This is a genomic window from Streptococcus lutetiensis, from assembly GCF_900475675.1.
Taxonomy (GTDB): Bacteria; Bacillota; Bacilli; order Lactobacillales; family Streptococcaceae; genus Streptococcus; species Streptococcus lutetiensis.
In genome coordinates, this window is record NZ_LS483403.1 from 1,441,789 (window position 1) to 1,499,459 (window position 57,671).

The window sequence follows — 57,671 nt, forward strand, 5'->3', positions numbered from 1 at the left end:
GAGTAGGATAACCTTGTCATCCTACCCCGTTAAAAACGGCTCACATGCGAGCCTGGATAATACTAGAATGCTATGTGATAGTCTAAGCAGAACTCCTAGCCCTGCTTTTCCAAAAAAATTAACCTTTTGTTAGACTACCTGATTGTGTACGTGTTTTTGAGTAAACAGCTAAAAGCAATGACCCGCCAATAGCAATTGTCAAGCTATTAATGGCAGCTGATAGAATACCTTGAGTAAAGACTTTACTTGCTGGTTCACTATAAACCAAAATATCACCATACGGTGCAATAATGCCCCAACCAATAACATTAGCTAGGATTTGTGCACTGTTAAACCATACTAAATCTTTTTCAGTTAATTGACCTTTTTCAATCTTGATTTTTTTAGCCACAAGTCCGATAGATAGACCAATCAAACCACTCACAAGTACCCATGTCCACCATGGTGAACCATATTGAAGAGCATCTTTCAAAGCATGTCCGATAAAGCCAGAAAAGAGTCCAACAGTTGGACCATAAACAACGGCAAATAGAGCAACCACTGCGTATTGCAATTGAAGATTTGTATTTGGAATAGGTGTTGGAATATTAATTAATGTTCCGATGATAATAAACAGTGCAGCCCCAATCCCTGTAGCCACAACAGTCTTGATTGAATTATTTTTCATGACTTATTCTCCTCTATAATAAACTTATCTATTTTTCTAAGTATAATGCTTTAGAAACCTTACTTTAACGCCGTTTTATTTTACCACAAATAAAGGACATTTTAAAGACGCTTATTTATTTGAACTAGCCATAAAAAGGCTTTATATAAAAAATAGCTGAGCTTTCGCCCAGCTATCTAGTCTTAATTAACTTTTTTCTTTTTACCCCAAACAGATTTTTCAGCAACTGCTGTAAAGAGAACATCTGTTGAAGAGTTTAGGGCTGTTTCACAAGAGTCTTGAACAACCCCAACAATAAATCCAACACCAACCACTTGCATAGCAAGATCATTTGAAATACCAAATAAGCTACATGCAACAGGAACCAAAAGAAGTGATCCTCCAGTAACTCCTGATGCTCCACAAGCAGACACAGCGGATAAAACACTTAGCAAGAAAGCTGTTGGAAAATCGACGTGAATGCCTAGCGTATTAACCGCAGCAAGTGTCAAAACATTAATTGTGATGGCAGCACCACCCATATTGATAGTAGCACCAAGTGGGATAGATACCTTGTAAGTATCTTTGTTCAAGCCTAACTCTTCACAAAGTTTCATATTAACGGGAATGTTAGCTGCAGAACTACGTGTGAAGAAGGCTGTCAATCCAGAATCTTTCAAGCAACGGAAAACCAATGGATATGGATTTTTGCGCATGAAGAGAAAAGCAATAAATGGATTAATAACTAAAGCTACAAAAAGCATTGTTCCCACAAGAGCTAAAATCAAGAAACCATAGTTTGCTAAAATCTTAACCCCGTTATCTGAAATTGTTTTAAAGACAAGGCCTAAAATACCAAATGGTGCTAAATTAATAATCCAACGAACCACTTGTGACGTAACATCAGCGATAGTTTGTAAAAGCTCTTTCGTTTCTTTATTTGAATTTCTAAAAGCAAGACCAAAAATAACAGCCCAAGTCAATACACCGATATAGTTAGCTGTTCCCAATGCATTAATTGGGTTATCAACCATTTGTAGTAGAAGACTGTGGAAAACCTGCCCAATTCCTTCAGGAGATGACAATTTTGGTTGCGTGGCAGTATTCAAGGTCAGAGTGATTGGGAAAAAGTAGTTCACCACAACTGCTACTAGGGCAGCTGCTAAGGTCCCAACAAGATAAAGTCCAATAATCGTTGACATATTGGTCTTTTGTCCCTTTTCATTTTGTGACAATGCGCTAGCAACCAAAACAAAGACAAGTAATGGCGCTACCGCTTTAAGCCCACCAACGAACAAATCACCTAGGATACCAATAGCTGAAACCTTAGGAAGAGTCATTCCTAAAATAAATCCAAGAATAACACCAATGATGATTCGTTTGATGAGACTAGTTCTATTCCAAACATTAATAAATCGTTTCATGGTAGCTCCTCAAAAAAATATTAACGGTTTTAATCATAATATAAAACAAGTGCTTCGTCAAACGAATTATGGCAGTTTTTATGCCATGACAGCACTTTTATTGCGGATTTTTTCAATTTTTTGAAAATTTTGTGATTATTTCTAACATGGCTCCTCCTTGATATAACAACGAATGTCAGCTTTTTAGCAAAAAATAGCGATTTTCTTCTATTGACGTTAGAAATGGAGTTCGATATAATAAGCTGCACATTATTTTGCTTAATGAGAGAGTTTAACTAAGCAAAATATTATCTTATTTGTTTATTAGGAGGACATTGATGAAACCTGTCAAAAATATCTATATTATCATCGGTTTCATGTTATTTGCTTTATTCTTTGGGGCAGGTAATCTGATTTATCCAGCCTTTTTAGGAATATATTCCGGAAGTAACCTTGCGTTAGCCATTCTTGGTTTCTGTTTAACTGGTGTGACACTACCACTTTTAGGGGTCGTCGCAGTAGCCTACTCAGGTGCGAGTGATATTGAAGATTTTGCACGTCCAGTTTCTCGCCACTATGCTTTGCTATTTTCAATCGCACTTTATCTATCAATCGGACCATTCTTTGCCATTCCAAGAACGGGTGCTACTTCATTTTCAATCGGTATTGAACCTATCTTTGGTGACAATCTGATTGCTAAAGTAATCTACGGTTTGGTCTTCTTTGGGATTTCTTATTTCCTAGCAATTAAACCAAATAAAATCGCTGACCGTATCGGGAAATACCTAACACCTGCTCTTTTGATTATCATTGCTATCTTGGTTGTAGCCTCATTTGTAAAACCGGCTGGTGATATTGGAACAGCTTATAACGCTGCCAGTGATATCAGTAACGCTTTTAAAGATGTTCCATTCGTTGCTGGACTTATCCAAGGTTACGGAACAATGGATGCCCTTGCTTCACTAGCCTTTGCCATCATCGTTATCGACGCTAGCAAATCACACGGAGCAAAAGGAAAAGCTGAAGTTGCTACACTTACTTTCAAATCAGGACTAATCGCTACTGTACTACTTGCTCTTATTTATATCTTTGTGGCTCGTATTGGTGCTTCATCACAAAATCTCTTTGATTTTTCTAACGGACACTTTATGTTTAAAGGTGAAGCAATCGATGGAGGTAACATCTTAGGCCAAGCTGCTCACTTCTATCTTGGAAGTATCGGGCAAATCATTCTTGCTGCGGCTATTTTCCTTGCTTGCCTAACAACGGCAACTGGATTGATTACTGCCTGTGCAGAGTATTTCCACAAATTGCAACCAAAAGTTTCTCACGTTACTTGGGCAACTGTCTTCACTTTGATTGCATTATTCTTCTACTTTGGCGGCCTTTCTGAATTGATTAAGTGGTCACTTCCAGTACTCTACTTGCTTTACCCATTAACAGTCGTTATTATCTTCTTGTCCTTGCTATCAAAATTCTTCAAGAAAGATCGCATCGTTTACCAAATTACAATTGGTTTTGCAGCTATCCCAGCTCTTTATGATGCCCTTTCAACACTTGCAAAAATGACTGGACTTTTCAGCCTACCAGCAAGTCTTGTTAATTTCTTCAATGGATTCGTGCCACTCGGACAATTCTCACTTGAATGGGTTAGCTTTGCCATCGTTGGATTCATTATTGGATTCATCTTACACAAAACTAAAAAAGCTTAAATCATAAAAAACCAACCTTCTTAGTAAGGTTGGTTTTTTTGTGATTATTTTCCAAGTAAACTAATACGTTCCTGAATGTGTCTGGTATTTTCAATCTCATCAACAAAGCCAATAGCATAATCCGCATAGCTAATAGCACTTTCACCTTTATCATTAAAGGTAAATTCTTCACCCGCAAGAATATAGTTCCCTGTACGTTTACCATCTGCGTGGAGCTCATTTAACAAAGAAACCTGAGGAACTAATACTTTGAGATATCTTCCAAGCTGTTGAAGATAAGAATAAACCGATTTTCAAAGCTAGTGATGACACGAACCCAAACTGTCTTGTTGGTCGTGTGGTTAATTCAGTCTTACAACCACACATTAACAAAATTCAGGAAACTTTCCAAGCATCCCTAAAAGCCGTTAACTTGGTTAGCCTAAATGAGGATATGGACCAACAATTAGAAAAACTAGATTTCAAAAACCTCCCTGAAAAACCTTAAAAAGTTAATCTAAAAAGAGACTCACAAATGTGAGCCTCTTTTTAGATTTATTTATGACTAAGTTTTTTGGTTAAGAAATCACCGACAAATTGGATAATAAAGACAAGAACTAAGATACATAGTGTCGCGATAATTGTGACATCCGCTGCTGAACGGTTGTATCCATAGTAAATAGCAATATAACCAAGACCACCAGCACCGATGGCACCAGCCATCGCTGTTTCACCAATAAGTGAGATAAGAGTCACTGTTGAGACACGAATCAATTCTGGCAAACCTTCGCTAAGGTAAATCTTGATGATATCCCAAAGTGTCGCACCAGAAGCTTGTGCTGCTTCGATAACTCCCTTGTCCATTTCAGAAAAGACTACTTGAACTTGGCGAGCATAAAAGGCAAATGTCGCCGCAGATAATGGAATCAAAGCCGCTGTTTTACCAAGGTTAGTTCCAACAAGAGCGTAAGTGAAACCTTTTAAAATCGCAAGCAAGATAATAAATGGAATGGCACGCACAATTGACGTGAAAATATCCAAAACTTTAAAACCAAAACGATTGCTCAAAACGCCATTTGGTCCTGTTAGAACCAAAAATAAGCCCATAACAAGTCCTAAAAGACCACCAATAACAAAAGACCAACCTGTCATGTAAATAGTCGCTGAAAAGGCATCTGACCAAGAATTTGTCCCTTCCCAGCCAATGCGGTAAACATCAGGCATATTTGTAGAAATCCATTCAATCATTTAGGCACCTCGTTTCAATACTGTTAATTCAATTCCAGCAGCAACAATAGCTTCTTGCGCACCCGCAAGTGCAAAGGCTTCACCAGATAAGACAACAATCATCTCACCAACTGGTGTATCATCCAAGATTTCAATATTTCCGTAAAGAATATTAGCTGTAACTTCGAATTGTTTGTAGATTTGGTTAAGAATTGGTTCATCAGTTGATGTTCCAGCGTACTTCAATTGAACAAGCAAATCATCTTTTGGCAGATTTTGTACAATAGCTTGTTTTTCAATTTTAACCAAGGCATCTTCAATACCAGTTGCTGTTTTAATAAATTCTTGTGTTAATGGTTCTTTAGGATTTGAGAAGATGTCTAGAACTGATCCTTCTTCAATCAAGCGACCATTTTGCATGACAGCGACACGGTGGCAGATGTCTTTTACAATTTGCATTTCGTGAGTAATCATAACCACTGTCAAACCAAGTTTTTGGTTCAATTCTTGCAATAGCGCCAAAATTTGTTTGGTTGTTTTTGGGTCAAGAGCTGATGTTGATTCATCAGAAATCAAAATTTCTGGGTCATTAGCAAGCGCACGCGCAATCGCCACACGTTGTTTTTGACCCCCTGATAATTGTGATGGATAGTTTTCAGCTCGATCGGCTAAGCCTACCAATTCCAACAACTCAGCAACTTTTTGATCTTTTTCTTCTTTGCTTAATTTTGAATGACGAAGAGCAAATGCCACATTTTGGCGCGCTGTTTTTTGTGCCATCAAATTAAAGTGTTGGAAAATCATCCCAATTTTTTGACGTTTTTGACGAAGGGCAACTCCTTTTAATTGAACTTTTCCATCTGAAAATGTCACATCATCACCAATTGTGATTTTTCCTGCTGTTGGGGCTTGTAACAAATTAATCGTACGTACCAAAGTTGATTTTCCGGCACCAGAATACCCAACAATTCCATAAATATCGCCTTTATTAATCACAATTGAAACGTCTTTTACCGCTTCAATCACACGTTTTTTCTGGCGAAAAGTAATATCGATATGCTCTAAATTAATAATCGGTTTTATCATAACCCTTACTCAACTCCTCAAGATTTACTCACTTATTGTCTTATCAATTCTATCATTTTAAAACAATTTTCAAAACTTTCCAACATCATATTCTACCATATTCTGTTGTTTTTTAAAAATAGAGAATGGCGTGTTTCACACACGCCAGCTCTAAATCTTCAATAAAATTCTTTAGTCTTCAGAAGAAACTTTTGTACCCTTCCATGCTGGGATATCAACGTTATTTGAAGCATCTTGGATGACTTTACCAACTTCGTCAGTTTGGTAAACTGAAATCAAAGTCTTGATAGCTTTAGCTTTATCAGATTTCTTCCAATCTTTTTGAGCAGCAATGACGTTAACCCATTGGTCTGAGTTTTTATCAACTGCTTCTTTGTAAAGTGTTGTTTTGTAATCAACTTTTGCTGCTTGAGCGTAAGAGTTGTTAACGATAGCGGCATCTACTGATGACAATGTAGAAGCTGTTTGTGCCGCATCAACTTCTTTGATGTCCAAATCTTTAGGATTTGATGAAATGTTTTTGATTGTTGCTAATTCATCACCATTAACATCCAATTTAATCAAACCTGCTGATTGAAGAAGGTAGAGGGCACGACTTTCGTTTGAAGCATCATTTGGAACTGAGATAGTTGCTTTGTTAGGAATGTCTTTAACATCAGTGTATTTAGCTTTACCATTTTCTGTACCTGAGAAGATACGGATTGGACTAAGATATGTGTCAGCTACTTCTACCAAAGTTCCTTTATTTTCAGAATTCCAGTTGTTCAAGAAATATTTGTGTTGGAAGGCATTGACATCAACTTCACCATTTTGAAGTGCTTCGTTTGGTTGGTTATAATCAGTGAATTCAACCAATTCGATTTCCACGCCTTTGTCTTTAGCCAATTCTTTGACTTTATCCCAAACTGGTTCAGTTGCATCATCCAAAGTCATGATACCAACTTTAAGTTTTGAATCATTTGAAGCTGATTTTGAACCACCACACGCTGCCAATAAAAGTGTTGAGACAAGAGCTACACTAGCCAATCCAAGTAATTTTTTTAATTTCATATCTATTTCCTCTCTCCTTTAACTCGTGATTTCATTCTAACCTAATTAGTTATAGGTTTCAAATTGTTAAAATCAAGGGTTAGTTATAGTTTTAAACTATAACTAAATTATTTTTCTGATGGAACCGTCAAGTCTTTCGCGCTTGGAACATAATCTCCACCGAGATATTTTTGTGCCAAATCCGACAAAGTACCATCTTTTTGCAAGACTTTCAAACGTTTATTAACAAAGCTTTGCAAATCTTTTTGATCTTGTCCAAGAATGAAATAAATGAATGGTTGTTCATCAGATTTCAACTCGATAGTTTTCAAATTATTCAATTTTTGATTTTTAATAATGGTATTTACCGTAGGAGCATCAAAAATCTTGAAATCAAACTTATCGTCATTCAGATTTGTCAAAACTTGAGTAATATTTTCGTTAGTGTAGTTGAGGTCAACAGGTTTGCTGCTATTTTCAGCATTAAATTTTTCAAGCTGTGCTGCTGTTGTTGTTCCTTGAACCACTTGCGTTGAATGTCCTGCAATGTCATCGTATGAAGCAATATCTGAGTCTTTTGGCACTACCAAAACTGATGGTGTTGACCCGATTGGATAAGAATAAAGGTATTTTGCTGAACGTTCTTTGGTATAACTGATATTGTTGCCGCCAAGCTGATATTTCCCAGAATCAAGTCCTGTGAAAATAGATGACCACTCTGTCTTCTTGAAAGTCACTTTGTACTTATCAGAATCTTTGAAGACAGCTTTCGCCACCTCGATATCATAACCAGTTAGTTTACCGGATTCTTCGTAAGAGAAAGGTGCTGTTGTTCCAACTGTCGCAAAAGTCAGCTCTTTCTTATCAGATGATGCATCTGATGATGGCTTTGATGAGCAAGCTGCAAGAAGCATTGCTGAGACGAGAGCTAGTCCTGTTATTCCTAGCATTTTTTTCATAATCGTCATATCGTTTCCTACCTTCTTTAAGAGTTGCTTACATCTTAACATCCAAGCGACTTCTTAACAAATACTTAAATTCTATCACCGCGATAAAGAAATCTTATCACCCTGCTAGTCTTTTCCCTTTGCAAAATAATCTAGCAAATAAAGAGCATTCTCCACAAAATAATTAACAGCCGTTGGTAATGCCTCATCTTTAACCGTAAAAGTATCATGATGAAGGTCAGCAGCATCCTCATCGCCGTTACTTCCAATCAAGGCAAAAACCCCTGGAATTTTCTCCTGATAAGCTGCAAAATCCTCACCAATTGTCAAAGGTTCAACCGTTACAACTTCAGCAAATGTTTTTGAATGCTCAAAAATAAGAGGTGTCAAAACCTCATCATTAAAGGTCACTGTCGGTGTTTTTCCCCATTCAATCGTAACATTGGCATTGAATTGGTCAGCAGTATTTTCCACAATCTTAGTAAAAGATTTTCTCAAATGCTGGCGCGTTTCTGGTGAGAATGAGCGCATTGTCCCTTCAAAATAACCTGATTCAGGCATGATATTCCAAGCACTCCCTACATCAATGTGAGTCACAGACAAAACAGCAGACTCAAATGGAGAAACTGTACGACTGATAATGGCTTGCAAATTATTGACAATGGTCGTAATAGCTAAGACCGCATCTGTCCCAAAATCAGGACGCGCCGCATGCCCACTTACCCCACTAATTGTCACTTTGAACTTATCCACCGCTGCCATGATAGCCTTTGAGCGCAGCCCAATTTGCCCAAGCTTAAGGTGGGGATAATTATGATAACCAATAATAGCTGACACGTCTTTTAGCCCACCTGCTTCAATCACCTGATAAGCGCCTACAGATACTTCTTCTGCTGGCTGAAAAATCAAACGAATCGTGCCCTTTAATTGCGCCTCTTTTTCCTTTAGAAGCTCTGCAGCACCAAGAAGGCTAGTTTGGTGGAAATCATGTCCACAAGCGTGCATAGCGCCGTTTTGGCTGGCATAATCAAAGGCATTCTTCTCTTTGATAGGAAGAGCATCAATATCCGCACGAAGAGCAATAACAGGCTCTCCTTGACCAATCTCCGCAATAAATCCCGTCGGCAAATCCGTCTCAAGAATGTGGATGCCTAACTTTGAAATATATTCCTTCAAAAAAGCAGTCGTCTCAAATTCATTCTCCGAGATTTCTGGATGTGCATGAATTCTACGTCGAACCGCGGCTAATTTAGCATAAAAATCTGATATCATTTTGACTTCATCCCCTACAAACTATTGACCACATAAGAGAAAATCTTCTGGCTTTCTACTTTTTCTAACAGTAATTCTGGATGCCATTGGAAACCTAAAATGGGCGTTCCATCCTTACTTTCATAAGCTTCAATTGTGCCGTCACGTGGGTCACGCGCTGTTGCAACCAAACTTGGTGCCAACTCTTTCACACTTTGTTGGTGGAAAGAATTAACCCAAGTACCATTAGCAACTAGCTTACTAACGCGGCTGTTAGGCAAAATTTCTACTTCTTGTGATGTCCCTGAAAACTCTTTTTGCCAGTGGTGTTCAACCTTTTGGTTCAAGGTTCCACCCAAAGCAACGTTAAGCAACTGCATACCACGGCAAACTGCAAAAATTGGTTTCTTTTGCTTCAAAGCCTCTTTAATCAAAGCTAGCTCAAATTTATCACGTTCCAAGCTATAATCATCACTGTCAATTGATTTTCTTTCACCATAAAATTCAGGAGTTACGTTTTGACCGCCTGATAGGATTAATTTATCAATCATGTCGATGTAATCTTTAGCCAAGTCTGGACTAGCAACAGGAATAACAATCGGAAGTCCCCCAGCTTCCTTGACCCCGTCAGATAAACTTCTTGATACCACATCATATGGCAAACCAGAGCGTGCTGGAAGTTCTTTGATATTTCCCGAAATGCCAACGACAACTTTCTCCATAGGAAGACCTCACTTTCAGTATAATTAAGCTATATTGTAAAACAAATGCGATTTGATTGCCAATAGTTATTTTTTATCAAGGAGATAGGTTGAAACTATAACAAAAAGCACCCAGCCTTTCGGCTGAGCACTTCTTTCACTATAATATCAGATTAGAAATCAGATACGTTGTGGTAAACTTTTTGAACATCTTCGTCATCTTCAAGAGTGTCAACAAGTTTTTCAAATGTTTCAAAGTCTTCACCTTCAAGAGTTACTTCTGATTGAGGAATCATTTCAAGTTCAGTAACTTTGAATTCTTCGATGCCATTAGCACGCAAAGCTTCGATACCTTTGTGAAGGTCAGTTGGAGCTGTGTAGACAGTTACTACACCATCTTCTGCTTCAACATCTTCAACATCAACATCAGCTTCTAGCAATTGTTCAAAAATGCTGTCTGCATCGTCACCGTCAAAGACAATAACACCTTTTTTGTCGAACATGTAAGAAACTGAACCAGATGCTCCCATGTTACCACCGTTTTTACCAAATGCAGTACGCAAGTTAGCAGCAGTACGGTTAACGTTACTTGTCAAAGTATCAACGATAATCATTGAACCGTTTGGTCCAAATCCTTCGTAACGACCTTCAACGAAAGTTTCGTCTGTATTACCTTTTGCTTTATCGATAGCACGGTCGATAACGTGTTTTGGTACTTGCGCTTGTTTTGCACGTTCAAGTACAAATTTCAAAGCTGAGTTTGATTCTGGATCTGGTTCACCTTTTTTAGCAGCAACATAGATTTCAACACCAAATTTAGCGTAAACTTTTGAGTTAGCACCATCTTTGGCAGTTTTTTTGGCAACAATATTGGCCCACTTACGTCCCATGGGTAGTCTCCTTTGTAAAGATTTTTATTTATTTTAGCATGATTAAGTGATTTGACCGATAAAATAGCCGAATCATTGAACTACTGAATTAGCAAAGCTAAATTCGTAATCCTTTTTATTATAGCACTTTGACAGGGCTGTGTAAAATGTTCCTAAAAATAAAAAGCGAAAACTGAGCTCAACAAAAGCCCAGTTTCAAGTCTGTTTATGTAAGCGCTCATTTAATGATTCTAATCGGCACTTTTCCCCAAGTTTGTTCTTGAAGGTGTGGATTGCCAAGCTGATAGACTTGGTCGGCTTGCTGGGTCACCGCATCCCACGGTTTGGCACCGATTCGAGCCACGATATCCACAGACTTTTTCACCATTTTCAGGTGTTTCTGCCCTTTTGGCGTAAATCCCAGCACGTGAACAGCTTCTGGTAAGGGCTTTTCCACAGCTCCCACCAAAATATAAGCCAAAATACGGCGCACACGCGCCTTTGTGTAGCGTTTCGTGGCAACTTTATCCACTAACTCGTCCACAGTCGCTACGCTCCTAATAGCAGAGCGAATACGGCTGGCTAGTTCTTCATTAACTTGAAAAATCCCCGTTAAATCAGCATTTGTCAGGATTTGATATTTGAGCAATTGGAAATAATTCTCCCAAGTCACTTGAGGGGCGCCTAGGAAAAGGTCAGCTTGCGGCATAAATTTATCCACAAAATCTTTGTCTTGTCTGTGGATACGCAAATTTGTCGCGGAAGCAAAAGCCACATCGGTGTCTAGCGAGTGATAACCTGCTCCCTGACGCTTAATAGGGCTAAGCTGAATCGCCTTTCCAGCGCAAGCTTTGGCATACGATAGCCCTAAAATGTGGTTTGGCGTATCACCTGTGAAGTTGACACCAGCAAAGGTCTCCCACATTTTCTGCGTTTTCTGTGGATAAGACAGATTATCTGGCAAACTTTGCAAGTAATCCACCATTTTCTGTTGATTATCCCCATAAATCTGTGAAAAGTGTTGATAATCCAGATTTTCTTCCGTGCCAAATGCCAACTTATCCACAGCTAAACGCTCTAAAATATCCACCGCACCTTGTGCAAAGTAATCCGCTGACTGAACAGCTACCAAAAATGGCAATTCAACCACCAAATCAGCGCCATTTCGCAGCGCCATTTCCGCGCGTGTCCACTTATCCACAATCGCAGGCTCACCACGTTGGACAAAGTTTCCCGATATGGCAATAATCTTGACCCCCTCAGCCTGCGACAGCAAATACTTATGCCCATTATGAAAAGGATTAAATTCAGCAATAATACCAGTAACAGTCATGGAGTGCTCCTAAATTTATACTAATAATCTATTCTTCTATATTCACTTAACATTTTTTGAAGTATACATATGTCCTCACATTCCTGCTTAAATGCACCATAAGTATAGCCATTTCCTAATTTTGGAACTGTAGGAACAATACTTTGAATTTCACTAGAGTAACATTTTCTGCTTTCTTCCCAATTCCTTTTAATAAATCGCTTAAAATTTAATCTTTCTTCTTTTGAGTTAAATACCAAAATACTTTCAAAAAAATTATTTCTAGAGATTCTTGCATCATCAGTATATTTTTTACAATACAAGAATTCATTAAGCTTAAAAATTAATGAATCTTTTTCCATGTATTTAAACGTAATATCCCATCCTCTATTAGCATTGAAAGTTATACCATCAGTTTCTGGACATGGAGTAGCATATCTTCAACCATCTAAAGATAAACCTACAAAATCTGCTAGTAAAGTTTGATGATAATATAATTGTATTTTTAAATAACTAGGAGTAGAATCTGATTGAAAAAAGTGATAATATTCATAACCATGTCGACTTTCATCAAAATCATAAATTAATCTATATTCTGGGAAAAATTTATAATACATTTCCATAATATAATCTGAAGTATTTATCCAATTCTTTGTATCTTTTAAATAAATTTCAAATTTTTCAATTGGTGTTTGAAGAAGACCTAATCTTTTTTTCCATAAATATTCAACCTTATCTATGTCTGCAGACTTATCTTTTGGAGTATTACTATCTTGGATTCTTGTATAAATGTGATTTGCTTTTAAATTTTTGAAGTTTTCTTTCAGATAGAATGGTATTTGTCCACTATTATGAATTATTATTACATCTAGAGTAGACGATTCTATAAAAACCTGTTTTACAGTTACAACTGGTTAAATATCTCCTGCAAATTTTTTATCCTTCAAAAAATCAACAATTTTTTGAGTGTTTATCCGATTTTGATCTGCAACCACATCATATAAAGAAAAATTAGCATCATCCACACCGATAATAATATAAGCATCATGATTAGCTAAATTATTTGCCATACATATAATATCATGTAAAAGATCAGCACTTTTACTAGAATCATACCATTGACGTTTAAAATCCCAATATTCTCCTTCTTGATGAAGTTCAATCAAATAACTAATTTCATCTTCTAAATCACTATTTATATTACTATTTTGAGAACATTCCATTTTATACCACTTCTCTTTAAAAATCAGCCATCCCCCTACTTCTGGCACACAAAGAACCAGCGGTTTGATTTTTTGCGTGGCTTTTTGTCCTCAAAGTCGGCGTAGAGTTTGAATGATTTGAAGCCTGCTTGTTCCAAGAGGATATCGTAAGTTAGGACTTCATAAGTGCGTTCTTCATGGACTTCGTCATAGCGTGTGAAGCGTCCATCCTCGTCTTGCAGAAAGAAAGTCAATTCATGCACAACAGAATGTGGTGCCTCATCAGCATAGGTATCCCAAACCATGGCAAATTTTTCTGCATTTTCATGGTAAGAATAACCAGGAAAAACGGTGTCAGTTTGGTAAGTTGAGTGCACGTCAAAGATGAATACTCCGTCCTCATTCAAACAGTCGTAAACTTGTTTAAAGACATCACCAACCTCAACTTCATCAGCCATATAACAGATAGAATCTGAATAACAGGTCACCAAATCGTATTTTCCTGCTTGCGACAAATCGAGCATATTACCTTGTTTGAACTCGATAGCTTCGCTAACTGCTTTTGCACGTTTTCTTGCGATTTCAAGCATATCCTCACTCAAATCAAGCCCTGTCACGTCAAAGCCAGCTTTAGCAAAACGTACTGACTGAATCCCTGTTCCGCAGGCTAATTCCAAGAGCTTTTTCTTATCTGTTGGAAAATGGCGGAGCGAAAAGTCTGTCCACTTGTCATAAAGGCTGTCGTCCATGATGGCATCATAAACAGCAGCAAATTTTTCGTAGTTTTTGTTCATTTTCGTTTCTCTTCAAGTTTCAAAAACCTTGCCAAACGGCAAGGCAAGATTATCCTTAAGCAAGGTATTCTGACACGTCAACCATAGGTGCTTCGTGCCACAATTTTTCAATGTTGTAGTGTTCGCGTTCGTCTTCTGAGAAGATGTGAACAACAACATCGTTAAGGTCAAGAAGTATCCAACCAGTACGGCTATCACCTTCAGCGTGACTAGCATCTCCACCTGCTTCTTTAACTTTTTCACGGATATTTTCAGCAATAGCATCCAATTGACGAGTGTTCATAGCACTCACAACTACAAAATAATCAGTCACACTAGTCAACCCGTAAAGGTCCAAAATGACCATATCTTCTGCACGTTTCTCATCAGCTGCTTTCACAACCAATTCTAGTAATTCTTTTTTATCCATTTAATCCTCTTTTAAAATTTCTTCTAAATCAGCCACTTGGGCAAAACGTCCATTCCAAGTGCTTTCATAATGCTGTATTAATTGTTCTGCTGTAATTTCTCTTTCAGCAAAGGTAGTCGTGCCATTTTTAATAACTGCCAAATCATAGCCAAACTCAAACGCCACCTTAACAGTCGTATCAATGCAATAATTCGTTGCCATGCCAATAATAATCAGCCGCTCAATAGCTTGGCTATCCAGATAAGTCTGTAAATGAGTTTCTTTAAAAGCACTATTATAATGCTTATCAAAAATTTTCTTGTCAACTTCTGGAGCAATAGCTTCGTAAATTTTCCACCCATGACTTCCTGTTAGTAGTTCATCGTCATTGTGGCGGACGTAAATCACCTCAATGTTTTTCTCACGACAAGTGGCGATTGCTTTTTGCCAGACAGACAAGCAGTTATCAACTGCATACGGTTTAGCCTCTATCAAGGCTGTTTGAATATCAATCACTAACAGAGCTGTTTTCATTTGTCATCTTTCATAAACCCAACATACGCATTATAAGTTTCAATGGTTTGTGGGAAGATTGGAAAGGCTTGGTGTGCAAGGTGCTCAACGGTATGAACCGTTTCATAAGCCACTGCCTTATCTAACGATTCTTTGGCAACCACACGCGCTTCTTCCACTAATGGAAAACGGCGACCTGGCTCGATATAATCAGCAACATAGATAATCTTATCAAGTAATGACATGGCTCCAGAGCCAACAGTGTGCGTCTCAATGCTGCGCAAGATTTCCTTATCTGTCACACCCAAGTCTTCTTGAATCTTGTAAATACCAACCATGCCATGCCAGACATTGTTGCCCCATTTTTTGAGTTCTGGGTCAAGATTATACTTATCAATCAAGTCTAAAAATTCTTGGTCTGAAATCTCTTTGGCATAATCGTGGATTAATCCAGCCAGTCCAGCTTTTTCCGTATCATAACCATAACGCTCGGCTAGTTCAATCGCTGATTTTTCCACACCAAGGACGTGTTTAAAACGTTTCTCGCTCATGGCTGATGCAACTTTTTCCAAAAGTTCAGCACGTTCGATTCCCGCTGTGTATGTCTCATAGGTCACGATAAAGACCTTCTTTCTCAATGTAGTCGATAACAGCTGGTGGTGTCAAAAAGTTTGGTCGGCATCCAGTTTCAAAGTGATGACGAATCAAGCTTGATGAAATATCCATCATTGGCACATCTACCCAAATGACAGGATATGATGTTCCTGCCTTGTATTTAGGACGTTGCACACCAACGAATTGAACCATTTTGATCAATTCATCAATCTTATACCATTTTGGAAGGTAATCAACCATATCAGCACCGATAATGAAATAGTAATCCACGTCTGGATTTTCTTCAATTAAAAGTTTCATAGTATCGTAAGTGTAGCTGATACCTTTACGTTCTAATTCGATTGTCTCAATATCCAGACCTTCAACACCCTCAATAGCTAACTCAAGCATTCTCAAGCGGTGTTTTTCATCAATCGTTTCTTTTTTATCAAGATGTGGTGGGGCATATTCGGGCATAAGAAGAACTTTGTCCAAACACAATTGTTGGCGGACTTGGTCAGCAACCACGAGATGAGCATTGTGGACAGGGTTAAAATTTCCGCCTAAAATACCAATTTGCTTACGATTTTTATCTTTTTCTTTTTTCTCCAGTTCCACTTTGGTAAATGGAGTAACTAATTCTAATGCCATATGACTACCTCCGAGCTAGGTATTACCTACCAAGATCATTCAACTACATTGCCCGTTAAAAACAGACTATTTATTCAATTCTTTTACTTTTGGTGAGATTTTACGGTTTTGTTTTTTAGATGATTCTTTGTAAAGAATGATGATACGTCCGATTTTAAGGACAGTATCGCAACCAATCTCATCTTCTAAGATTTCAGCCACTTCATGGATGTCTTCATCAGTATTTTGAAGAAGAGTGACCTTAATTAATTCACGCGCATCCAATGCACTGCGGACGCTTGTTTTAATTTGGTCGTTAAGACCGTTTTTCCCAATTTGTACAATTGGTTTCATTGAGTGTGCTTGTGATTTCAAAAAAGCACGTTGTTTTGATGTTAACATATCTATAACTCTGAGGGCATTCTCAAAAGCAGATGTCACTAGATAGTCATCTGATTGCTAGCCCAAGCTCAAATCAAGTAAAATTGACTTGAACTTCCTTTCTTTTTATTTTCTTTAAATCAATGCTTTACGAAGAAGAACAGCTACACCTTCTGGTGCCCAAGCTGCAATCTTCACCGGATTAGCTTGTGAGGCTTTAATACGAATCCAACCAAGTCCTGAATAAACCACATCCATTTTATCTTTGATGGTAAATTCATGACGGACCAATTTTGGAAACTCAGCCAATTCTTTATCACTTGGTGGTGTCAAAAGACTACCAACGTGTTTGTCGTAAAAGACATCAGCACCAGCTAATTTAGTACGGTGTAATTTCAAATTATTATCAAAATAAGCTGTGAAACCTTGTTTATCTCCTGAGATAAAATCAAATCGACCCAAACCAGCCAAGAACAAAGTTTGTTCTGGATTAAGTTGGTAAGTTTTTGGTTTGATTTCTTTTTTCGGGCTGATGTATTTTAGATTCTTATCGCCAAGGTAGTGCGCCATTTGGTGACGGTGAATGATACCTGGTGTGTCAAAAATGTAAGACCCATCATCAAGTGGAATTTCAATTTTATCAAGCGTTGTTCCAGGGAAACGAGACGTTGTGATAATGTCCTTTTCACCTGTGATTTCTTTGATGATTGCATTGATAAGTGTTGATTTACCAACGTTTGTAACACCAACGACGTAAACATCACGACCTTTGCGCAATTTTTCAATCTTTTCAATCAAGTCTTTGATGGCTTGATGGTTTTGGGCACTTGTCAAGATAACATCAACAGGACGAAGTCCTTCTTCATGTGCACGTTCAGTCAACCATTGAGTGACTTTACCTGTCTTAACAGATTTTGGCAAAATATCTTTTTTATTTCCGACAAGAAGAACATCATTGCCTGATACAAAACGTGACAAACCTGGGATAACTGACCCATTAAAATCAAAGATATCCACAACGTTAACCACAAGAGCATCACTATCCCCAACTTCGTGAAGAAGTTTTAAAAATTCATCATCAGTAATGTGCACATCAGTGATTTCATTGTAGTGACGTAGTCTAAAACATCTTTGACAATACAATTCTCCAGTCTCTAAGCCCTTTTCAAGAGCAGCTTTCGGTGTGTATCCTGCTTGTTCTTTATCTTCTGTTTGAATTTTGGCTCCGCAGCCAATACATACTAATTCTTCCATTAAATTCCTTTTTGATATTGGATTTTTCCGTATTTTTCTTCAAGTTTAGCCCAAACACGACGTTCACGCCAGCGATTAATTCTAGTATTCCAAGCATCAGATTTAACCAAAGGTTTTACCAAAACAGACTGAATATCAGCACGGTGAGCCGCACGAATATCTGTCATCAATTGGTCACCAACCATGATAACTTCATCACGGTCAAATCCATAACGCTTGATGGCTTTATTAATACCACGTGTGAAAGGTTTCATTGAACGGCTAACAAAGTCCACACCAAAGCGTGATACCGCACGATCCACACGCGAATGGCTGTTATTTGATACGACAACCACCGAAATATCCGCCATAGTCATTTCATCCAACCACGCACGAACTTCTGGTGTGCCATCTGGGTTATTCCATGCAATCAAAGTATTATCCAAATCTACTAAAACGGCATGAATCCCATGTCGCAACAAATCATCTGCTCTTAAATCATAAACTGCCTCAACCACAAAGGTCGGCCTATAATCGTCTATACTCAAATTACTCTCCAAAAAAATATATTTTACTATTTATTTTAACATATTTGCCAAAATATGGCGAATTGAAAACCATTCCCACATAAGGAAATTTAATAAAAAAAGAACCCAAGGAAAGTTTTCCTCAAGCTCTTTTAAAATTTTCTTATTCTTTAGGGTCAATATTTTCAAATTTTAAATCTGAAACATTGATTTTAACACTGATTTTATCGTCAGATTTGAGATTAAGTAATTTTTCTAAATCTTGACTAGCGTATTTTGCTACTTTCTTTTGATATTTTTCCTGTGCCATAACATTGTTACTTGTTTTATAAATAGCATTTTGGCTTTTTTCATCTAAAAATTCCATTGCTTTTTTATTCGAAGTAACAACATCAACTGTTTTATCAACAATTCCAGATGAAGAAGACAAAATTTCAAGGCCACCCTCTTTTTGTGAATCAACTTTTACAGTTAAAGGATTTTTGAAAGTTAAGACATTGTCCTTGATTTCAATATCATTTTGTGAAATATCAGTTAACTCCAACTTGAATTCTGTTTTTACAGGAATTTTCACTTCCAGTTTACGACTAACAATCAAATCAGCAATTGTCTTTGTCCAATCTGGCCAATCTTTTGTTGTATTTGAATTAAAACTTTGAGTTTGCGTAGTCTCTGCTGCTGCCTCAGCCACAAGTAATTCATGTCTCTTTGAAAAACGTTTAACAACAAATTCGTATTTATCCTCTGTATCACCGTCAAAGATTTTTTTAAACCAATTGTTACCTTTCAAATAAAAAACAACAGTAGCAATAACAACAAGAATCACTACGATCCTAGCAATTTCTTTTCCTAAAGCTTTTCCGATACTTTTCATAATCATTTTCCTCCATTTTTAACAAATTTCATTATAAATATCGCAATAAAGCTTGTCAATGACTTTCTCAAAATCTGTCAAAAAAAGAGGTGAGACGAACCCGCTCAACCTCATATTTGATAACATCTAAGCTTCTTTTTCTTTACCATCAACAACTCTAAATAAGATAATCAATTCAATAACAGCTAAGACAAGCAAAATGATAAAGGCATTTCGTGACCCTCTAGCCGTTGCTTCTGAATAGCTGATACTTGTGTTTGATTGACTGAGCGCAACAACCAAAGATGCAACGGTCGTTCCAACTGCACCAGCAAATTGTTGCAAAGTATTAAAGATAGCATTGGCATCTGCTCGTTTGTCTGAAGTTACTTGTTTTTGACCATTTGTCATAATATTACCAAAGGCAATTCCAGTACCTGCCATTGATAGAATATAGATAACAGTTAACCAAGTATTCGGTAAATGCAAGGCCAAAATACTAAAGAGACAAAGAGCAAAGGCAAGTAAACTAACCCCAAAAATAATTGGCTTTTTAGCACCTAAACGGTCTAAAATTCTGCCGCTAAATGGTGCAAAGCAGGCACCAATAATTGCTCCTGGAAAGACTAAAAGACCTGCGACAGTTGAACTTGAATGATTTACTAGCTGAATGTAATTCGGGATAATAAAGGACATTCCTAGATTGACAATTTGAAACAGGAAGAAAGCAATGACATGTCCAGCAAATTTACCATTTTTAAGAATAGATAAGTTAACAATTGGCTGTTCTAGATGTGAAGAACGTTTTACCAAGACAAGAAGACCAGCAATTCCAACTACCAATCCTCCTAAAACAGGCACACTAAAGAAATCATATTCAGCCAAATTATTAATTCCTAAAATCAACCCAACAAATAAGCAAAGAATAGCTATAACGCTAATTAAATCCAAACTTTCACGCGCCACTTTATTTTTTTGTTCAATAGATGTTACCCCTAAAATTAAAGAGATTAACAAAAGCGGGGTAAGCAAGACAAAGACAAAACGCCATCCAAAATGCGATGAAACAAATCCACCAAATGTTGGACCAATCGCTGGTGCAACTGCAGTAATCAAAGTGCCAACACCCATCATCGTACCGATTTTACTCATTGGAACTTGATCCAAAATAATATTAAACATCAAAGGAAGCGCAATTCCGACTCCAATCCCTTGGATGACACGTCCAACCAAAAGTAAAGCAAAACTTGGCGCAATAGCATCGATTAGAACACCCAAAATAAACAACAAGTTGGCTGCTAAAAAGACTGATTTTGTCTTAAATGAACGTTTTAAGTAAGCTGACAAAGGTACTACTGACGCCACTACCAAAAGGTAGATTGTCGTCATCCATTGAACCGTTGATGTGTTAATATTAAATTCTTTCATCAAAGTCGGAAAGGTAATATTCATGGCAGTCTCAACTACGACACCGCAAAATGACAACATTCCTGCACCAACAATAGCCCTAATAACTTTTGCTGAAATTTTTTCTTCCGACATATTTCCCCCTTATTTTTCTTTGATATAATAGTGCAAAATTTTTTCAAAAATAGCGATTTCTTCTTCTGTAAACTGATTTTCTAGCTCAGCATTTTTACTCACAAAATAATCTTGGCAAGCATCAACTAAAGCCAATGCTTTTTCAGTTAAATGTACCGACTTTTTCCTAGCATCTTTTTTGGAAGATTGGCGATAAATTAACCCCTTTTTCTCCATTCGTTGCAAAAGTACTGTCGTTGTTGAACGTTGAATATTAAACTCTTTTTCAATATCTTGTTGAAAATATTCTTCTTTCCAATCATGGCTCAAAAAATCAATAATCGACATTTGTGTTCCCGTTAAGTCATAAGGTTTAGCAAACTTATCAAACTCACGGCTTAACTGATTACTTGCTATTTTAACCATGCGCCCAATATTTTTTTCCATCGCAATCCTCCTTTATTTTTGTTAGCTACCTAACATTTAGCGAGCTAGCAATATATATTATAAAAACATCACTAATCATTGTCAAGATTGAAAACAAAAAAACACGGCAAATAACTATCGCCATGTTTTTAAGTATTATCGTAATCGTCTGCGTAATGCTATTAAATCTCTTAGTGAGATGAGAAGCACAGCAACGATAATCAGTAACATTCCAAGAAAATCCATTGGGTAAAAGATATCCTGCATCAGGATAACTGTGAACACAACAGATGAAATCGGCTCAACTGCCGCCATCAAACTTCCTTTGACAGAACCAATAATTGCTATTCCCATAAAGAATAAACTGTAGTTAAGAATTGTCCCGATACCAATGATACCAAAGAGTCCAATCAAGTTTCCTTGATTTAAAACAAGTGGGTATTGCCAAGCCTGAGTTGTAAAAAATGAAATTGTCCCACCCATGAGCATCCCAAGTCCAATGACTGGGAAACTACCATATTCACGGACATATTTTGCTGGCAAAACAACACAAAAAGCTGCTGTGACAGCAGAAAGTAGACCAAAGACAAGTCCTTTAGGAGTAATCGCTAAACCATCTAGACGACCGTGTGTCACAATGATAAAAGTTCCTAGTACAGCAAAGAAAATGGCTAAAAACTCATTGATTTCTGGAATTCGTCTTTCTTTTAATGCGACAAAAAACAAAACAACAATCGGTGACATGTATTGTAAAACCGTCGCTGTTCCTGCATTGGTATAATCAATTGCCACTAAGTAAGAATACTGGTTCATCAAAAAACCGAGAACTGCAAAAAGCAAAATTCCTACAAGCGCTCCTTTTGAACGCAAGACTTTCACCAAGTTCTCTCTATATTTTGTAGCAGCAATGGCTGTCAACACAGTTCCAGATATCAGCAAACGCATGCTAATTAACTGACTAACATTCATTCCACGAGACATCAAAAATTGCCCACAGACCCCAGAAAGTCCCCAAGCAATCCCTGCGATGAATACCATGATGCTTCCTTTAAGATTTTTATTCATGTTATTAATCACCTTCTCCAATAATGTGCGAGTACCAGTATAACACATTTACCAAAAAGACGTCATGACTCTAACACCATATTTTTATAAAATAATCTTTCTAAAAATTCTTTATTACACGAATACTAAAAAAGTTATGACTGCACCTAAGCAACCATAACTTCTAAATCATTATTGATGTATTTGTTTATTCACCACAATCAAATCACGTAGCGAAATCAAAATAACTGCTGCAATAATGAAAATCATTCCAAGAAAATCCATCGGGTAAAAAATTTCATGCATAACTGTTACTGAGAAAAAGACAGATGAAACTGGCTCGATGGCTGCAAGTAGACTTCCCTTGACTGCACCGACAATAGCTATTCCTTTTAAAAATAAGCTATAAGCAAAAACTGTCCCGACAATGATGATGCCAAACAATCCTAGCAAATTTCCTGGATTTAGTACTAAAGTGTATTGCCATGGTTTTACCAAAATTGGAAAAGCAACGCCACCCATAATCATGCCAAGACCAATCACCGTAAAGCTACCATACTCACGAATTAATTTCGCCGGCAAAATAATATAAAACGAATAGGTTACCGCAGAAAATAATCCCCAAGCAAAACCTACTGGCGTGATAGCTAAGCCATCTAGACGTCCGTGTGTTGCAATAATATATGTCCCCAAAATTGCTAAGATAATCGCCAGAACTTCACTTCCTCGTGGTAGTTGCTTTTTCCTAATCGAAACATACCCCAAAACAAGAATCGGTGCCATATACTGTATAACCGTTGCTGTTCCAGCATTGGTACTTTCGATTGCTCTTAGATAAGCGTACTGATTTAGCACAAGCCCAATCAAAGAAAATAGGGCAATACCACCAAGCACTTTTAATGACGTCACAGCCTTCAAAAACGTCTCACACTGATTGAGTGCTGCAATAGTCGTCATTATCACACCAGCAGTAATTAAACGCACGCAAGACAATAAATCGACATTCATTCCATGAGCCATCAAATATTGCCCAGAAACCCCAGAAATCCCCCAGAATATCCCTGCAACAAGAACCATAATAGTCCCCTTAAACATCTTATTCATCTTAACTCCATCTACCTTACCAAATAAAATTCAGCTCCAAGTATAACACATTTAGCAGCTAGAAAACACACCCATTCTCACACTTTTTGTAAAGTAATCTTTCTAAAAATTCTATCAGTTTTGTGCATTATAAAAAAACAGCACTTGCTGAGCTTTTGACCAACATCTGACCATTTACTAACTAAAAAAATCACCCCGAAGGATGATTTCTTAGTTATCTTAGTCTTCTTTTAATTTTGCCAACTCTTGGGCCAACAATGTAAGAGCAACTTGTGGGTTTGCTTTACCTTTTGTGGCTTTCATCAAGAATCCAGTGAAGGCTTTATCAGCATTACGTTTACCTGACTTGAAGTCAGCAACGGCAGCTTCATTGTCCTCAAAGATTTGATGGATAATTGGAATAAGCACTGCAGGATCAGAAATTTGAACCAAACCAGCTTTTTCAACGTATTCACGCGCAGAACCACCATTTTTAGCCAAGTGAACAAATACCTTCTTGGCAATTTTTGATGAAATGGTACCATCAGCGATGATAGCAAGCATTTCAACAAGGTTTTCTGGTGTTAACAAGATTTCAGAAAGTGTTTTGTTTTCACTGTTAAGGAATTGAGCCACTTCACCTTGCAACCAGTTAGAAACGTGTTTGGCATCACCACCAAGAGCTACTGCACTTTCAAAGAAATCAGAAGTTGCTTTTGTTGCAGTCAATTGGGCAGCATCATAAGCTGTCAAACCAAATTCATTAATGTATTTAGCACGACGTTCTTTTGGAAACTCTGGAAGAGTTTGACGCATTTCTTCAATCCATTCATCAGACACTTCATAAAGTGGTAAGTCTGGTTCTGGGAAGTAGCGGTAATCTGATGCACCTTCTTTGACACGCATCAAGATTGTTTCACCAGTTGATTCATCGTAACGACGAGTTTCTTGTTGAATTTGACCACCTGAGCGAAGTACTTGCGCTTGACGTTTTTGCTCGTAGATAAGTCCTTTACGTACATTGCTAAATGAGTTCAAGTTTTTCAACTCAGCTTTTGTACCAAATTCTTCTTGACCATAAGGACGAAGAGAAATGTTGGCATCCACACGCATAGAACCTTCTTCCATCTTAACATCAGAAATACCAGTGTATTGGATAACTTCTTTAAGAGCAGTTAGGTAAGCGTAAGCTTCTTCTGGTGAACGCATATCAGCTTCAGATACGATTTCGATAAGTGGCACACCTTGACGGTTAAGATCAACATATGAGTAACCATCAGTACCGTGAGTGTTTTTACCAGCATCTTCTTCCAAGTGGGCACGTTCGATACGGATTTTCTTAGCTGAACCATCTTCAAGTTCAATTTCAATCCAACCATTGTATCCAATTGGTTCATCAAATTGTGAAATTTGGTAAGCTTTTGGATTATCAGGATAGAAATAGTTTTTACGGTCAAAGTGCATGTTTTGGTGAATGTCCATGTTAAGGGCTAGTGCTGCTTTAATACCAGCATCAATAACACCTTTATTCATAACAGGAAGAACACCTGGGAAAGACCAGTCGATAACGTTTGTATTGGTATTTTGGTCGTTACCAAAATGTGTTGATGTCGGTGAAAAAATCTTTGAATTAGTATTTAACTCAACGTGGACTTCAAGTCCGATGACTGTTTCAAAGTTCATTATTTGTCACCTCCAAAAATAACGGGTTGTTGTTTATGATAATCAGTTGTTGCTTCAAAAGCAGCGGCTGCTTGATAGATTGTTTCTTCACTGTATTTAGGACCAATCAATTGCATACCAACCGGAAGACCTTGAGCAAATCCAGCAGGAATTGAAATACCTGGAAGACCAGCCAAGTTAACAGGAATTGTCAAAATATCAGCCAAATACATAGAAACAGGATCGTGGTTAAGAGTATCTAAACCAAAGGCTACGCTTGGAGCTGTTGGACCTAAGATAAGATCGTAGTCAGCAAAGATTTTTTCGAAGTCACGAATAATCAATGTACGAACTTGACCAGCTTTTTTGAAGTAAGCATCATAGTAACCTGATGACAAGCTAAATGTACCAAGCATGATACGACGTTTCACTTCATCGCCAAATCCTTCACTACGAGTGTTCACGTAGATGTCTTCAAGGTTGTTGTAATTTTCAGTGCGGTAACCATAACGAATACCATCGAAACGTTGCAAGTTTGAAGAAGCTTCTGATGATGCGATGATATAGTAAACGGCTACGCCGTATTTACTGTGTGGAAGACTAACTTCTTCAACAGTAGCACCAAGTTTTTCAAAGTGTTTAACAGCGTTTAGAATTGTTTCTTTAACTTCCGGGTCAATACCTTCACCAAGATATTCTTTTGGAAGGGCAATCTTCATACCTTTAATATCTTGACCGATTTTACCAGTAAAATCAGGAACTTCACGGTTAGATGACGTCGCATCTTTAGCATCATGACCAGTAATAACGTTCAACAATTGCGCATTTTCTTTAACAGTTTGGGCAAATGGACCAATTTGGTCAAGTGAGCTACCAAATGCAATCAAACCAAAACGTGAAACACGTCCGTAAGTTGGTTTCAAACCAACAACACCATTGAAGGCTGCAGGTTGGCGAATAGAACCACCAGTATCTGAACCAAGTGATAAACGAACTTGACCTGACGCTACTGCAGTTGCAGAACCACCAGATGATCCACCAGGAACTTTAGTTTGGTCCCAAGCATTTTTAGTTTTCTTGAAGTATGATGTTTCAGTTGAACCACCCATGGCAAATTCGTCCATGTTTGTTTTACCGATAACCACCATATCTTTGCCGTAAAGTTTTTCAACAGCAGTCGCATCAAAAATTGGTTCGTAGTTATAAAGCATTTTAGATGCTGCAGTTGTCAAGATACCACGTGTTGAAATGTTATCTTTAACAGCTAAAGGAATACCTGACATCACATTATCAGCGTCGATACCTTTTTCATCGATAGCTTTTGCTTGTGCAAGCGCAGCTTCTTCAGAAACAGTGATGAATGAATCAACAGCTGCTTCACGTTCTTTAATATCTTCAAGTGTTGCTTTTGTTAATTCAACTGCTGAGATTTCTTTATTGACAAGAAGATTGTGCAACTCATCAATTGATTTTGTATTAAATGACATTATGCATCTCCTCCGTCTTCTAAGATAGCAGGAACTTTAATATAGTAATTTTCAGATTGAGGCACGTTTTTAAAGAGCTCATCGCGATCGTCACCAGCTACTGCCACGTCTTCGCGCATAACAGTCTTACGATCTGCCATTGTCGTTGTCACAGGGACACCCTCTGTATCAACTTCGTTCAAAAGTTCTACCATATCGACAATCTTAGACAAAGTTGTCGCAAATTCTGTTGTTTCTTCTTCAGAAAATGACAATTTTGACAGATTTGCTACATGACGTACTTCTTCTTCAGAAATTTTCATCTCTATCTCTCCTTGATTAAATTAAATCGTAAACCAAATTTACAACATAGTCCCTAAAATTATACCACATTTTACTTTTCTTTAACATGTAAAAGAAAGGGAGAAAGCTCTTTCCAGAGAATTTTTCACACTTTTCTTCTAAAGCAAAAAAAGAAGTGGTTATCCACTTCTTTCAACTTAAATAATCTTTGCACCTAAAACATTTTTGAAATGATTTAAAGCAAATTGATGATTTTCTTGTGTTAAGCTTGCTACTGCCGCAGCAGGAATCTCAATATCATACCCAAGATTATAAGCATCGATAGCTGTGTGTAAAACACAAATATCCGTTAGAACACCTGTCAGACCAACCGTTGTGACACGACGTTCACGTAGTCGAATATCTAAATCAGTCCCTGAAAAAGCAGAATAATGACGCTTATCCATCCAAAAGACACGTTGATCTGACTGGATTGTTTCATACAAGTCGGCTAGTTTACCATACAAATCACGTCCACTTGTTCCCTTGATATTATGCGGTGGGAACAATTTTGCTTCTGGATGAAAATCATCACCTTCATCATGAGCATCAATGGCAAAGAAGATATAGTCTCCAGCTTCATACGCTTCTTTAGTTACTCGGACAATATCATCTTCAATAGCTTGCGCTGGTTTTCCAGCAGTCAATTTACCATCGTCAGCTACAAAATCGTAGGTATAATCAATTGAAATAAGAGCTTTTGCCATTAATTATATTCCTTTAATTTGTCAAAGATACCTTCATTGATGACTTTAAGGTATGTACCTTTCATACCCAATGAACGGCTTTCGATGATACCTGCTGATTCCAATTTACGAAGGGCATTAACGATAACTGAACGTGTGATACCGATACGGTCAGCGATAACTGATGCAGTCAAGCGACCTTCAGTCCCGTCCAATTCACCCAAAATAGCAGATACAGCTTTCATTTCTGAATATGAAAGTGTGTTGATAGCCATGTTAACGGCTGTTTGTTTACGGATTGTTTCTTCAAGATTTTCAGTTTGAAGATTAAGCAATTGAATACCAACTACTGTAGAGGCGATTTCAACAAGGATTAAATCGTCTTCTGAAAATTCTTCATCGTTACGCCAAATGATAAGAGAACCAAGGCGCATACCACCACCATAGATTGGGGCGATTGTTGTCAATCCATCAGGATAGATATCTTTTGATTCAACTGGGAAAATTGTCAAATCATTATCTACAGACAAGTTAGCTTCAGTATCGTAAACACGACTAGCTGCTTTTACGTAACTTTCTGGGAATTGTTTTGCTTGAAAGAATTCCTCAACACGGTCAGTATTAGTTTTGTATTTCATTGCATAACCAAGAAGGGTTCCTCCCCCGTTGATAATGCAAGAGTTACAATCAATAATGTCAGCAAGTTGAGCAGCCATTGTGTTATATGGCAATTCAGTATCTAGGCTATCAACAGAGCGTTGCAAAATTGATGTAATCTTACGTGTTTTTTCTAATAAATTCGGCATTTTCTACTTCCTTTGCGTTATTTGCGTTACAATTATATCAAAGGAACCCTTATTTTGCAAACAATTATCAGAAAATTTCTGTATCTTCTGACATTTTTATAAGCGAATACTTTTTAACCTGAATTTAATTAATAAAATTCATTAGAACGTTCGCTTTTAAAGCCTTATCAAGCTAAAAAAAGTGATATCATTCTAATGAATTAATCCTTAACGTTTGTACTGACTAAGAACGCGTGTTAGCTTCTCTTGAACCTCAGCTAATTCTTCAACACGTGGCAAATAGACAATTCGGAAGTGGTCAGGTTCATTCCAGTTGAAACCTTTACCTGGAACCAACATGACTTTTTCTTGTTTTAGCAGTTCTAAACAGAACTGTTCATCGTCATCAATTTGATACATATTACGGTCGATTTTAGGGAAAATGTAAAGTCCTGCTTCCGGTTTCACTGCAGACAAACCAGGCACTTCATTTACTGCCTTATAGATGAAGTTACGTTGTTCATAAATACGACCACCAGGAATCAAAAGTTCATCGACTGATTGATAACCACCTAGAGAAGTCTGAACAACATTTTGTCCTAAGACGTTTGCGCAAAGACGCATATTGGCTAACATATTAAGCCCTTCAATGTATCCTTTAACATTTTGTTTTGGACCTGATAGGACCATCCATCCAACACGGAAACCACAGATTCGGTGTGATTTTGATAAACCATTCATTGACACACAGAAAACATCAGGTGCTAAGCTAGCAATGGCAGTATGTTTTTTGCCATCCATAACCAAACGGTCATAGATTTCATCTGCAAAAATGATCAAGTCATTTTGACGAGCAATTTCCACGATTTCTTTCAAAAGGTCATCGGGATACAAAGCACCTGTTGGGTTATTTGGATTAATGATAACAATAGCTTTGGTATTTGATGTGATTTTGGATTTGATGTCATCAATATCAGGATACCAATTAGCTTGTTCATCACAAAGGTAATGCACGGCATTTCCCCCAGCAAGGCTGACACAAGCTGTCCACAATGGGTAATCAGGCATTGGCACCAAGACTTCATCACCATCATCAAGAAGGGCTTGAAGTGATATTGAGATAAGCTCAGAGACACCATTTCCTAGATAAATATCATCGATATCCACATGTGGAAATCCTTTTAACTGACAGTATTGCATGATAGCTTTACGAGCAGAAAAAATCCCTTTACTATCAGAATACCCTTCACTATTACGAGCGTGAGCAATCAAGTCACGGATAACCTCATCTGGCGCTTGAAAACCAAAGGCAGCTGGGTTTCCGGTATTAAGGCGAAGAATTTTCTCACCGTTAGCAATCATACGATTGGCTTCATCAAGAATTGGCCCACGAATATCGTATGCAACATGTTCTAGCTTTGAAGATTTATCAAATATTTTCATAGATTTTACCTCATTTCAAACATTATAAACTTTCCTTTATAATTTTTCAATCCAAGAAAGATTCGTTAATCGCAAAAAATAATCAAGATAACTGTCATTAGCTGCCAGCTCTTTTTCAATTTTCCGAACGCTAGTTGGGTAGTCTGTAATAATGCCGTCAGTACTTGTTTCTAAGTACCTTTCAATATCATCTCTAGAATTGATTATCCAGACGTAGATTTTCTTACCATTTTGGTGAGCTTTACGCGCTAGAAGTTCATTGTAAGAGAAGTCTTCAATTGCATAAAAATCTACTTTTTGACTTGTAAAATCACCCAGTTGGAATGAAATGGTGTAACCAGACTGAATAGTAGAATCAAGCTTTTTGACCTTCTCAATGGTTTTTAAGTCAGCTGACATAACCAGATAAGAAGAGTCAACATGCAACTCTTTCATTTTATCCACAAAGAGTTGCTCATAATTGTCAGGTTCATTTCCAGTTGGTTTTAACTCCACCAACAACTTAATACCTAGTTGTTTCGCCTTAGCCACATAGTCTTCAAAAGAAACCAAGTGTGACTCATAACCATTTTGTTTTATTTTCAAACCAAGGATATCTTTAGCTTGAGATTGAGAAATCGTAATATTTTTCCCTGTCAGACGTTTAAGATTATCATCATGACTGACAATAAAATGGCCATCTTTTGATAAGATAATATCTAATTCTGAATAACTTGCTCCTGCCTTAGCAGATGCTTCTAAAGACTCTAAAGAATTTTCAACACCCTGAGAAAGCATGCCTCTGTGTCCGATAACCGCTAAATTTTTTGATGGGTCACCAGAAGCTTTCAAAGCGTTGTATGTAAAATTAATACCACCAATAAGCAGTAAAAGTCCAGTTAAAGCTAACATGCGATGTTGCTTTTTATTTTCTCTTATCGGCAGCTTTTGAGGAGTTTTAGGGTCAAAACCTTTTAATAAATAGGAAAGAAAAGCTAACTTGAAGACCAAACGTCCTGCAAAAAGAACACCCCAAACAAAAGATAAAAATAGCGTCTCAACCCAAAAAGTCTTCTCACTGCCATCAACCAAAGCTGCTAAGCCAATTCCTGCAGCACTTAAAAGGCTAATAATAGCTGTAATGATTATAACCACAAGACCAAAGCCTAACACTCGAAAGATTTTCCTACCCTTAGTCAACTGCCAAGATTCCTTCAATGAAACCGCAAAGCGATTGTATTTTTTAGTCACTGCCAAAGGAAGAGCGTAGATAAAACGAAGATTGAGGTAAGCAAAGATAGCATATAATCCAAAATAGATTATTTTCCCATTTGTAGACTTCGTCAGCTCTCCAGAAATAAAATTAGGGATATATAGATTTTCTAACAGAGCAGATGACACCAAAAATTCGATAAAAGGAATTGTTAATATCAAATAGAAGAGAAAATCTAAAAAATGCCAACCTGAAATAGATTTAAAAAAATGACGGCTTCTTTCCTTAAAATAAAAAAGTCCCACTCCTAACTTAGCTTCCTTACACTCGATGATTTCTACTAATAAAGAGAATTCTAGATAAATCAAGAAAGCCAGTAACAAAAGATACACAAATAAGAGACCTAAGGTGAGTGGATTGGTTAAAAAACTTAAGAGATTATCCGTTGCCATTCCAGGAATATTTGAATTAATGAGAACAACTTTTAAAAGGAGAGCTAATAAATAAGCGCCAATTGTCGTCATTAAAAACTGGAGAATACTTGCTCTTAAGACATAAATATACTTGTGTTGATTCAAATCTTTTAAAACCAATTTTATATCTTTAATCATACTTTTCCTCACTTTTACCATTATAGCAAAAATATTCAGAAAAATTCCTTAAACGCTTTCATTTTTAAGACAAATAGGTTATAATAATTTTAGGGATATTTCTTTAGGTAAATGTAAGCGTTTAATGCTACCTTATCTTATCCCGTCTAGATTATTAAAATTATTGATATGGGCAGGAAGTTTGGAATGCGAAATGTTGTTACGTTTTAACAACAGACGGATAACTAACCTTAGTTCTCGATAAACCAAGATTTCTTACCAGTCCTATGTTTTCGCTTGATTTTACGCTCTTGCTAGCATAATTAAGGAGGCAGCTTATGTCACATCATTATGAAAAAATCCTAGTTGCTATTGATGGTTCTTACGAATCAGAATTGGCTTTTGAAAAAGGGGTAAACGTTGCACTACGTAACGGCGCAGAGTTACTACTTACACACGTCATTGATACACGCGCACTTCAAAGTGTTGCTACTTTTGACACTTATGTTTATGAAAAACTTGAACAAGAAGCAAAAGAAGTGTTAGATGACTATGAAAAACAAGCTCGCGACAAAGGTTTAACTAAAGTCAAACAAGTCATTGAATTTGGTAATCCTAAGACTCTCTTAGCACGTGATATTCCTGACAAAGAAGGAGCTGATTTAATTATGGTTGGGGCTACTGGTCTTAACACATTTGAACGACTTCTCATCGGTTCTTCATCAGAATACATCATGCGTCATGCAAAAGTCGATTTGCTAGTTGTTCGCGATAGCGAAAAAACATTCTAAGTCTTGAGTAATATCAATTCTCTTTAATAATAATTTTTAATCAACTATTCTATAATTACGAAAAAAACCAAGTTGGTCTAACGACTAGCTTGGTTTCTTTTTTTACGATTAAGTGATTTATGAATTTGTCGGTCCAATTCACGTTTGATAGCTGGTTCTGGTGCAAATTTTTCTTCCCAATCATCTGGTTTTAAAATCTTGTGAGTAGTCGGGTCAAAATGTGCCTGACCATCAGGGAAGATTTTTCCCATATTTGATTCATGAATAATATCAAAGAAAGGTTTTGGGTCAACTCCCATTAAAACAAAGGAACCATAAGTCAGGTATAACAAATCTGTCAGAGCATCCACCTGACCAACAAGAGGTGTTTCTGGGTGTTCTTTACTTTTAATCTTAGTCACGGCTTTATCAACAGCTTCGTGCAAGTTAGCCACTGACTGCTCGAAAGCTTCTGGATTTCCCTTACTTGTCGCATATAAGAACTCGACAATCTCTTCAACCTTGAAGTCTGAGCGATGATCAGCTTCTTCGACACCATAAAGCCGTGGTGTCTCGCAAGTTTCTCCGTCCATTTGATGGTGGAAATCTTTGACTTTATTGAAGTTGTCATCTTGACTATCAAAGTGTTCACCAACTTCAACATGAATCAAACCGTAGTGAGCTAAGGCTTTTGAAATACCATCATTGTTGTTAGTATCTGTTGTATAAGTGGCGATAGCTTTTACAGATTCTTTGGCATTTCCCATAGCAACGCCAGTGCCGACACCAGATAACATTTCAATATCATTATCAGAATCACCAAAGGCCATGACCTCATCTAGGCTAAAGCCAAACATCTCACCGACTCGCTCAATTCCTTTGACTTTGGATTGTCCTTTTGAAATCAAGTCAGCTGAATAAGGGCTACTACGTGTGACTTTAATATGAGGAAAAGCATTTTGAATATTAGCTGTTTCACCTTCAGTTGCCACAAACACCACTTGATAAATCGGTTGACGCATAATCGCCAATAACCCATTTAAATTTTGTGGTTTGAAACGTCGGATAAAGTGTTTAAAGCTGCGCTCCACCGCTTTTGCCCAACGTTTCGGGACAAGTGTGCTAACAACTTGACCAAAACGACTTGTCCCCATGTTGATAATACGAGAACCTACCAAACCTGAAGCTGTTCCCAGAGAGATTTCACGGCGATGATCATTGGCATAACGAATCAAACGATAAACTGTCGACACAGCCATTTGATTATGATAAAGCACCTGATCTCGTGTAAAAATGTACTGACCATTATAAGAAATCGCAAAATCCAAACCAAGATTTTCTAGATATGGTTGCACAAAACCTGGCCCACGTCCTGTTGCTACTCCCACAAAAATCCCTTGTTTTTTCAAGCTATTAATAGCTTTCAAGGTCGATTGTTGCACATTCTTACGATCATTCAAAAGTGTCCCATCAATATCAAAAAATACTGCTTTTATTGCCAAACCGTTTCTCGCCCTCCCTCTTTATGTTAAAATAGATTATATCACATTTTTAAAAGGAAGTTTTATTGTCATGAAAAAAATCCTTGTCTTGCACACAGGTGGAACCATCTCAATGCATGCTGACGAAGACGGTAATGTCCGCCCAGAAAATGATAATCCGATGAATCACGTCGGTGTCAATCTTGAAGATATTCAAGTGACAGCACTTGATTTTTTTAATGTGCCGAGTCCACACATCACACCAAGACACATGTTAAAGCTTTACCAAAAAATCAAAGAAGAAGCTGATAACTTTGACGGTGTGGTTATCACTCACGGAACAGATACTCTTGAAGAAACAGCTTATTTCCTTGATACCATGGAAGTTCCTAACGTTCCAATCGTGCTTACTGGTGCTATGCGCTCATCAAATGAACTAGGGAGTGACGGTGTTTACAATTACCTCAGCGCCCTTCGTGTTGCGAGTCACGAAAAAGCAATTGGTAAAGGCGTTTTAGTGGTTATGAACGATGAAATTCACGCCGCAAAATACGTGACAAAAACTCATACTACTAACGTTTCAACCTTTAAAACACCAATCCATGGACCCTTAGGCATCATCATGAAACATGATATTCTCTTCTTCCGAACAGCTGAACCTCGTGTTCGTTTTGATTTACAAGATATTTCAGGTACCGTTCCAATTATCAGAGCCTATACTGGTATGGGTGGCGATGGTATTATTAGTTTCCTTAATCCAAGCAATGTTCAAGGTGTGGTCATCGAAGCGCTTGGAGCTGGGAATATGCCACCACGCGCTGCCGAAGAAATCTACGACCTCATCAAACAAGGCGTTCCTGTTGTTCTTGTCTCACGTTGCTTTAACGGAATTGCTGAACCAGTCTACGCCTACGAAGGAGGCGGCGTTCAACTCGCTAACGCTGGGGTTATGTTCATCAAAGAACTCAATGCCCAAAAAGCCCGCCTAAAACTTCTCATCGCTTTAAATGCAGGGCTAAAAGGACAAGAATTAAAAGAATATATTGAAGGGTAATCATCTGATTAATGCTAAAAAGCTGAAGCAATTGCTTCAGCTTTTTTGTTACTCTTCATCAGGAATGTATTCTAAAATATCACCAGGTTGACAGCCTAACTCACGACAAATCGCATCTAGTGTCGTTAAACGAACCGCTTTTGCTTTACCTGTTTTTAGGATAGAGAGATTAGCATTTGTAATACCGATACGTTCAGCTAATTCACCTGATTTCATTTTTCGTTTTGCTAATTCAACATCAAGATTAATTTGAATCATATGACTACCTCTAAATTGTAAATTCATTTTCCTCAGCAATGACATTAGCTTCTCTTAAAATCATTGAAAATACCCAAACAATAAATGCCGCTACTAGATAAGCCCAGTTAACAAAAGATAAAACTCATGAACCAGAACACAAACTTTGGAGCCAACTATCTAAAAATGCAAGGGCAATAAAATTATACTCAACATAACGTGCCAATTTTACATTTTCTGGAGTAAAAATATTATTATCGATAATATTTTTGAAAAACATTTTCACAAAAACAAGGAGCGCAATCCAAAGGCATGAATTAACAGCAAACAAACTAAGAAATGATGGCGAATGCAAAAGCTTTTCTGGAATATTTACATCAAATGAAAAACCATTTCCAGCTTGATTCATCAAGTTCAAATGTGGTTGTGTCAACGAAAGAGAAATAGCAACTACTGTAGATAAAACGATTAAGACGATTGCAATATTAATCACAACATTGGCAACTTTCAACGCTTTACAGTTTGTTTTCTTTATGATTGTCTCCTTAAAATTATTTTCCCGTTAAGCTAAGCGACGAGTGCGAAGCCATTTACTAATTACAACAGCAAGGGCTAAAGAGCCACAAACTGAAAAGTCAACTGTCATATTACTTGTATTAGAAGCATTTGTCAAGATGTTTTGAAAAACTGATACCACAAATGTGTAAAGAGTTGCTTTTTTCAAAAAGCTATAAGCTCGGTCTAAAAGAATATCAGCAACTGTCAAATCAGAAAGGAAAGTTTTCATTTAGTAAGTCCGTAAATAATGGCACCATTTACCAGACAAGTCAAAAATGTAATACCCCAAGTATGTTGGCTCTTGCTAATTGCCCACTCAATCATACCGTATTGGCCGAGAGCCATTTTATCATAACCGTAAAAATGTGAAGCAAAATCAGCAAAAATGATTAAAATAAGCCTCACAATAGTGATATTGACAGCAATTTTGGCAATAGTTTTAGCAGCAGTTTCGATAGTTTTTGTGTTCATGATAAACCTCCTCTTAAAGTTAATTGATAATTGGTAAAATGACGATAATTCTTGGGTTAGGCCACGTGACGTCCACGTAGGTATTTAACAAGTAAGAAAGCAAGGCAGAAATAAGCGCAAATTGAAAAATCAAAAATAAGTTGAGCTTGGTGCATTGATGTTGATAAAAAATTTTGAAGAAATGATGCAAAGAATGTGTAGATGCTTGCTTGTTTTAAAAAGTGGTATATTTTGTCAGCTAGTACTGCTTTTACAGTGAAGTTTGCAATAAAATGTTTGAGTTTTGTCAATCCGTAAATCATGGCACTGTTTGTCAAGATTGTCAGTGCTGTTAGTAGCCAAGTGTTAGTATCTTTTCCGATTGCCCATTCAATCACACCGTATTGTCCAACGGATTTAGTATCGTAACCATAAACATGTGAAACCAAATCCGCAAGGATTGTTAAGACTAAAACGATATTTGTAAGATTGATAGCAACCTTAGCGACTGTTTTGACGATGTTTTCGATAGTTTTTGTGTTCATGATAAATCTCCTAAAAAACGTTTTCCTATTGGATTTGTGGTTGAGCTTAATTGTTAAATCCGTTTTGCGATATTAAATTATTCTTTTCCGAAAACATTTTATTGTTTTTCGATATAATTAGTATACTGCAAGTTTTTCGTTTTGCAATACTTTTTTATCGAAAAACGATATTTTTTGCGTAATTTTTAAGAATTTTATCCAAAATCAAGGATTTTCCATAACAAATGCCACTAAAAAAGCCCAGTCACTTTCGACTGAGCTAAATTATCACCATGGTCTTATGTCTTTTAGGGATTTTACTGCCATAGCATTTATCAAAAAAGAGTCCTCTTTTATCAGCCTACTTTCCGTAAGCTGGTTTCTCGTCAATTTTTTTAGCAAATGTCATCTTATAAGTTACGTTTATTATCATAAGCTTACCTCATCTTTCATTTGGTAAAGCCATTATAAAAAGGAAAGCTTAAGCTTTCCTTGTAGAAATCTTTCATAAACCTTAATCAAAGTTACCTTTATCTTTGAGATTTTGAGTGATGATTTGCCATTGTGGTTCTTGGCTCCAATTTGGATTTGAAACGATCTGGCTAGCAACTCGTCTAGCTTCTTCTAAAATATTATAATCTTCCACAATATCTGCTACTTGAAATTCCGGAATTCCAGATTGTCGTGTTCCAAAAATTTCACCAGAGCCACGCATTTTAAGATCAGCTTCAGCCAGTACAAAACCATCTGTGGTTTCTGTCATGATTTTCATGCGTTTTTTTCCTGTCTCAGTCTTTGGATTAGCAACCAAAATCGCATAAGATTGCTTGTCACCACGCCCAACACGTCCGCGCAGCTGGTGTAGCTGACTAAGTCCAAAACGATCAGCATCCATGATAATCATAATAGTTGCATTTGGCACATTGACCCCAACTTCAATCACTGTCGTTGAGACCAGAACCTGACTCTTTTGAGCTTTAAAGTCTTGCATGATAGCTTCTTTTTCTTCATTTTTCATGCGTCCGTGCATCAAAGCCACGTTGGCACATCCTGCAAAATACTCAGACAAATCTTCATGCAATGCAATCGCATTTTTCAAATCCAGAGATTCAGATTCCTCAATCAAAGGTGAAATGACGTAAGCTTGCGCACCTTTTTGCAATTCTGTTTTGACCCAGTCAAGGACAATATCCAACTGCTCATGCTTAACCCAGCGTGTGATAATTGGTTTTCGCCCTGCAGGCAATTCATCAATAATGGAAACATCCATTTCACCAAAAGCGGTAATGGCAAGCGTACGTGGAATAGGCGTCGCTGTCATCATAAGCACATCAGGATTTTCACCTTTTTCGCGGAAAATACGACGCTGATTGACCCCGAATCGGTGCTGCTCATCTGTAATAACAAGTCCTAGACGATGGTAGCTCACCGCATCTTGAATCAGCGCATGTGTTCCCACAATCATATCCACAGAACCAGCCGCAATGGCAGCAAGAGCGACTTTTTTATTAGCTGCCTTCATACCTGACGTCAAGATAGCAATGGATAAATCAGGGAAAAACTGTGTTAAACTCTCGAAATGTTGTTCAGCCAAAATTTCTGTTGGCACCATTAAAGCTGATTGAAAACCAGCCGTGTAGGCTGCATACATGGCAAGACTTGCAACTACCGTCTTACCAGAACCAACATCCCCTTGCAAAAGGCGGTTCATATGGCCACCAGAGCACATATCAGATAAAATATCACTAAGACTGCGCTTTTGCCCACTCGTTAAATCAAACGGCAAGCTCGCTATCTTATCAGCCACTTTTTGCTCATCGTATGCAATCATAAGACCGTTAGCTTCTGATTTATTATCTGCCTTCAAAGCTTGCAGATTCATCTGAAAATAAAAAAGTTCTTCAAACTTTATACGACGAAGGGCTTGCTTGTATTCTGCTAAATCCTTTGGAAAATGCATGGCTTCAGTTGCTCTTGCTCGCCCTAGTAAACGGTACTTACCCAAGAAAACTTGGGGTAGATTCTCAGGCAACCAATTTTGTGCGCCAAGAGCAAAAGCAGATTTTATGGCTTTAATCAAAGCATTTTGCGAAATGCCCTGCGCCACACGGTAAACAGGCTGCATATCATCTTCAACCTGCGCTAAAATCTTCATACCAGTCACTACGGATTTTAGAGCATCCCATTTTCCGAAAATCGCCACATCACTGCCAAGCTCAACTTTATCTGCCAAATAAGGCTGATTGAAAAAAGATACCGCAATAACGGCTTCACCTTGCTTGATTTTAAAAGACAGTCGATTACGCTTATAACCATAATACTGAACATTTGCTGGTGTTACTACTGTTCCAACAATAACAGCTTTTTCCCCGTCAACTAAATCTAAAACACTCTTGCTCTTAAAATCTTCATAACGAAAAGGATAATAAAGTAGCAAATCCTCAATCGTATAAATGTCTAATTTATGGAATTTTTCTGCCGACTTAGGACCTAAGCCTTTCAATTCCTCAATTGATGATTGTAAATTCATAAGACCTCACTTTGCTATTATTATAACAAAAAATAGATTCTAAATCGCCGTAAGAAAATCACGACAATCTAGAATCCTTTTTATCTTATTTTGAATAGAAACGTGGGATACGGTCACTTAGAAGACAAAGTACTTCATAATTGATAGTACCACGTTTTTGAGCTAAATCAGTAGCTGAAATAACCTTGTCACCTTCTTGACCAATTAAAGTTACTTTAGTACCGATTGGGAATTTTTCTGGCAAACGAATCGTGATTTGGTCCATTGACACGCGCCCAATGATTTCACAAAATTGTCCATTCACAAGAACTGAAAAACCTTGCAAATCACGAGTCCATCCATCAGCATAACCAATTGGAACAGTCGCAATATATTCTTCTTTTTGAGCAGTGTAAGTTGCACCGTAACCAACAGTCGCACCAGCTGGGATTGTCTTTACGTGAACAAGCGCTGATTCCAAGCCAAGAGCTGGTTTAATCGGATATGGAAGAGCAATATCTGTTCCACTTGGATTCAATCCGTACATCACGATACCAAGACGAACGATATTGAAGATTGTTTCGCTGTGCCAGATACTTGTCGCTGAGTTACTAGCATGAACAAGGGCTGGTTTTTCACTCAAGTTGTTAACAATATTTGTAAAGAATGCCAATTGCTCATTAAATTTAGTATCATCAGCTTCATCAGCTGTAGCAAAGTGAGTGAAGATACCTTCTACATTAGCGCCAGATTTTTTCAAGTTAGCCATTAAGCTTTCAGCTTCTTCAAGACTACGTACACCAATACGTCCCATACCAGAATCAACTTTCAAATGAACGTTAACCCCTTTAAGGCTGATGTCTTGCTCATTTGCTAAATCAAGCCATTCTTGGCTAGCAACAGTTAAGGTAATATCGTAATCACGTGCTAAAGCAACTTCATTAGGCATGATAACACCCAAGATTAAGATAGTTTCTTCAATACCTGCTTCACGAAGTTCGAGAGCTTCATCGACATTTGATACACAAAAACCGTCAACTAAGTGGTGCACAGCTCGCGCAACCTTTTTAGCACCATGTCCATAAGCATTAGCCTTAACAACCGCAAAAGCTTTTTTCCCTTCTGGAATATTAGCTTTAACCGCCTCAATATTATCACAAATAGCCCCTAAATCAATTAAGGCTTTTGTTGGTCGGTGTAAACTTGAAATCATTTTTTCTCCTCCAAAGCTAGTAAAAAATTTCTCGATTAATCCTACTTTTCATTTTTCAAAAAATTTGTTACTCATCATCTTCTAAGATAACACTGGCTTGCACAAGATTCCCCGTATGAGAAAGTGAGATAAAGCATTTACCAGTAAAAGGTGACTGGGTAATCTCAGGCGCACCTAGCTGGTTATTCAAGATTTCAATATCTTGAAAACCAAGTGTCCCAATTCCAGTCCCCATTGCCTTAGCAAAAGCTTCTTTTGCAGCCCAACGTCCCGCCAAAAATTCCATTTGCCTTTTCTCAGCCTTAAAACCTGAAAAAACTTGAAATTCTTTTTCTGTCAGCACGCGCTTTGCAAATCTATTATTCTTCTCATACGCTCGCTTGATTGCATCTATTTCTTGCAAGTCAATGCCATGACCAATAATCATACGTCTCCTTTGTGAAAAACGATTTTAAACCAAATCAAAACTCTTATCAGCTTAATTGCTTAATGATTTCCAAAACTAAGGAGCTGAGAAAAATCCCCAGCCCCATAGGTTATTCAATTAATTAGAATAGCAATTCCTCATAAGAATCATGACTTAAGGTTGCATGGATTTCACGAATCAATTTTTCAGTTTTATCCCATCCTAGACATGGGTCTGTGATCGATTTTCCAAATACCTCTGGTGTATCTTGGCGACCATCTTCCAAGTAAGATTCAATCATGAATCCACGTACATACTTGTTAATTTTATCACTCCAGTCGCGATTAATCAATGTTTGACGGACAATACGGATTTGTTCAAGATATTGTTTACCAGAATTATCATGATTTGTGTCCACAACGATAAATGGATTTTCAAGTCCCATTTTTTCGTAGTGCGCAATTGCTTTCAACAAGTCATCATAATAGTAGTTTGGCATATTTTCGCCATGCTCAGTTAGTGCACCACGAAGAATAGCATGCGCCAATGGATTACCATCTGTTTCAACTTCTGCATTATGGTAGATGAAGTTTTGTTTGTTTTGTGCGGCATAAATACCGTTAAACATCACATTCAAATTACCAGATGTTGGATTTTTCATTCCTGCAGGGGCATCAATTCCAGAGGCAACAAAGCGGTGTTCTTGGTCTTCAACCGAACGAGCTCCAATAGCATGATATGACACCAAATCATCTACCAAGGTAAGGTTATCAGGATACAACATCTCATCTGCAGTTGTCAAACCAGTTTCTGTGATAACTCGATAATGCAAATGACGAACCGCAGCAACACCATTAATCAAATCTGGAAGTTTTGATGTATCAGGCTGATGCATCAACCCTTTATAACCATCACCATTTGTACGCGGTTTTGCTGTATAAACACGCATGACAATGAAAATCTTATCTTTCACTTCTTCTTGAAGTTTCGCTAAACGATGAGCGTATTCAAGTACAGCATCTTCATTATCAGACGAGCATGGACCGATAACCAAGAGAATACGGTCATCTTCACCTTTGATGATTTTTGCCAATTCAGCATCACGTGCTTTTTTCTTAGCAAGAAAATCACCTTCTAGTTTTGATAGTTCTTTGACTTGTGCAATATCAATCGTTGCACTTTTTTGATGTATTCCCATAATTTATTTACCTAGTGTATCGTAAATTTCGTGAACAAGTTTTTCGGTATTGTCCCAACCAAGACATGGGTCTGTGATTGATTTACCAAAGACTTCAGGTTTGTCTTGACGTCCGTCTTCTAAGTATGATTCAATCATGAAACCACGAACGTATTTATTGATTTTTTCGTTCCAATCACGGTTAATCAATGTTTGACGGACAATACGAACTTGTTCTAAATATTGTTTTCCTGAGTTGTCATGGTTAGTATCGATAACGATAAATGGATTTTCAAGTCCCATTTTTTCGTATTGCTCGATAGTATCGATGACATTATCATAGTAATAGTTTGGCATATTTTTACCATATTCGTTAAGTGCACCACGAAGGATAGCATGTGCAAATGGATTACCAGATGTTTCTACTTCTTCACCGTTAAACAAGAATGATTGTTTATTTTGTGCAGCATAAATACCGTTAAACATAACATTCAAGTTACCTGAAGTAGGGTTTTTCATCCCTGTTGGGACACTAATGCCTGAAGCAACAAAGCGGTGTTGTTGGTCTTCAACTGAACGCGCACCAACAGCAATATAAGATACCAAATCATCTACCAATGGAAGATTTTCTGGATAAAGCATTTCATCTGCTGTTGTTAAGCCAGTCTCTGAAATCACACGATAATGAAGGTGACGAACGGCTTTAATACCGTTAATCAAACTTGGTGCTTCTGATGTATCAGGTTGGTGCATCAAACCTTTATAACCATCACCATTCGTACGTGGTTTTGCTGTGTAGACACGCATTACCATAAAGACACGGTCTTTAACTTCTTCTTGAAGTTTTGCCAAACGACGAGCGTATTCAAGCACAGCATCTTCATTATCAGATGAGCAAGGGCCGATAACCAAAAGAACTCGGTCATCTTCACCTTTAATGATAGCTTCTAATTCGCGATCACGAGCTTCTTTTTTAGCTAGAACGTCACCAGTTAATTTTGATTCTTCTTTAAGAGCATCGAAATTAATCTTTTTACTTGTTGCTTTAAATGACATATATTTTCCCTCTCCTGAAATTAGTTAAGATTTCATCTATTATACCATTTTCAAGAGGTTTTTCAATGAATTGTCAGAATTTTCTGTTGTCTTTTTTGAAAATGTTTACGACCGTGGCAATTTTTGAATTTTTTACCTGATCCACATGGGCACAAATCGTTACGTTTAACGTTAGAGTAATCGATATCAGATTTTGCTTGAACATGTTGAGCAGAGATATTCTTTTCAGCCATAGTTGTCGCACGTTCAGTTGAGCGTTCACGTTCTTGTTGGTGAATTTGTGCTTTCATCATTGTACGTGTCACGTCAAATTCAATGGCACCAATCATTGCTTGGAACATACGGAAACCTTCTGATTGGTATTCAACAACAGGGTTATTTTGAGCGTATCCACGCAAACCAACAGATTGACGCAATTGATCAAGGGCATCAATGTGGTCTGTCCACTTGTTATCCACAACCATCAAAATCAAAACTTTTTGGAATTCTTTAACGGCTTCTTCATCGTGAAGTTTAGCGATTTGAGCATCGTAAACTACCAAAGCACGTTTGTAAAGTTCTTCTTTGATTTCTTCAAAATCTAGATTTTCAAGGTCAGCTAGTTTGATAGAATCTTCCGAAACCAAGTTTGATTTAGCAAAATTCAAGATAGCCTTGATACCTTCTTCGCGGTCTGCACGGCTGTGAGCATCAACAGCACGATTAATTGTACGTTTAATCATTGCTTTGATTTCAGGTGCCAAATCACGGTCTGCTGTGATAACATCGTGACGTTCAGCATAAATGATTTCACGTTGTTCACGCATCACATCATCATATTGAAGGACTTGTTTACGCATATCGTAGTTGTTACCTTCAACACGTTTTTGAGCTGATTCCACTTGACGTGTCAACATCTTAGATTTGATAACAGCTTCATCTTCATCAAGGTTCATGCGATCAAGGAAAGCTTTAATACGATCTGAACCGAAACGACGCATCAAATCATCTTCAAGAGATAGATAGAATTGTGATTCACCTGGGTCACCTTGACGACCTGCACGTCCACGAAGCTGATTATCAATACGACGGCTTTCGTGACGTTCTGTACCGATGACACAAAGTCCACCAAGTTCACGTACACCTTCACCAAGTTTGATATCTGTACCACGACCAGCCATGTTAGTTGCAATTGTAACGGCACCACGTTGACCAGCGTTCATGATAATTTGCGCTTCTTTAAAGTGGTTTTTCGCATTCAAAACTTCATGTGGAATACCAGCTTCAACCAATTTCTTAGAAATAATGTCTGATGTTTCAACGGCAACAGTACCAACCAAGACCGGTTGACCTTTAGCGTGACGACGTTTAACATCTTCAACAACTGCTCTAAATTTAGAAGCAAGTGTTGGGTACAACAAATCTGGGTGGTCAATACGTGCTACAGGTTTGTTAGTTGGAATCGGAATGATACGCATATTGTAAACTTCGCGGAATTCCTCTTCTTCAGTTTTGGCTGTACCAGTCATACCTGCCAATTTTTTGTACATGCGGAACATGTTTTGGTAAGTAATTGATGCACTTGTCTTAGATTCTTCTTGGATACGTACACCTTCTTTAGCTTCGATAGCTTGGTGCAAACCATCAGAGAAACGACGACCTTCCATTGTACGACCAGTAAATTGATCAACAATCAAGATTTCACCGTTTTCACTAACCACATAATCAATATCCAAAATCATAATGTAGTTAGCACGAAGAGCGTTATCAATATAGTGTGTTAAGGCAACATTTTCCAAATCATAAAGATTTTCCAAGTTGAAATATTCTTCAGCTTTATCGATACCACTATCAGTTAGACCGATTGTTTTTGTTGGTACATCAATGACATAATCAACACTTTCAAGTGTTTTAACGAATTTATCTGCACGAATGTAAAGTTGACTTGTTTCTGAAGTAACTTGACCAGAGACAATCAAAGGTGTTCTTGCTTCATCAATCAAGACAGAGTCAACTTCATCGACCAAGGCAAAGTTCAATGGACGTTGAACCATATCTTCTTGGCGAACAACCATGTTATCACGAAGGTAGTCAAAACCGATTTCTGAGTTTGTTGAATAAGTGATATCACAGTTATAAGCTTCACGTTTTTCGTATGGTGATTTAGCAGAAAGGTTGATACCTACTGAAAGACCTAACCAGCTATAAACTTCACCCATTTCAGTCGCGTCACGTGTTGCAAGGTATTCATTAACAGTTATAACGTGAACACCTTCACCTGCAAGTGCGTTAAGGTAAACTGGCATAGTCGCAGTCAATGTTTTACCTTCACCAGTACGCATTTCTGGCACGTCACCATTGTGCATAACAATACCACCCATGATTTGAACACGGTATGGATAAAGCCCAAGAACACGTTTTGCAGCTTCACGAACAACCGCGAAAGCTTCTGGCAATAACTGATCTAGCGTTTCACCATTTTGATAACGTTGTTTGAATTCTGGTGTTTTTGCTTTTAATTCTTCATCAGACAAAGCGGCCATCGCATCAGCGTATGACTCAACTTTCTTTGCAATTTTTTCTAATTTTCTTAGTTCGCCTTTATCGTTTTCGATAACAGTTCGTAGAATATTTGCCATCCCAATTCCTTTCGATAAACTTATCATTACATTTTATCATAAAAAGCGCTCCTATACAAGAATACGCTATCATGACAACTAAGCCATAAACTAGATAAAACGGTATGATTTTTTAGTATTTATTAATAACATTCTAAGTATTTTCTGAGCATTCACCTGTTTCGATTATACTCTTTTTTCACCTTAACAACAAGAAAGCACTGTATTTCACAGGAATTATCAGTGTAAAAAAAGATTGAAGAGCAGTCCTGCAGGACTTTTCCTCAATCTCACTTACATCTTGTTAATCAAAATAAATTAACGTTCTGAAACTTTCTTAGCTAAGGCAAAGTTTCCAAGTGTTGCAGAACCATTTTCAGCAACTCCTGGTGTTACGATATATTCAGTAACATCTGGAACTAGTACATAATCATTTAACAAAGCTTTAAATTTATCGCGAACACGTTTTAACATGTGTTCTTGTGCCATAACACCACCACCAAATACGATGACTTCTGGACGGTAAAGAAGTGTTGCTTGAATAGCTGCTTGGGCGATGTAGTAAGCTTGAACATCCCACACGTCTGAGTTAAGTTCAATCAATTCACCACGAATACCTGTACGTGCTTCAAGTGATGGACCAGCTGCCATACCTTCAAGACACCCTTTGTGGAATGGGCAAACGCCGCTAAAGTTATTAGCAACATCATGTGGATGTGGAGCAACATAGACGTGACCTGCTTCTGTGTGACCAAGACCACCGATGAATTGAACATTTTGAATAGCGCCAGCACCGATACCAGTACCGATTGTGTAGTAAACAAGGCTCTTAACACCTTTACGGACAATTATTTCACCGTAAGCTGAGCTATTAACGTCAGTTGTGAAATAAAATGGGACTTTGAAGTGTTTTGAAATCAAGCCAACCAAATCAACATTAGCCCAATGTGGTTTTGGAGTTGATGTAATATAACCATAAGTTTCTGAATTTTGGTCGATATCAATCGGACCAAAAGAACCAATGGCAATACCAGCCAAATCTTCTTCAAAACGTTTGAAGAAAGCTACTGTTTTATCAATTGTTTCGTAAGGTGTTGTTGTTGGAAATTGAACTTTTTCAACAACTTGGAAATTTTCGTCACCAACAGCACAAACAAATTTTGTTCCACCTGCTTCTACACTACCGTATAATTTAGTCATGTTATCTCCCTTTTAAATGCTATTTTATACACAATATTATACAAAATTTCAAAAGATATATCAAGTATAAAAGCGCTTATATTTCTTTATTTACAAGGTTTTAACTCCATTTAAAAAGAGGTATCAAAGTACCTCTTAAAATATACATATATATTTATTCAAGTTCAAGTAACGCAACACCTTCAGAAACTTTTCCTTGAGCAACTGGAGTTACTTCAGAGTAATTTGCAGTATTTGTAACAATAATCATTGTTGTATCATCAAGACCTGCTTGTGCGATAGCTGAGCTATCAAATGTCGCAAGAACATCACCTTTTTTAACTTTTTGGTTAGTAGTAACTTTTTGTTCGAAACCTTTACCTGCCATTGATACAGTATCGATACCGATGTGGATAAGGATTTCTGCACCGTTGTCAGATTTCAAACCGTAAGCATGACCAGTTTCAAATGCAAGTTGAACAGTACCATCAACTGGTGAGTAAACTGTGTTGCCTTCAGGCTTTACAGCGATACCTTTTCCCATAGCTCCTGATGAGAAAACTGGGTCATTTACTGATGAAAGTTCTACAACTTGACCAGCAAGTGGGCTTACAACTGTTTCTTCAGAAACACCTGCTTGTGAAAGAGCTGATACTTCTTTAGCAACTTCTTTGCCATCTTTAACAGCGTGTTCATCTGATTCGACTTGAGCTTTAGCAGCGTCTGCTGCTTCAGCCGCAAAGACACCTGCTGCTTTTGTTTTTCCGTAGAAGTATGTAAGAGCAAATGCAACAGCGAAGCTGATTAATTCACATACAACGTAGAATGGGATTGAAGAAGCGTTGATTGAAAGGAATCCAAGGAAACTTGCTGAACCAAGTGAAACAGCAACTACTTTAACCAAACCTGCAACTGCTGCTGCAACTCCTGAACCAATCAAAGCACAGAAGAATGGGAAACGGTATTTCAAGTTAACACCGAACAAAGCTGGTTCTGTAATACCAAGAAGCGCTGATACACCTGCTGAAGATGTAAGACTCTTAGTTTTAGAGCTTTTAGTCAAGAACCAAATTGCAAATGTTGCTGCACCTTGTGCAACGTTAGCCATTGAAGCAACTACGAAGATGAAGTCACCATAACCAACACCTTTGGTCCATGCTGACAACAATTGTGTTTCAATAGCTGGGAATGACTGATGAAGACCAGTCATAACGATTAGTGAATAAGCACCACCAAAGATACCCATTCCGATAAAGCCTGTTGTGTTATACAACCAAACAATAATATCAGTAATAGCGTTAGAAACGACCATCATTACTGGACCAATGACTGTAAATGTCAAGAATCCTGTAATCATTACTGACAACAATGGGGTGAATGTAAAGTCAACTGATGATGGAAGTTTTTTGTGGAAGAATTTTTCCAATACAGATAGCAACCAAACAGCAACCAATACTGGGATAACTTGGTAAGCGTAGTTTGTTTGTGCAACATGGTAACCAAAGATATTCCAGAATTCAGAAGCACCACCAAGATCTGGTGTTGTCATGATCATACCAATAGCAGCACCCAAGAATTGGTTAGCTCCGAAACGTTTAGCAGCTGAGATACCTACTAAAATTGGCAAGAACATGAATGGTGCAGCTGACATCAATTGAATCATGGCAGAAATACCATCAATAGCTGGGAACATTTCTTCAATTGATTTAGGGCCGAATAATCCTTCAGCTGTCAAGAAGTTACGTAATGCCATCAAAAGACCACCTGCAACAAGCGCAGGAATAATTGGTACGAAGATATCTGATAGCAATTTAATCAACGCCATGATTGGGTTGAATTTTTTACCACTACTTGCAATTTGTTTCAAGTCATCAGTAGAAACTTCTGAAAGTCCAGTTTCTTTGATTAATTCATCATAAACAAAGTTGACATCACCTGCACCGATGATTACTTGATATTGACCATCAATTTTAAAAGTACCTTTTACATCTGGATTGTTATCCAAAGCTGCTTGGTCAACTTTTGTATCATCCTTAAGTACGAGACGAAGACGTGTCGCACAGTGTGCAGCTGCAATAAGATTGTCTTTTCCGACTGCCTTAACGACGTCAGATGCTACCTTACCATAATCCATTACAGTAACTCCTTTATAAAAAAATTTGTGAACTATTTTGTAAGCGTTTCACTTAACTACATTTACATTTTATCATAAAAACATTCTATGTCAAGCGTTCATCATATTTTTTTCTTTTTGGACGAAAATAATTGATTTTTAGGGCGAAAACGTTTACTATATTACTATAGATAGTATTTAAAAAGGAGAAAAATATGGATTTACCAAGAGAAGTGCGTTACCGTCCTTATGAGGATTGGAGCACCGAAGAATTAGCAAAAATTAACAACAATGTCAAAAAATCTCCTTGGCATGTTAGTTACCACATCGAACCAAAATCAGGACTTTTAAATGACCCTAACGGTTTTTCATTCTTTAATGGAAAATACACATTGTTCTACCAAAACTGGCCATTTGCTGCTGCTCATGGACTTAAACAATGGGTTCACACTGAATCTGAAGACTTAGTTCACTTCCATGAAACAAACGTAGAACTTCGTCCAGATACTAAAAACGATAGCCACGGTGCTTATTCTGGTTCAGCCTACGAAATCGACGACAAACTCTTCCTATTCTATACAGGAAATGTCCGCGATGAAAATTGGGTACGTGACCCGCTTCAAATTAGCGCATGGATGGACAAAGACCGCAACATCACTAAGATTGAGAACGTTCTTATCCACCAACCAAAAGACGTTACAGAACACTTCCGTGACCCACAAATCTTCAACTACAAAGGTCAATTCTACGCAATCGTAGGTGCTCAAAACCTTGACGAATCAGGCTTCGTAAAACTTTACAAAGCTGTTAACAAAAACGTCGAAAATTGGGAAGAAGTTGGAAACCTTGACTTTGATAACAGTGGTTCAGAGTACATGATTGAGTGTCCAAACCTTGTTTTTGTTGATGATAAACCAGTTCTTATCTACTGCCCACAAGGACTTGATAAAGCTGAACTTGATTATCGCAACATTTACCCAAATACCTACAAAGTATGTCAATCGTTTGACACAGAAAATGCAAAACTAGTCGGGGCTTCTGACATTCAAAATCTTGATTATGGTTTTGAAGCCTATGCGACTCAAGCATTCAACGCCCCTGATGGACGTGCGCTTGCTATTAGCTGGATTGGACTTCCTGACATCGACTATCCAACTGACCAATACGATTACCAAGGTGCTCTTAGTCTTGTTAAAGAACTTTCTATTAAAGATGGTAAACTTTATCAATACCCAGTTGAAGCAATCACTTCTCTTCGTGATTCTTCTGAAACATTCGCTGACAAAGCACAAACCAACAATACTTATGAGTTAGAGTTAACATTCCCTGCAAATCAAAAATCAGAACTTCTGCTTTTTGCTGACGACAAAGGAAATGGACTAAGCTTGACTGTAGATACTAAAGACTGTAAAATTATCCTTGACCGCAGTAAAGCCGGTGTTCAATACGCTACAAAATTTGGTATTACTCGTGAATGTACAATCGATACGAAAGAAACAACAGCCAATATTTTTGTAGATAATTCGATCATTGAAATCTTTATCAATAAAGGAGAAAAAGTATTTACTAGCCGTATCTTCCCAGAAGCTGGTCAAAATGGAATTACACTTAAATCTGGAGACGTCACTGGTACATACTTTGATTTGAAATACTAATATGGTAGCAAAATTAACTGACGTTGCTGAACTTGCTGGGGTAAGCCCAACAACCGTTTCACGCGTTATCAACAACAAAGGTTATTTGTCAGAGAAGACAAAACAAAAAGTCCAAGAGGCCATGAGAACTTTGGGATATAAACCAAACAACCTCGCCCGTGGACTCCAAGGAAAATCAGCCCAACTTATCGGTTTAATCTTCCCTAATATTAGCAATATCTTTTATTCTGAGTTAATTGAATATCTTGAAATCGAGTTATTCAAACATGGTTATAAAACGATTATCTGCAATAGCGAAAATGACCCAGCCAAAGAACGTGAATACATTGAAATGCTTGAAGCTAACCAAGTTGACGGCATCATTTCATCTAGTCACAACCTTGGCATCGATGATTACGAGCGCGTCAGTGCACCAATTATTGCTTTCGATAGGAACCTAGCTCCAAACGTCCCTATCGTTGCTTCAGACAACTTTGAAGGTGGAAAACTAGCTGCTCGCACACTTCAAAAAAATGGTTGCGAAAATATCATTATGATTACCGGACACGATAACACTGACTCACCAACCGAATTACGTGCCCTTGGTTTTACATTTCAAATTCCGCACGGTGAAGTTTTCAAAGTTCCTAACAACTTATCCACAATTCGCCGTGAAATGGAAATCAAATCCATCATCGCAAGCAATCGTCCAGACGGGATATTTGTTTCAGATGATTTGACAGCCATTTTGACAATGAAAATCGCTAAACAGCTAGATATGAACATCCCTGATGATTTGAAAATCATTGGTTATGATGGCACATCATTCATTGAAAGTTACTTCCCACAGTTGACTACTATCCGTCAACCAATCGATGAAATTGCAAGTCTACTTGTCGATATTCTCCTAAAACGCATCAAAGGTGAAAAAACAAACAAAGACTACATTTTACCTATCTCATTGATTCCTGGGGGAAGCATTTAAAAAGAACAGGGTAAGCCTGTTCTTTTATATTACTCTTTTTACTTATGCACACAACAAAAAGAGAGATGTGTATAACATCTCTCTTTCATTTATTATTCAGTAACAAACTGACTCAACAATCCATTGACGAATTTTGCTGATGTTTCGTCTGAATATTTCTTAGCGATTTCAATAATTTCATTGACCGCAACACGACCTGGTGTTTCTTCGAAATATTTTACTTCGTAAAGACCTAAACGAAGTAAAGCTTTATCAGTCAACATTAAACGTTCTAGTGACCAGCCTGCTTTTAAGTGACCTTCAATTTGTTGGTCAAGCTCTGCTTGCATGTCGCAAACACCCTTAACAAGATTAAGAAGAAAGACTGGAACTTGAACATCTTCATCTTCTTCGATTGTCTTATCATAAGTATATGCAAATTCAGCAGCCGCTAAATATTCTCCACCAAATTCTAGGCTAAAGAGTGCTTGGAACGCACGCTCACGGAGGTCACGTCTTGAATTTGTAAAATTATTAGTCATCCAAGAAATCCTCGTCAAACAATGCTTTCAAATCAGGTTTTGGCGTTTTCTCAGGAACGATTCCTTCAACGTGGATATTTACAGATGAAATAGTCACTTCTGCCATATCGTAAACCGCAGTTTTAACAGCTTGTTGAATTGCGATTGAAACAGCAGGAACGTTGACACCGTATTGAAGATAAACATAGATATCAGCGTTAACTGTTCCGTCTTCTTCAGTGTGAAGATATACACCTTTACCTAAAACTGTTTTGCTGAAGCTGTCTGCCATGGCTTTGTTATGAAGTGAATGAACACCATCAACTTTTGCTGCAGCGATACCTGTGATAACTTCTAGTACTCGTGGTGAAATAACAATATCACCGATATTTTCAGTTGTCATAAGCATTTCCTTTCTAATTAATTTTAAGGATTAAAAGTAAAGAGAGCGGTACCCTCTCTACCCGCTCTAATGGCAAGCTTAGGCACGTGATACGTAAGTACCTTCTTGCGTATTGATTACCAATTTTTGACCAATTTCGATGAAGTCTGGCACGTTAACAACAAGACCTGTTTCAAGAGTTGCAGGTTTACCAGAACCAGTAACTGTAGCACCTTTGATTGATGGTTGAGTGTCAGTAACTGTCAATTCAACTGTTGTAGGAACAGTAACACCGATAACTTCAGTTCCGTAGAATTGGATTTTAACTTCTGAGTTTTCAAGGATGTAAAACAATTCTTGTTCTACGTTAGCAACTGGGATTTCGTATTGCTCGTAGCTTTCAGTATCCATGAAGTATGCTGTATCATCCATTTTGTAAAGGTATTGTGCAGCACGTGTTTCAATGATAGCTTGTTCGAATTTTTCTTCTGGACGGTAAGTTGTATCAAAAGTTGAACCAGAACGTACGTCACGGAGTTTCATACGCATAACTGTGTTACCTTTACCTGGTTTGTGGTGGCTTGCTTCGAGAACTTTGATGAGTTTTCCATCAGCTGTTACGAAAGTCATACCTGCTCTAAGCTTACTTGCTTCAATCATTTATTCATTACCTCTTATAAATTATTTATCACTTCATTTTACCATAAAATAAGCTTGGGCTCAAATCTTTTATGGTCTTACTATGGGATAAGACAGTGTTAGCACTGTCTAAAACTTATTCTTCTTAGTCAGCCATACCAAGTCTTACTTCTGGAATATCATGCTGAACGTATTCGACACCTTTTTGTTCCATTAATTCAATCGCAAATGGATGCATGCGATAGGCAGTTTTATAAGTGATTTTCTTAATGCCTGCTTGAAGGAGAGCTTTCGTGCAGTTAATACACGGAAAATGTGTCACATAAATCTCTGTTCCTTTAGTTGAAATGCCTTCTTTAGCACACTGGATAAGCGCATTCATCTCGGCATGAACAGTGCGGATACAATGCCCATCTTCCATTTTGTGTCCTGCTTCGCTACAGTTATCTGTTTCAGAAACACCACCATTGTAACCAGTCGCAATGATACGATTATCTTTGACCAAAACAGCGCCAACAAAGGCACGATCACAAGTTGAACGTTTTGAAATCAACTCTGCATTTGCCATAAAATAATCTTCCCAAGAAAGTCTATCAGTCATTGATTTTTTCCTTTACTACACGATTTTTAAGATAAATTATAATCAGCCCAAGCACAGCAATTGCCATACAGAAATACGAAGCAATTTTGTATATGCCACCTGGTGCTTCAATAAAAAATGTTAACCCAACAAGTCCAAGCGCAACATAATGAACAATGCCATTAATTCCAAACTGACGTGATTGACTTAAGGCTGACAAGAAAAGAACTAGAATGAATTCCAAAATGAAATAATTCTTACTACTTCCCTGCATTAAATCAATAACAACCGTAAAAGAGAGCATCGCAGATAAAATCATCACAAGGATAACTTGTAATTTATCTTTAATAGTCAGTGGTTTCATAACATCTCTCCTACAAAACAATCAATTCTTTGGGTGCTAAAGTTAAGACTTCACAACCATTTTCAGTAACGACAAGGTCGTCTTCAATACGAACACCGTATTTGTTATCAAGGTAAATTCCTGGTTCATCCGTAATAGTCATGCCAACTTCAACCAACTCATCTGAATTGCCAAAGAATGGAATTTCATGAATATCAAGCCCAATGCCATGACCAATTCCGTGTGTGAAGTGCTCACCATAACCAGCTTTTTCAATCACATCACGCGCCAACTTATCGTAATCACGGCGAGTCATTCCAGTCTTAACCGAATCAATAACCGATTGATTAGCACGCAAAACCACATCATAAATCTCACGCTCCTCATCAGTCGTATCACCAATGTGAATTGTACGCGTCATATCGCTGACGTAGTGATTGTAATAACATCCAAAATCAAGCGTCAAGTTTTCACCAGATTGGATGACTTTCTCACTGGCTACGCCGTGAGGCATGGCAGAGCGGTAACCTGATGCTGCAATAGTCTCAAAAGATACCCCAGATGCACCGTATTCACGCATACGAAAATCAAGAAAATTTGCCACTTGCAATTCTGTTGTCTGACCTGGTTTGATGAAATCAAGCATGTCAGCAAAAGCGCGGTCGGAAATCGAGCAAGCCTTACGAATCGTTGCAATCTCAGAAGCATCTTTAATCATGCGCAATTTTTCCATGAAGTTCGTCATAGGTGCCAAGTCATACCCTGCAAATACACCTTGCAGCATTTGATAATAAGCAAAAGATACTTGGCTGTCAAAACCGATTTTATCCAAATTATCAGATGCAATCACCTTAGCAATCTCAGAAAGAGCATCTCTACTTTCGATGATATCAAATCCTTGAACCGTTTGCTTAGCAATCAAGGTATATCGAGCATCTGTCACAAACAAACGGCGTGTTTTGGAAATAAAGACAGTCGCTGATGTTCCCCAAAATCCTGTCAAATAATAAACATTATTTTGGCCAGTCACCAAAAACGCATCTAATCCTTTTTCATCTAACTTTGCATCAAATCTTTTCAGTCTTGCAAGCATGTCCCTCTCCCTCTCGCTTTTTTAAGATAATTATACCAGAAAATCCTTGATATAATCGCTTTTTTCACGTATTTTTACAAAATATTTAACTGGTAAACAAATTTTATCGCAAAAAAACATCAGGTTCTTTTAAGTTATTGAAGTTACTTTTTTTGATAAATAAAATACTCAAAATAGCAAGACTTATGCCGTAAACAAAATAAAGTGTTTGGTAAGTTTGAAAACCTAAAACTTGAATCACCAATAAAATATCAGTGCTCATGATATTAACTAGAGCGGTTAAACTAACCACCCATTTTTCAGCATGGCTACTTTGTAAAAGCATTTTTAAACTTTCGTAAAGTGGTGTGGCTGCCATGATTAGCATAGTAAATGCCGTAAGTGCAATGATATTTGTATTGATTTGGCTTAATAAGAATTCAGCAAAGATATTAGCACAAAGCGTCACTATCACAGCAAATCCGAAACTCATTAGATAACTATTTCGATAAATCACGCGCATAAATGACTTTTTTTCATGCTTTTGACTAGCCTGTGGCAAAAAGACAGAAACCGTACCAGCATACATATAAGCAGGCAAACGAACTATTGAAAATAGCTGACTAATCACTGCATAGATAGAGAGAATTTCTAACCCCTATCTTCCCATCAAAGCATCAAATGCCATGATAAAAAGAACACTCTCAAAAATTGCCTGAATGGTTAAAGGAATCCCAAAAAGAATTAACTCTTTTTTACAAGTTGACTGAGATTTCAAAGCCTCAAAAATCACATCATGAACTAAATAAAAATAAGCCAAAACCACTAAAAACAAAGAAGTTATAGCCGAAATCGCTGCGCCCTTCACTCCAAAAATTAGAACCAGATAGTAATTCATCACCACATCAAGCAGCGAGCTAACAAGCCCAATCCAAAAAATCGGTTTGGTTTTCAACTTTTAAAACATTTGTCAACAAAAATGTTAACAAGGTCAGAAGAATATACGGTGACATAATAACGAGATAAAGTGTTGATAAGCCAAGCAATTCTCCTGAAAATCCATAAAATAAACGTAAAAAAGATTTTCTAAAAACTACACATAGAACTAAAAAGCTAGCACCTATCACCACATCAAGTAATAAAGAGGACTTAAACAAATCTTTAAAATGCTTCTTGTCATTTTCCGCAAAAGCTTGCGCCCCTTTGATATTAAAGGATAAGCTAAAAGCGCCTAAAATCCCACCAAAGTCAAACAAGAAATTTTGAATCACAGATATTCCAGAAAGTGCCACGCTTGAGTCATTAACCGCAAAATGCAGTGACAATTGATTAATCAAAAGCTGTGCAATATTTGTTGCAATCAACGGAAAAACATACCGATTAACTTCTTTTGAATAAGACATAAATCCTCCAATAAATCTCAACAGCAGCAGAACTGCGCCGTTCCCCATAAATTGGCTCCATATAACACAAAAGCCAGGCAAGATAACTTACCTGGACTTTTTTACTTCAATTTATCTTTCAAATATTGTCCTGTGAAGGATTCTTTGACTTTGGCGACTTCTTCTGGTGTGCCTGTGGCAACGATTTGTCCGCCACCAACACCGCCTTCTGGTCCAAGGTCGATAATATAGTCAGCTGTCTTAATCACATCAAGATTGTGTTCAATAACAAGCACGGTATTTCCATCATCCACGAAACGTTGAAGGACTTTAAGTAGACGAGCAATGTCATCTGTGTGAAGACCTGTCGTTGGTTCATCAAGGATATAAAGGCTCTTACCAGTTGAGCGTTTGTGAAGTTCACTCGCCAATTTCATACGCTGTGCTTCACCACCAGAAAGGGTTGTGGCTGGTTGTCCAAGTGTGACATAACCAAGTCCAACGTCTTTGATAGTTTGCAATTTGCGTGCGATTTTAGGAATTGGTGCAAAGAATTCAACGGCATCGTTGACTGTCATATCAAGGATTTCAGCGATATTTTTATCTTTGTAATGAACTTCAAGCGTTTCACTGTTATAACGTGTACCGTGGCAAACTTCACATGGTACGTAAACATCTGGCAAGAAGTGCATTTCAATCTTGATAATACCATCACCAGAACAAGCCTCACAACGTCCACCTTTGACGTTAAATGAGAAGCGCCCTTTCTTGTAACCACGAATTTTAGCTTCATTGGTCTTAGCAAAAAGGTCACGAATATCATCAAAAACACCTGTATAAGTTGCAGGATTTGAACGCGGTGTACGACCGATTGGGCTTTGGTCAATGTCAATCAAGCGTTCGATGTTTTCCACACCTTCAAGTGCTTTGTGTTTACCAGGTTTGGCAGAATTTCGGTTTAATTTTTGAGCGACAGCTTTTTTCAAAATACTATTGACCAAGGTTGATTTTCCAGAACCTGAAACACCTGTGACTGCGATAAATTTACCAAGTGGGAAAGTCACATCGATATTTTGCAAGTTATTTTCGCAAGCACCAAGCACTCGTAGGAAACGTCCGTTACCTTTACGACGCTCAAGCGGAACTGGAATTTCTTTAGCACCAGACAAATATTGTCCAGTGATTGATTTTTTGTTTTTAGCCACTTCTCCTGGTGTCCCAGAGGCAACGATTTGCCCACCAAATTCACCTGCACCTGGTCCAACATCAATCAACCAGTCAGCTTGACACATGGTGTCTTCATCGTGTTCAAC

At 37.6% G+C, this 57,671-nt stretch carries 58 protein-coding genes and 2 pseudogenes (1 of these 60 running past the window's edge); 5 read left to right on the forward strand and 55 right to left on the reverse strand.

The window, feature by feature from the left end; translation table 11 throughout:
- Positions 1-118: 118 nt before the first annotated feature.
- Together DQN23_RS07250 and sstT are read right to left on the reverse strand one after the other, a co-directional pair.
- The gene (locus DQN23_RS07250) at positions 119-667 is read right to left on the reverse strand and encodes an ECF-type riboflavin transporter substrate-binding protein (RefSeq protein ID WP_111712977.1); all 549 of its coding nucleotides are present in this window, start codon (positions 665-667) and stop codon (positions 119-121) included.
- Between the two features lie 182 nt (positions 668-849).
- Positions 850-2,070 carry a serine/threonine transporter SstT gene (gene sstT, locus DQN23_RS07255; RefSeq protein ID WP_111712978.1) on the reverse strand — a complete coding sequence of 407 codons (1,221 nt, stop codon included), beginning with the start codon at positions 2,068-2,070 and terminating at the stop codon, positions 850-852.
- 317 nt (positions 2,071-2,387) lie between these two features.
- Between sstT and brnQ the strand changes: the two genes are divergently transcribed.
- A complete protein-coding gene (gene brnQ, locus DQN23_RS07260; protein ID WP_020917370.1) occupies positions 2,388-3,761 on the forward strand; it encodes a branched-chain amino acid transport system II carrier protein in 1,374 nt (457 codons plus the stop codon).
- A 44-nt stretch (positions 3,762-3,805) separates the two neighbouring features.
- Here brnQ and DQN23_RS07265 read toward each other — a convergent pair.
- From DQN23_RS07265 to DQN23_RS07410, 31 genes and pseudogenes are all read right to left on the reverse strand, one after another.
- Positions 3,806-3,967, reverse strand: a pseudogene (locus tag DQN23_RS07265) (NAD(P)-dependent oxidoreductase); the annotation flags it as partial.
- Positions 3,968-4,295: 328 nt separating this feature from the next.
- The gene (locus DQN23_RS07270; RefSeq protein WP_020917373.1) at positions 4,296-4,988 is read right to left on the reverse strand and encodes a methionine ABC transporter permease; all 693 of its coding nucleotides are present in this window, start codon (positions 4,986-4,988) and stop codon (positions 4,296-4,298) included.
- Positions 4,989-6,053 (reverse strand): methionine ABC transporter ATP-binding protein, encoded by a 1,065-nt coding sequence (locus DQN23_RS07275; protein ID WP_058814203.1) that lies wholly within the window; start codon positions 6,051-6,053, stop codon positions 4,989-4,991.
- A 171-nt stretch (positions 6,054-6,224) separates the two neighbouring features.
- The gene (locus DQN23_RS07280; RefSeq protein ID WP_020917376.1) at positions 6,225-7,103 is read right to left on the reverse strand and encodes a MetQ/NlpA family ABC transporter substrate-binding protein; all 879 of its coding nucleotides are present in this window, start codon (positions 7,101-7,103) and stop codon (positions 6,225-6,227) included.
- 107 nt (positions 7,104-7,210) lie between these two features.
- Positions 7,211-8,050 carry an amino acid ABC transporter substrate-binding protein gene (locus DQN23_RS07285; RefSeq protein WP_020917377.1) on the reverse strand — a complete coding sequence of 280 codons (840 nt, stop codon included), beginning with the start codon at positions 8,048-8,050 and terminating at the stop codon, positions 7,211-7,213.
- A gap of 105 nt (positions 8,051-8,155) precedes the next feature.
- On the reverse strand, positions 8,156-9,301 hold the full coding sequence (locus tag DQN23_RS07290; protein WP_020917378.1) for an amidohydrolase: 1,146 nt from the start codon (positions 9,299-9,301) through the stop codon (positions 8,156-8,158).
- A 14-nt stretch (positions 9,302-9,315) separates the two neighbouring features.
- Positions 9,316-10,002, reverse strand: a complete 687-nt coding sequence (locus DQN23_RS07295) for a gamma-glutamyl-gamma-aminobutyrate hydrolase family protein (protein ID WP_020917379.1) — start codon at positions 10,000-10,002, stop codon at positions 9,316-9,318.
- A gap of 152 nt (positions 10,003-10,154) precedes the next feature.
- A complete protein-coding gene (locus DQN23_RS07300) occupies positions 10,155-10,871 on the reverse strand; it encodes a YebC/PmpR family DNA-binding transcriptional regulator (RefSeq protein ID WP_111712979.1) in 717 nt (238 codons plus the stop codon).
- Between the two features lie 217 nt (positions 10,872-11,088).
- Positions 11,089-12,183, reverse strand: a complete 1,095-nt coding sequence (locus DQN23_RS07305) for a nucleotidyltransferase (protein WP_058814207.1) — start codon at positions 12,181-12,183, stop codon at positions 11,089-11,091.
- Positions 12,184-12,203: 20 nt separating this feature from the next.
- A complete protein-coding gene (locus tag DQN23_RS09360; protein ID WP_233422871.1) occupies positions 12,204-12,524 on the reverse strand; it encodes a hypothetical protein in 321 nt (106 codons plus the stop codon).
- 552 nt (positions 12,525-13,076) lie between these two features.
- On the reverse strand, positions 13,077-13,433 hold the full coding sequence (locus DQN23_RS09365) for an ATP-binding protein (protein ID WP_233422872.1): 357 nt from the start codon (positions 13,431-13,433) through the stop codon (positions 13,077-13,079).
- Positions 13,421-14,158 (reverse strand): class I SAM-dependent DNA methyltransferase, encoded by a 738-nt coding sequence (locus DQN23_RS07315; RefSeq protein WP_014335228.1) that lies wholly within the window; start codon positions 14,156-14,158, stop codon positions 13,421-13,423. Before DQN23_RS07315 ends, DQN23_RS09365 begins: the two co-directional genes overlap by 13 nt.
- Positions 14,159-14,213: 55 nt before the next feature.
- Entirely contained in the window at positions 14,214-14,567 is a 354-nt protein-coding gene (rsfS, locus tag DQN23_RS07320) for a ribosome silencing factor (RefSeq protein ID WP_014335229.1), read from the reverse strand.
- Complete coding sequence (locus tag DQN23_RS07325) at positions 14,568-15,080, reverse strand: cysteine hydrolase family protein (protein ID WP_111712980.1); 513 nt, start codon at positions 15,078-15,080, stop codon at positions 14,568-14,570.
- The gene (gene yqeK, locus DQN23_RS07330; RefSeq protein ID WP_014335231.1) at positions 15,077-15,676 is read right to left on the reverse strand and encodes a bis(5'-nucleosyl)-tetraphosphatase (symmetrical) YqeK; all 600 of its coding nucleotides are present in this window, start codon (positions 15,674-15,676) and stop codon (positions 15,077-15,079) included. The genes DQN23_RS07325 and yqeK overlap by 4 nt, the downstream gene beginning before the upstream one ends.
- The gene (locus DQN23_RS07335; RefSeq protein ID WP_020917383.1) at positions 15,666-16,304 is read right to left on the reverse strand and encodes a nicotinate-nucleotide adenylyltransferase; all 639 of its coding nucleotides are present in this window, start codon (positions 16,302-16,304) and stop codon (positions 15,666-15,668) included. The genes yqeK and DQN23_RS07335 overlap by 11 nt, the downstream gene beginning before the upstream one ends.
- A gap of 66 nt (positions 16,305-16,370) precedes the next feature.
- Positions 16,371-16,685: a ribosome assembly RNA-binding protein YhbY gene (yhbY, locus tag DQN23_RS07340; RefSeq protein WP_043895106.1), complete on the reverse strand. Its 315-nt coding sequence runs from the start codon at positions 16,683-16,685 to the stop codon at positions 16,371-16,373.
- A 114-nt stretch (positions 16,686-16,799) separates the two neighbouring features.
- Positions 16,800-17,918 carry a ribosome biogenesis GTPase YqeH gene (gene yqeH / locus DQN23_RS07345; protein WP_058814210.1) on the reverse strand — a complete coding sequence of 373 codons (1,119 nt, stop codon included), beginning with the start codon at positions 17,916-17,918 and terminating at the stop codon, positions 16,800-16,802.
- On the reverse strand, positions 17,918-18,445 hold the full coding sequence (locus tag DQN23_RS07350; RefSeq protein WP_043895107.1) for a YqeG family HAD IIIA-type phosphatase: 528 nt from the start codon (positions 18,443-18,445) through the stop codon (positions 17,918-17,920). The genes yqeH and DQN23_RS07350 overlap by 1 nt, the downstream gene beginning before the upstream one ends.
- 142 nt (positions 18,446-18,587) lie before the next feature.
- Complete coding sequence (locus DQN23_RS07355) at positions 18,588-19,304, reverse strand: hypothetical protein (RefSeq protein WP_233422873.1); 717 nt, start codon at positions 19,302-19,304, stop codon at positions 18,588-18,590.
- Between the two features lie 120 nt (positions 19,305-19,424).
- Positions 19,425-20,819: a DHA2 family efflux MFS transporter permease subunit gene (locus tag DQN23_RS07360; RefSeq protein WP_111712981.1), complete on the reverse strand. Its 1,395-nt coding sequence runs from the start codon at positions 20,817-20,819 to the stop codon at positions 19,425-19,427.
- Between the two features lie 9 nt (positions 20,820-20,828).
- The gene (locus DQN23_RS07365; protein ID WP_020917389.1) at positions 20,829-21,245 is read right to left on the reverse strand and encodes a MarR family winged helix-turn-helix transcriptional regulator; all 417 of its coding nucleotides are present in this window, start codon (positions 21,243-21,245) and stop codon (positions 20,829-20,831) included.
- Between the two features lie 135 nt (positions 21,246-21,380).
- The gene (locus tag DQN23_RS07370) at positions 21,381-22,289 is read right to left on the reverse strand and encodes a DMT family transporter (RefSeq protein WP_058832800.1); all 909 of its coding nucleotides are present in this window, start codon (positions 22,287-22,289) and stop codon (positions 21,381-21,383) included.
- A 171-nt stretch (positions 22,290-22,460) separates the two neighbouring features.
- Positions 22,461-23,372: a DMT family transporter gene (locus DQN23_RS07375; protein ID WP_111712983.1), complete on the reverse strand. Its 912-nt coding sequence runs from the start codon at positions 23,370-23,372 to the stop codon at positions 22,461-22,463.
- Positions 23,373-23,591: 219 nt separating this feature from the next.
- A complete protein-coding gene (gatB, locus tag DQN23_RS07380) occupies positions 23,592-25,034 on the reverse strand; it encodes an Asp-tRNA(Asn)/Glu-tRNA(Gln) amidotransferase subunit GatB (RefSeq protein ID WP_020917392.1) in 1,443 nt (480 codons plus the stop codon).
- A complete protein-coding gene (gene gatA / locus DQN23_RS07385; protein ID WP_058814212.1) occupies positions 25,034-26,500 on the reverse strand; it encodes an Asp-tRNA(Asn)/Glu-tRNA(Gln) amidotransferase subunit GatA in 1,467 nt (488 codons plus the stop codon). The genes gatB and gatA overlap by 1 nt, the downstream gene beginning before the upstream one ends.
- Entirely contained in the window at positions 26,500-26,802 is a 303-nt protein-coding gene (gatC, locus tag DQN23_RS07390; RefSeq protein ID WP_006532958.1) for an Asp-tRNA(Asn)/Glu-tRNA(Gln) amidotransferase subunit GatC, read from the reverse strand. The genes gatA and gatC overlap by 1 nt, the downstream gene beginning before the upstream one ends.
- A 177-nt stretch (positions 26,803-26,979) precedes the next feature.
- Positions 26,980-27,528 carry a cysteine hydrolase family protein gene (locus tag DQN23_RS07395; protein WP_020917395.1) on the reverse strand — a complete coding sequence of 183 codons (549 nt, stop codon included), beginning with the start codon at positions 27,526-27,528 and terminating at the stop codon, positions 26,980-26,982.
- A complete protein-coding gene (codY, locus tag DQN23_RS07400; RefSeq protein ID WP_006532961.1) occupies positions 27,528-28,313 on the reverse strand; it encodes a GTP-sensing pleiotropic transcriptional regulator CodY in 786 nt (261 codons plus the stop codon). The genes DQN23_RS07395 and codY overlap by 1 nt, the downstream gene beginning before the upstream one ends.
- 207 nt (positions 28,314-28,520) lie before the next feature.
- The gene (locus tag DQN23_RS07405) at positions 28,521-29,735 is read right to left on the reverse strand and encodes a pyridoxal phosphate-dependent aminotransferase (RefSeq protein WP_020917396.1); all 1,215 of its coding nucleotides are present in this window, start codon (positions 29,733-29,735) and stop codon (positions 28,521-28,523) included.
- A 36-nt stretch (positions 29,736-29,771) separates the two neighbouring features.
- Positions 29,772-31,538, reverse strand: a complete 1,767-nt coding sequence (locus DQN23_RS07410) for a glycerophosphodiester phosphodiesterase (RefSeq protein WP_111712984.1) — start codon at positions 31,536-31,538, stop codon at positions 29,772-29,774.
- Between the two features lie 317 nt (positions 31,539-31,855).
- Between DQN23_RS07410 and DQN23_RS07415 the strand changes: the two genes are divergently transcribed.
- Entirely contained in the window at positions 31,856-32,308 is a 453-nt protein-coding gene (locus DQN23_RS07415; RefSeq protein WP_014335239.1) for a universal stress protein, read from the forward strand.
- A 77-nt stretch (positions 32,309-32,385) separates the two neighbouring features.
- Here the strand turns inward: DQN23_RS07415 and DQN23_RS07420 are convergent, their stop codons facing one another.
- A complete protein-coding gene (locus tag DQN23_RS07420; protein WP_043895110.1) occupies positions 32,386-33,789 on the reverse strand; it encodes a Cof-type HAD-IIB family hydrolase in 1,404 nt (467 codons plus the stop codon).
- A 70-nt stretch (positions 33,790-33,859) separates the two neighbouring features.
- On the opposite strand from DQN23_RS07420, the gene DQN23_RS07425 reads away from it, so the two are divergent.
- A complete protein-coding gene (locus DQN23_RS07425) occupies positions 33,860-34,822 on the forward strand; it encodes an asparaginase (protein WP_020917399.1) in 963 nt (320 codons plus the stop codon).
- Between the two features lie 48 nt (positions 34,823-34,870).
- Here DQN23_RS07425 and DQN23_RS07430 read toward each other — a convergent pair whose 3' ends face one another.
- The 13 genes from DQN23_RS07430 to DQN23_RS07485 all read right to left on the reverse strand — a co-directional run bounded on the left by DQN23_RS07430 (position 34,871) and on the right by DQN23_RS07485 (position 48,862).
- Entirely contained in the window at positions 34,871-35,080 is a 210-nt protein-coding gene (locus tag DQN23_RS07430) for a helix-turn-helix domain-containing protein (RefSeq protein ID WP_014335241.1), read from the reverse strand.
- A 124-nt stretch (positions 35,081-35,204) separates the two neighbouring features.
- The gene (locus tag DQN23_RS07435) at positions 35,205-35,552 is read right to left on the reverse strand and encodes a DUF2975 domain-containing protein (RefSeq protein WP_231872444.1); all 348 of its coding nucleotides are present in this window, start codon (positions 35,550-35,552) and stop codon (positions 35,205-35,207) included.
- A gap of 69 nt (positions 35,553-35,621) precedes the next feature.
- A complete protein-coding gene (locus tag DQN23_RS09370) occupies positions 35,622-35,846 on the reverse strand; it encodes a hypothetical protein (RefSeq protein ID WP_228380485.1) in 225 nt (74 codons plus the stop codon).
- Positions 35,843-36,088 (reverse strand): hypothetical protein, encoded by a 246-nt coding sequence (locus tag DQN23_RS09375; protein ID WP_231872446.1) that lies wholly within the window; start codon positions 36,086-36,088, stop codon positions 35,843-35,845. The genes DQN23_RS09370 and DQN23_RS09375 overlap by 4 nt, the downstream gene beginning before the upstream one ends.
- Before the next feature lie 56 nt (positions 36,089-36,144).
- Positions 36,145-36,612 (reverse strand): hypothetical protein, encoded by a 468-nt coding sequence (locus tag DQN23_RS07445; protein WP_020917400.1) that lies wholly within the window; start codon positions 36,610-36,612, stop codon positions 36,145-36,147.
- 493 nt (positions 36,613-37,105) lie between these two features.
- Positions 37,106-39,121: an ATP-dependent DNA helicase RecG gene (recG, locus tag DQN23_RS07450; protein ID WP_111712985.1), complete on the reverse strand. Its 2,016-nt coding sequence runs from the start codon at positions 39,119-39,121 to the stop codon at positions 37,106-37,108.
- An 85-nt stretch (positions 39,122-39,206) separates the two neighbouring features.
- On the reverse strand, positions 39,207-40,313 hold the full coding sequence (alr, locus tag DQN23_RS07455) for an alanine racemase (RefSeq protein WP_061408551.1): 1,107 nt from the start codon (positions 40,311-40,313) through the stop codon (positions 39,207-39,209).
- Between the two features lie 67 nt (positions 40,314-40,380).
- Positions 40,381-40,740 (reverse strand): holo-ACP synthase, encoded by a 360-nt coding sequence (acpS, locus tag DQN23_RS07460; protein ID WP_039696339.1) that lies wholly within the window; start codon positions 40,738-40,740, stop codon positions 40,381-40,383.
- Positions 40,741-40,861: 121 nt separating this feature from the next.
- The gene (locus DQN23_RS07465) at positions 40,862-41,917 is read right to left on the reverse strand and encodes a 3-deoxy-7-phosphoheptulonate synthase (RefSeq protein ID WP_020917404.1); all 1,056 of its coding nucleotides are present in this window, start codon (positions 41,915-41,917) and stop codon (positions 40,862-40,864) included.
- 3 nt (positions 41,918-41,920) lie between these two features.
- Positions 41,921-42,952 carry a 3-deoxy-7-phosphoheptulonate synthase gene (locus DQN23_RS07470; RefSeq protein WP_058814218.1) on the reverse strand — a complete coding sequence of 344 codons (1,032 nt, stop codon included), beginning with the start codon at positions 42,950-42,952 and terminating at the stop codon, positions 41,921-41,923.
- A 62-nt stretch (positions 42,953-43,014) separates the two neighbouring features.
- Positions 43,015-45,570, reverse strand: coding sequence for a preprotein translocase subunit SecA (secA, locus tag DQN23_RS07475; protein WP_043895111.1), 2,556 nt, complete (start codon positions 45,568-45,570; stop codon positions 43,015-43,017).
- A gap of 297 nt (positions 45,571-45,867) precedes the next feature.
- Positions 45,868-46,749 (reverse strand): fructokinase ScrK, encoded by an 882-nt coding sequence (scrK, locus tag DQN23_RS07480; protein WP_020917407.1) that lies wholly within the window; start codon positions 46,747-46,749, stop codon positions 45,868-45,870.
- Positions 46,750-46,903: 154 nt separating this feature from the next.
- Entirely contained in the window at positions 46,904-48,862 is a 1,959-nt protein-coding gene (locus DQN23_RS07485; RefSeq protein ID WP_111699047.1) for a sucrose-specific PTS transporter subunit IIBC, read from the reverse strand.
- A 194-nt stretch (positions 48,863-49,056) separates the two neighbouring features.
- Here DQN23_RS07485 and DQN23_RS07490 point away from each other — a divergent pair, with 194 nt between their 5' ends.
- Positions 49,057-50,496: a sucrose-6-phosphate hydrolase gene (locus tag DQN23_RS07490; protein ID WP_020917409.1), complete on the forward strand. Its 1,440-nt coding sequence runs from the start codon at positions 49,057-49,059 to the stop codon at positions 50,494-50,496.
- A gap of 1 nt (position 50,497) precedes the next feature.
- On the forward strand, positions 50,498-51,460 hold the full coding sequence (locus tag DQN23_RS07495) for a LacI family DNA-binding transcriptional regulator (RefSeq protein WP_020917410.1): 963 nt from the start codon (positions 50,498-50,500) through the stop codon (positions 51,458-51,460).
- A gap of 92 nt (positions 51,461-51,552) precedes the next feature.
- On the opposite strand, the gene nusB is transcribed toward DQN23_RS07495, so the two are convergent.
- The 8 genes and pseudogenes from nusB to uvrA all read right to left on the reverse strand — a co-directional run.
- The gene (nusB, locus tag DQN23_RS07500) at positions 51,553-51,981 is read right to left on the reverse strand and encodes a transcription antitermination factor NusB (RefSeq protein ID WP_043895112.1); all 429 of its coding nucleotides are present in this window, start codon (positions 51,979-51,981) and stop codon (positions 51,553-51,555) included.
- Positions 51,974-52,363 (reverse strand): Asp23/Gls24 family envelope stress response protein, encoded by a 390-nt coding sequence (locus tag DQN23_RS07505; protein WP_043895114.1) that lies wholly within the window; start codon positions 52,361-52,363, stop codon positions 51,974-51,976. Before DQN23_RS07505 ends, nusB begins: the two co-directional genes overlap by 8 nt.
- Positions 52,364-52,441: 78 nt before the next feature.
- On the reverse strand, positions 52,442-53,002 hold the full coding sequence (gene efp / locus DQN23_RS07510; protein WP_020917413.1) for an elongation factor P: 561 nt from the start codon (positions 53,000-53,002) through the stop codon (positions 52,442-52,444).
- Between the two features lie 124 nt (positions 53,003-53,126).
- Positions 53,127-53,582 (reverse strand): deoxycytidylate deaminase, encoded by a 456-nt coding sequence (locus tag DQN23_RS07515; RefSeq protein ID WP_020917414.1) that lies wholly within the window; start codon positions 53,580-53,582, stop codon positions 53,127-53,129.
- Positions 53,575-53,925: a hypothetical protein gene (locus DQN23_RS07520; RefSeq protein WP_061408571.1), complete on the reverse strand. Its 351-nt coding sequence runs from the start codon at positions 53,923-53,925 to the stop codon at positions 53,575-53,577. The genes DQN23_RS07515 and DQN23_RS07520 overlap by 8 nt, the downstream gene beginning before the upstream one ends.
- A gap of 10 nt (positions 53,926-53,935) precedes the next feature.
- Positions 53,936-54,997 (reverse strand): M24 family metallopeptidase, encoded by a 1,062-nt coding sequence (locus DQN23_RS07525; protein ID WP_111712986.1) that lies wholly within the window; start codon positions 54,995-54,997, stop codon positions 53,936-53,938.
- Between the two features lie 103 nt (positions 54,998-55,100).
- Positions 55,101-56,379: pseudogene (locus tag DQN23_RS09730) on the reverse strand (MATE family efflux transporter).
- A gap of 101 nt (positions 56,380-56,480) precedes the next feature.
- Positions 56,481-57,671, reverse strand: the final stretch of a protein-coding gene (gene uvrA / locus DQN23_RS07540) for an excinuclease ABC subunit UvrA (protein ID WP_058814219.1). Its footprint extends 1,635 nt past the window's final position; only the last 1,191 of its 2,826 coding nucleotides appear in the window; its start codon lies beyond the right edge, outside the window — the gene reads right to left on this strand; the stop codon is at positions 56,481-56,483.

Bases quoted from the DNA above. Each gene is read 5' to 3' on its own strand.
- DQN23_RS07250 (WP_111712977.1), bottom strand. From the start codon at position 667: ATGAAAAATAATTCAATCAAGACTGTTGTGGCTACAGGGATTGGGGCT.
- sstT (WP_111712978.1), bottom strand. From the start codon at position 2,070: ATGAAACGATTTATTAATGTTTGGAATAGAACTAGTCTCATCAAACGA.
- brnQ (WP_020917370.1), top strand. From the start codon at position 2,388: ATGAAACCTGTCAAAAATATCTATATTATCATCGGTTTCATGTTATTT.
- DQN23_RS07270 (WP_020917373.1), bottom strand. From the start codon at position 4,988: ATGATTGAATGGATTTCTACAAATATGCCTGATGTTTACCGCATTGGC.
- DQN23_RS07275 (WP_058814203.1), bottom strand. From the start codon at position 6,053: ATGATAAAACCGATTATTAATTTAGAGCATATCGATATTACTTTTCGC.
- DQN23_RS07280 (WP_020917376.1), bottom strand. From the start codon at position 7,103: ATGAAATTAAAAAAATTACTTGGATTGGCTAGTGTAGCTCTTGTCTCA.
- DQN23_RS07285 (WP_020917377.1), bottom strand. From the start codon at position 8,050: ATGACGATTATGAAAAAAATGCTAGGAATAACAGGACTAGCTCTCGTC.
- DQN23_RS07290 (WP_020917378.1), bottom strand. From the start codon at position 9,301: ATGATATCAGATTTTTATGCTAAATTAGCCGCGGTTCGACGTAGAATT.
- DQN23_RS07295 (WP_020917379.1), bottom strand. From the start codon at position 10,002: ATGGAGAAAGTTGTCGTTGGCATTTCGGGAAATATCAAAGAACTTCCA.
- DQN23_RS07300 (WP_111712979.1), bottom strand. From the start codon at position 10,871: ATGGGACGTAAGTGGGCCAATATTGTTGCCAAAAAAACTGCCAAAGAT.
- DQN23_RS07305 (WP_058814207.1), bottom strand. From the start codon at position 12,183: ATGACTGTTACTGGTATTATTGCTGAATTTAATCCTTTTCATAATGGG.
- DQN23_RS09360 (WP_233422871.1), bottom strand. From the start codon at position 12,524: ATGGAAAAAGATTCATTAATTTTTAAGCTTAATGAATTCTTGTATTGT.
- DQN23_RS07315 (WP_014335228.1), bottom strand. From the start codon at position 14,158: ATGAACAAAAACTACGAAAAATTTGCTGCTGTTTATGATGCCATCATG.
- rsfS (WP_014335229.1), bottom strand. From the start codon at position 14,567: ATGGATAAAAAAGAATTACTAGAATTGGTTGTGAAAGCAGCTGATGAG.
- DQN23_RS07325 (WP_111712980.1), bottom strand. From the start codon at position 15,080: ATGAAAACAGCTCTGTTAGTGATTGATATTCAAACAGCCTTGATAGAG.
- DQN23_RS07335 (WP_020917383.1), bottom strand. From the start codon at position 16,304: ATGGCATTAGAATTAGTTACTCCATTTACCAAAGTGGAACTGGAGAAA.
- yhbY (WP_043895106.1), bottom strand. From the start codon at position 16,685: ATGTTAACATCAAAACAACGTGCTTTTTTGAAATCACAAGCACACTCA.
- yqeH (WP_058814210.1), bottom strand. From the start codon at position 17,918: ATGGAAGAATTAGTATGTATTGGCTGCGGAGCCAAAATTCAAACAGAA.
- DQN23_RS07355 (WP_233422873.1), bottom strand. From the start codon at position 19,304: ATGATTATGAAAAGTATCGGAAAAGCTTTAGGAAAAGAAATTGCTAGG.
- DQN23_RS07360 (WP_111712981.1), bottom strand. From the start codon at position 20,819: ATGTCGGAAGAAAAAATTTCAGCAAAAGTTATTAGGGCTATTGTTGGT.
- DQN23_RS07365 (WP_020917389.1), bottom strand. From the start codon at position 21,245: ATGGAAAAAAATATTGGGCGCATGGTTAAAATAGCAAGTAATCAGTTA.
- DQN23_RS07370 (WP_058832800.1), bottom strand. From the start codon at position 22,289: ATGAATAAAAATCTTAAAGGAAGCATCATGGTATTCATCGCAGGGATT.
- DQN23_RS07375 (WP_111712983.1), bottom strand. From the start codon at position 23,372: ATGAATAAGATGTTTAAGGGGACTATTATGGTTCTTGTTGCAGGGATA.
- gatB (WP_020917392.1), bottom strand. From the start codon at position 25,034: ATGAACTTTGAAACAGTCATCGGACTTGAAGTCCACGTTGAGTTAAAT.
- gatA (WP_058814212.1), bottom strand. From the start codon at position 26,500: ATGTCATTTAATACAAAATCAATTGATGAGTTGCACAATCTTCTTGTC.
- gatC (WP_006532958.1), bottom strand. From the start codon at position 26,802: ATGAAAATTTCTGAAGAAGAAGTACGTCATGTAGCAAATCTGTCAAAA.
- DQN23_RS07395 (WP_020917395.1), bottom strand. From the start codon at position 27,528: ATGGCAAAAGCTCTTATTTCAATTGATTATACCTACGATTTTGTAGCT.
- codY (WP_006532961.1), bottom strand. From the start codon at position 28,313: ATGCCGAATTTATTAGAAAAAACACGTAAGATTACATCAATTTTGCAA.
- DQN23_RS07405 (WP_020917396.1), bottom strand. From the start codon at position 29,735: ATGAAAATATTTGATAAATCTTCAAAGCTAGAACATGTTGCATACGAT.
- DQN23_RS07410 (WP_111712984.1), bottom strand. From the start codon at position 31,538: ATGATTAAAGATATAAAATTGGTTTTAAAAGATTTGAATCAACACAAG.
- DQN23_RS07415 (WP_014335239.1), top strand. From the start codon at position 31,856: ATGTCACATCATTATGAAAAAATCCTAGTTGCTATTGATGGTTCTTAC.
- DQN23_RS07425 (WP_020917399.1), top strand. From the start codon at position 33,860: ATGAAAAAAATCCTTGTCTTGCACACAGGTGGAACCATCTCAATGCAT.
- DQN23_RS07430 (WP_014335241.1), bottom strand. From the start codon at position 35,080: ATGATTCAAATTAATCTTGATGTTGAATTAGCAAAACGAAAAATGAAA.
- DQN23_RS09370 (WP_228380485.1), bottom strand. From the start codon at position 35,846: ATGAAAACTTTCCTTTCTGATTTGACAGTTGCTGATATTCTTTTAGAC.
- DQN23_RS09375 (WP_231872446.1), bottom strand. From the start codon at position 36,088: ATGAACACAAAAACTATCGAAACTGCTGCTAAAACTATTGCCAAAATT.
- DQN23_RS07445 (WP_020917400.1), bottom strand. From the start codon at position 36,612: ATGAACACAAAAACTATCGAAAACATCGTCAAAACAGTCGCTAAGGTT.
- recG (WP_111712985.1), bottom strand. From the start codon at position 39,121: ATGAATTTACAATCATCAATTGAGGAATTGAAAGGCTTAGGTCCTAAG.
- alr (WP_061408551.1), bottom strand. From the start codon at position 40,313: ATGATTTCAAGTTTACACCGACCAACAAAAGCCTTAATTGATTTAGGG.
- acpS (WP_039696339.1), bottom strand. From the start codon at position 40,740: ATGATTATTGGTCATGGCATTGACTTGCAAGAAATAGATGCAATCAAG.
- DQN23_RS07465 (WP_020917404.1), bottom strand. From the start codon at position 41,917: ATGGGAATACATCAAAAAAGTGCAACGATTGATATTGCACAAGTCAAA.
- DQN23_RS07470 (WP_058814218.1), bottom strand. From the start codon at position 42,952: ATGTCATTTAAAGCAACAAGTAAAAAGATTAATTTCGATGCTCTTAAA.
- secA (WP_043895111.1), bottom strand. From the start codon at position 45,570: ATGGCAAATATTCTACGAACTGTTATCGAAAACGATAAAGGCGAACTA.
- scrK (WP_020917407.1), bottom strand. From the start codon at position 46,749: ATGACTAAATTATACGGTAGTGTAGAAGCAGGTGGAACAAAATTTGTT.
- DQN23_RS07485 (WP_111699047.1), bottom strand. From the start codon at position 48,862: ATGGATTATGGTAAGGTAGCATCTGACGTCGTTAAGGCAGTCGGAAAA.
- DQN23_RS07490 (WP_020917409.1), top strand. From the start codon at position 49,057: ATGGATTTACCAAGAGAAGTGCGTTACCGTCCTTATGAGGATTGGAGC.
- DQN23_RS07495 (WP_020917410.1), top strand. From the start codon at position 50,498: ATGGTAGCAAAATTAACTGACGTTGCTGAACTTGCTGGGGTAAGCCCA.
- nusB (WP_043895112.1), bottom strand. From the start codon at position 51,981: ATGACTAATAATTTTACAAATTCAAGACGTGACCTCCGTGAGCGTGCG.
- DQN23_RS07505 (WP_043895114.1), bottom strand. From the start codon at position 52,363: ATGACAACTGAAAATATCGGTGATATTGTTATTTCACCACGAGTACTA.
- efp (WP_020917413.1), bottom strand. From the start codon at position 53,002: ATGATTGAAGCAAGTAAGCTTAGAGCAGGTATGACTTTCGTAACAGCT.
- DQN23_RS07515 (WP_020917414.1), bottom strand. From the start codon at position 53,582: ATGACTGATAGACTTTCTTGGGAAGATTATTTTATGGCAAATGCAGAG.
- DQN23_RS07520 (WP_061408571.1), bottom strand. From the start codon at position 53,925: ATGAAACCACTGACTATTAAAGATAAATTACAAGTTATCCTTGTGATG.
- DQN23_RS07525 (WP_111712986.1), bottom strand. From the start codon at position 54,997: ATGCTTGCAAGACTGAAAAGATTTGATGCAAAGTTAGATGAAAAAGGA.